Below are 57671 nucleotides of genomic sequence, written 5' to 3'. Positions count from 1 at the left end.
CTTCTTGCTCCTGCAAGAAAAGATTTTTTATATTAAGCATTTTGTTCTGTTGTTAAGATAGCAAGTGTCTCAATCAAGTTATCGGCATTAACTTCAATAGTATCACCTGTTGCCTTGATTTTAACTTCGACAACACCTTCGCTGGCTTTTTTACCAACTGTCACACGGATCGGAAGTCCGATAAGGTCACTGTCAGAGAATTTAGAACCAACACGCTCATTACGATCATCTGTCAAGACATCATAGCCTTCAGCCATAAGAGCAGCTTCCAAACGTTCTGTCAAAGCATTGGCTTCCTCATCCTTAGTGTTAACTGTAATCAAGTGAACATCATATGGAGCCAATTCTTTAGGGAAGTTAATTCCCCATGCATAGCGGTATTGACCTTTTGGGGTCTTGTTAACAAAGAGACGTGCATGTTGTTCGATCACAGCTGACAAGATACGGCTTACACCGATGCCGTAACATCCCATGATAATTGGAACAGCACGGCCATTTTCATCAAGAACATTAGCACCCATACTTTCAGAGTAACGTGTACCAAGTTTAAAGATATGACCAATCTCGATACCACGCGCAAACTGAAGGACACCTTGACCATCTGGTGAAATTTCACCCTCTTTAACTTCACGAATATCCACGTATTCTGCCTTGAAGTCACGCTCTGGGTTAACCCCTGTCAAGTGGTAACCATCTTCATTGGCTCCAACAACCGCATTAGCCACGTCTTGAACCTTACGGTCCGCAACGATACGAACATTTTCAGGAAGGTTAACTGGACCAAGAGAACCGAAGTTAGCGCCAAAGACTTGACGTGCTTCATCTTCTGTAGCTGGTTCAAGGAAATCAGCAGCAAGGTAGTTTTTCAACTTCACATCGTTAACCTGATCATTACCGACAAGAAGGGCCACCACTGGTTCATCATCAGCAATGAAAAGCAAAGTCTTGATGGTTTGTTCTTCTGGAACATTCAAGAAAGCAGCAACTTCATCAATTGACTTGCAATTTGGCGTTTCAACTCGAGTCACTTCTTCTTGAGTCACAACCTTGGTCGCTGGTGTGTAGGCGTTTGTTGCCATCTCAAGGTTAGCTGCATAGCTTGACTCTGTAGAGTAAGCAATTGTGTCTTCACCAGATACCAACCATGATGTCAATTCTTTCTTGATTTCTTCCATGACATCTTCTGGAATCTCATCCAATGAAGCAATTGACTTGTCAAGAACTACCCAACGGTTGAGATCTGTACGCTCAGGAGTGACCGCCATGAATTCTTGAGAATCCTTACCACCCATGGCACCACCATCACCGATGATACCCTTAAATTCAAGGCCAGCACGTGTAAAGATAGCCTCATAAGCTTTACGGTAGTCTTCATAGGTTACATCCAAATCTTCATAGTTTTGGTGGAAACTATAAGCATCCTTCATGATAAATTCACGTGTACGAAGAAGACCGTTACGAGGACGTTTTTCATCACGGTATTTTGATTGGATTTGGTAGAGATTAAGTGGCAATTGTTTGTATGATTTAACCGCATCACGAACCAAGGCTGTAAACGTTTCTTCGTGAGTTGGACCGAGGATAAAGTCAGATTTATCACGGTTTTTAAGTTTATAAAGGTCTTCACCGTAAGTTTCATAACGGCCTGACTCACGCCACAAATCTGCTGTCAAAAGCGCTGGCGCCAACATTTCAACCGCACCAATTTTTTCAAACTCCTCACGCATGATGGTTTTGAATTTCTCGATAGCACGATTTGCCAATGGCATATAAGCATAAATACCAGCAGAAACCTGACGCACGTAACCCGCACGTACCATAAGGGCATGACTGATAACTTGAGCATCACTTGGCATTTCACGAAGTGTTGGAATCAACATTTTACTTTGTTTCATCATTTACATACTAAGGAGGCTGGCCCTTGGCTCAAGTCCCTTAGACTTCCTTTCGTTTCTTTGTTTCTAATTAAAAGAAAGCACGCATAATATCATTCCAAGTAACTGCAATCATAAGAACAACCATGATAGCAACACCTGCAAGTGTAATATAGCTTTCAATTTCTTGATTAAGTGGTTTACGACGAATGGCTTCAATAATATTCATAACAATTTTTCCACCGTCAAGGGCTGGAATTGGGATAAGATTGAAAATTCCCAAGTTAATTGAGAGCATCCCCATAAGGTTAAGAATGGAAATCAAGCCATTTTCTGAAGCCTGGGCAGACATCTGGAACATAGCAACCGGTCCACCAAGTTTATTCAAACTAAAGTTGGTGATAAGCCCCTTAAGTGCTACGAGAATTTTGAAGGCCCCTTCCCAAGCCATTTGGAAACCACCAAAAATCTTATCTTTAAGACTTGTTTTTAAAGCAGGAGAAACACCCAAAAAATAGCTACCTTGGTTCTCCTGAGGTTTAACAGAGATTGTTTCTTCCTGACCGTTACTTCTCTTAACTGTCACAGAAAGGCTGTCACCTTTGGAGAATTTTTGGGTATTCTCTGTCAATGCTTCCTTCAAGCTGTCCCAATCAGTAACCTTGTCCTTATTGATAGCCTCGATAGCATCACCATTTTTCAAGCCTGCCACCTGAGCAGCGCCTCCATCGGCTACCTGGATACGGTTGGTCGATGTATCTTGAACACCACCTTGAACAAAGGCTAAGATAATAAAGACAAGCACCCCAAGAATGAAGTTATTCATAGGACCAGCAAAGTTGGTAATTAAACGTCCCCAAATGCTTGCATTTTGATATTGGACATCCTTAGGAGCGATACGAAGTTCTGTACCATCCTCCTCAACGATAGTGGCATCATGATCAACCTCATAGGTCTTGGTCTCATCTAGGACTAGACCTGTAATGGTTAACTTATCCTCCAAATCATAGGCAGTGACGTTCATAGGCAAAGCCGTCTGATCAATCTGGCGATCCGAAAGGTTGATACGTCTTACCTTACCATCTGATCCAATCGTTAGACTGGCAGGGCTACCTGTTTTAATCTCAGTTGTATCTTCACCCCAACCAGCCATACGGACATAACCACCTAAAGGGAGGATACGGATAGTATAAACGGTACCATCCTTACCAGTGTGTGCAAAAATTTTCGGTCCCATACCAATGGCAAATTCACGAACCAAAATTCCTGAACGTTTGGCGAAAAAGAAATGACCAAACTCATGGAAAACGACAATCACACAGAAAATCAGTAAAAAGGTAATAATAGCTTTCATCTAGACACCCCCACTCTTAAAAAAGTCCTAGGAAGTGCATGATTGGGAAAACGAAAATCCAGCTGTCACAACGGTCCAAAATACCACCATGCCCAGGAATGAGATTGCCTGAGTCTTTAACGCCAAAGTGACGTTTAATAGCTGATTCAACCAAATCACCAAATTGACCAAAAATACTAAAGAGAATCGTACAGATAAGCAACCAGAAGAAGTTATGAGGGGCATAAACTCCGTGGTTAATCAACCCAAAGATAAGAGCCACAATGATTGCTGATAAGATACCACCGACACTACCTTCAATAGTCTTATTTGGTGATACTTTTGGCAATAACTTATTCTGACCAAATTGACGACCAAAGAGGTAAGCCCCAATATCCGTTGCCCAAACAATAAAAAGGGCAAAGAGAACCTTTTCCCAACTATCCAAACGTGCTGCAATGAGATTTTGTAAACCAAAACCAACATAAAAGGCAGATGCGATTGGATAAGCTGCATCATCAAAAGAATAGTGGTCGCTATTAAGGACAGTCCCTGCTAGAATCAAAAATGAAATAACAGCGAAACCTGTCACACTAGCATTTGTTGGAAGACTGATAAAATACCGATCAATCGGTACAGCCAAGATAAAGGCTGCCACCATTGATAAAATACCCTCGATAGAGAAAATCTCCAAGTGCTTCATGCGAAGCATCTCAGACACCGCAACCATGGCCATAGCCCCAACTAAAAGTTGGAAAGGAAGACCGCCGATAAAGAGCAATGGGAGGAAAATGGCTGCTGCCACACCCCCACCAATTAAACGTTCTTGCATGAGAGGTCCTTTCTAGACACCACCGAAGCGACGGTGACGTTTATTGTAGTCAGAGATGGCTTGACGTAGCCCCTGCTGGTCAAAGTCTGGCCAGAAAACATCTGTGAAGTAAAACTCACTATAGGCAGATTGCCAAGGCAAGAAATTACTAAGACGAAGCTCGCCACTCGTACGGATAATCAAATCTGGATCACGGTAGAGGTAAGGCAATTTATCTGTCATCAAATGCTTAGCAATGAGATCTTCATCAATAGCTTCAGGACTGAGTTTGCCTGCTTCAACCTCTTTAGCAATCGCTTGAACTGCAGATACAATCTCCGCACGACCACCATAGTTCAGTGCAAAGTTGAGAACCAAACCGGAATTATGTTTTGTCTGCTCAACTGCCTTTTCAAGAGCATCTAAGGTTTCCTTAGGCAGACGACTGTTATCTCCGATTGTCAAAATACGAACATTGTTTTTGTCTAATTCTGGTACATACTTGTTAAAAAATTCAACTGGTAAATTCATGATGAATTTCACTTCATCTTGTGGGCGTGACCAGTTTTCAGTTGAGAAGGCATATACTGTCAATACCTTAACTCCAAGTTGTGACGCTTCGATAGTTACCTTTTGCAAGGCATCCATCCCAGCCTTATGCCCCATCACACGTGGTTGTAGACGCTTTTTAGCCCAACGGCCATTTCCATCCATAATAATACCGATATGGTTGGGAATATTATCTAGAACCTCTTGATGAGATTTTTTTCTAAATTTAAACATGGAATATCCTCTAAATATAGTTTACCCTTTATTTTACCACATTTTCAGGGGTTCTGAACAGCTTTTAATACCGATAAGATTAGAAAACGCAAAAAGACCAGGATTTAACCTAGTCTTAAATACACATCTTAGTTTTCATCAGCAGACTCAATTGCTGAATCTTCTTCTATAATTGTCTTTTTAGTTGTTTCTGCTGTTTCTGTAGTTGGTGCTGGTGTGATTACTTTCATGATTGAACGACTCAAATCAAAGGTCAAGAAGACACCTTCTGCATCCAAAACAATACGGTTATTTTCTTTGTCAATCTCATCGACAATAGCAATCAAACCACCGATTGTTTCAACCTCAGCACCCTTAGCAAGACCTGCAAAACGATCTTCCTGTGCCTTTGCTTGGCGACGACGGCTGAAAGCTACATAAGCAACAATTGCGACCACATAAATGGCCAAAACTAGCATCATATTCATATTTCGTATTCCTCCAATAATTCACTTGGCTACTACTATATCAGATTAAGTCAGGACAAGCAAGACAAATCCTTAGACAGACCACATAAAAACACTTTCCATGAGACGGAAAGTGTTGAATAAGATTACATATCTGCTACGTTGTGATATACCTTTTGAACATCATCGTCTGCTTCAAGCGCATCAATAAGTCCTTCGAAAACTTCAAGGTCTTCACCTTCAAGAGTAACCTCAGTTTGTGGAATCATTTCAAGTTCAGTTACTTGGAACTCTTCTTGTCCGTTAGCACGGAGAGCTTCCAAAGCTTTGTGAAGATCTGTTGGCTCAGTATAAACAGTGATAGTACCATCTTCTGCTTCCACATCTTCAACTTCTACATCTGCTTCAAGCAATTGTTCAAAGATAGCATCTGCATCTTCACCTGCAAATACGATAACACCTTTTTTATCAAACATGTATGAAACAGAACCTGAAGCACCCATGTTACCACCGTTTTTACCAAAGGCAGTACGTACGTTAGCAGCTGTACGGTTAACGTTTGAAGTCAAAGTATCTACGATAATCATAGAACCATTTGGTCCAAACCCTTCATAACGTCCTTCAACGAAAGTTTCATCAGTGTTACCTTTAGCCTTATCAATGGCCTTATCAATAACGTGTTTTGGCACTTGCGCTTGTTTAGCACGCTCCAAAACAAATTTCAAAGCTGAGTTTGATTCTGGATCTGGTTCACCTTGTTTAGCAGCCACATAAATTTCGACACCAAACTTAGCGTAAACCTTAGAGTTTGCACCATCTTTTGCAGTTTTCTTAGCAACGATATTAGCCCATTTACGTCCCATGGGATTCACCTCTTCTAAGAGATTTGTATCTCTGATTTGTTTTTTCTTTTTTGAAAATAGCAAAGCTTGCTAAATTCACAATCCCTTACATTATAGCACTTTGACTGCCGTTAGTAAAATTGAAATAAATCCTAAGCATTTATCATATGAAACATTTACTCAGTGGCCTCTCCCAAACGAATAATCTTATCAAAATATGGTTCATTTTCCTTTATAAGATGGTGGGTAACCGTGATATAAGTGATATTAGGATCACTTAATAAAAGGTGCTCAATACGAGTAGCATTATTATGGTCAAGATTTGCAGTGGCTTCATCAAAAATCACAACAGAACATCCTTTTAAAAATGCTCTTATCAGGCCTATTCTTTGTTTTTGGCCCTCCGAAAAGCTACCGTCGCTTACTTGCTCATCTATACGACTTAAGAAAGATAAAAGATTAACTCTTTCAAGAACTTTCTTGATTTGTGTATCAGTAATAGCTTCGTTCCAAAGGGTTAGATTGTTCCTCAAGGTATCATTATAGATATGAGTTTGACTCCCAACATAGGCACATTCAGACACGATTGAGTTCTCATCAATCTCTTTTGACTCCAATTGTCCAAACAAGATTTTTCCCTCGTAATCTTTAAGATTGCCTAGGAATATATTAAGCAGGGTTGACTTCCCACTACCTGAGCATCCAGTAATAGCATACTTGCCTCCTTTTTTAAAGGTTTGGGTGAATCCCTCAAAAATAGCCTTATCTCCAAAATGATAACTTACATTCTCAAAACGAACATCCTGAATAGTCGCTATGCAAGTCTTTGGACCCTCTGGAAAATCGTGAAATTTTTTTAAGATCGGATCGACAGACTTAATGGTCACTTGTAGCTGATTAATGGTGGATAGAGAGTTAAAAATATTACCTGATATCTGTCCTACTGAGGCAATGGTTCCAACAGTAATATTTCCAAAAATAATTAACAAGCCAGTTAGAAGAAGTATCAACATCTGGGCGATAACTGAAAATAAAGCCATCAGCGTCTCAGTACTAGTCTTTCTTTTTGTAAAAATAATTTTTTGTACAATATATTTCTCAACAATGGACCTCACCTGTCTAAGAAATATCTGTTTACGACTGGCGTAATAAACATCCGCATATCCATATAACTGATCGCTTATTCCAGAAACAAGCTCCTCATTCGCTTTGGAAAATATCTCCATTGATTTCTGCATTTTATTGGTAAATGGTTTGGGAAGATAGGTCAGACACAAAGTTAAAAAAATGGCTAGCAGAACAATCCTTACATCATAACTTAATAAGGCGATAATTGAAAACAAAGTGGTAAATACTGTTGAACAAAGGGTATAAATACTTGTAAAACCATTTGATTCAATCAATTGGATATCATTATTTAATACTGAGAGATGCTCTCCAATATCACTCTTTCTGAATTCACTAAAAGAATGGTGAATAATTTTACTAAGATAAGACTGACGAATAGACAAAGCCATTTTTTGGATTAATTTTGTTTGATGTACAGCAATAACATAATTCAAAACTAAATAAATAACGTAAAGCCCCACCTCTAGACCTAATAGAGCTAAAAAAGATTGGATTCGCTTCGATACCAGCTGATTCGTCATTAAAGCTAAGGTTACCGAGGCACTCACAAAAATAGCAGAATTCAGTGCTAACAGTAAGATATGAACTAAATTGTCATACTTGTATTTAAGAATATAGGTTCTCATAGATTTCCTCACAATCTAAATCACCTTGGTATATAATCAGTTGGATAAATTGAAGACATTGGAATACCATATATCCATTGAAAATTAAAAACCATAGTGATGTCGTACTATGGTCTTAGTTTATTCTATTTTTTAACTCACTCTAAAAAATTGTCATATAGTGGAATTGAGTAGTTCTTGATACTCTAATTCCTTAGCAAGCAATAACTTTTCCGCACCTAAAGTCCTAAGAGTTTCTAAACACCCCTCAATTAGATTTCTCCCTTCAGCAACTTCACCCGACTTTATCAAGTAAGACCCCATCACAAATATCAACTCATGTCTTTCATATAAGAGGACCTCAGGAATTCCACTATCATTGACTAAATCTAAATAGTATTTCGCTAAATCTAGTTCATCACGTCGTAAAAATTCATAAGCTGCATTAATGAGAAGACTAATTCGGATTCTTTGATTTGAGTCGCTATTTCCAAAAAGTCTAGTTCTATACACAATCTCCTTGGTCAAAACATTAAGTGTCTGGGTGGAAATAAACGACATACTATTTCCTAATATGATTAACTCTCTTTTTCCCCATTGTTCAATGCTAAAAAGATAGTCTGTTAATTCCCTTACCTTATTTTCATCAACCTCTTTATTTGAAACACTTGCCAAAAAAGATTCTAGCATAATACTGTTATAGAGAAATGATTTGTCTTGTGTGAGCTCAAATTTATGACGCTCTTCTCCAGCGTACTTCTGTAACGATAAACTATCGTTTTGATAATAAGCCTTACTAGCACTTTCTAATAACTTTTCAGTATGAGTCGGATTATCTTGAGATAAGATACCATAGAACTCTTCAATACTGACATCCAATTTATCTAACAAAAGAAAAAATCTAGATAATGAGATATCAGATTCCCCACGTTCAAATTTTGATAGGAAAGATACTGATAAATAATCACTAGCAAGTTCTTTCAATGTCAAATTCTTTGATAAACGAATTTTTTTCAACAAAGCACCCATTTCCACAGGTCCAATCATGATTCATCCTCCTATACTTGAACTAATTATAGCAACAATCATTTCTAAATTAAAGAGCCACAAAACCCAACTAGCCAGTCCAAAATATTTAAAATAAAAATTCGTAAATTAACCTACAAGAAATCATTAATGGAGGGTTTAGCCTACAAATGGATAAAAAAAGACCAGCCAAAGCTGATCTTATCTGAGAATTACAAGCGAGCGTTAAGTTCTGCTCCAAGTTCTTCAAATCCTGGTTTACCAAGAAGGGCGAACATGTTTTTCTTGTATGCTTCTACACCTGGTTGGTCGAATGGGTTGATAGCATTCAAGTAACCTGAAAGGGCGATAGCAATTTCAAAGAAGTAGATGATGTAACCTAATGTAAAGGCATCTTGTTCAGGAAGAGTGATGAACATATTTGGCACATCACCATCTGTGTGTGCAAGAAGAACACCGTCTGTTGCTTTTTTGTTAACAAAGTCAACATCTTTACCTTGGAGGTAACCAAGTCCATCAAGATCTTCTTCCAATTCAGGGATAATCACGTTCTTACGTGGTTTTTCCACACGAACAACTGTCTCAAAGAGGTTACGTGTACCTTCTTGGATAAATTGTCCAAGAGAGTGCAAGTCTGTTGAGAAGTTTGCTGATGTTGGGTAGATACCTCTTTGGTCTTTACCTTCAGATTCACCAGCCAATTGTTTCCACCATTCTGAGAAGTATTGAAGTGATGGTTCATAGTTAGCCAAGATTTCAGTTGTGTAACCTTTACGGTAAAGGATGTTACGAAGTGCAGCGTATTGGTAAGCTTCGTTTTCAGAGATTTTAGATGAAGAATACTCTTTACGTGCAGCGTTAGCACCTTCCATAAGGGCTTTGATATCAGCACCTGAAGCTGCGATTGGCAAAAGACCTACAGCTGTCAATACTGAGAAACGTCCACCGATGTCATCTGGAACAACGAAAGTTTCCCAACCGTTAGCATCTGCTTCAACTTTAACTGCACCTTTTTGGCGGTCAGTTGTTGCGTAGATACGTTTGTTTGCTTCTTCTTGACCGTATTTCTTAACAAGGAGTTCCTTGAAAACACGGAAAGCGATAGCTGGTTCAGTTGTTGTACCTGATTTAGAGATAACGTTAACTGAGAAGTCTTTATCTTCAACATACTCAAGCAAGTCTGCAAGATAAGTTGATGAAATTGAGTTACCAGCGTAAACGATTTGTGGTGCTTTGCGTTCTTCTTTTGTTTGAAGGTTAGCAAAGTGATGATTCAAGAAGTCAATGGCTGCTTTGGCACCAAGGTAAGAACCACCGATACCGATAACAACCAAAACATCGCTTTCTTCTTTGATTTTTTCAGCAGCTTTCAAGATACGATCAAATTCTTCACGATCGTAGTTTTCTGGAAGATCACGCCATCCAAGGAAGTCTGCCCCTGGGCCAGTTCCTTTGCGAATCATTTCGTCTGCTACTGTTACTTGTGCTTGAAGGTTGTCCACTTCGTGTGGTGCTACAAATTTATCCAAAACTTTTGAATAATCAAATGTAATATGAGCCATTAGTCTCTCCTTATAAAAATTCAATTATAGCTTCTAGTTTACTCTTTTATTTGTCTTTTGACAATGTTTTTTACCCTTATTAGGTCATAATAGGATACAGTTTCTACTTAAATGTTAATTCTGCTTCAAGACCGTAGTGGTCACTTACCAAAGGTTGATTATTGCCGTCAAAAATCACACTAAGGCGCTCTACTGTCCAATCTTGGCTAGCAAAGACATAATCGATACGTAAAGGCTCTTCATTGCCCTTCCAGCCATCGATACCTGGTCCAACTGTATAGCTACCAGTTGTTTCTTTAGCTACTTCAAAACTATCTTGAAGATTGAGCGAGCTAGCCAAGATGGCTTGATGACCTTCGCGTCCTGCTGGGTTATTAAAGTCACCTGCTAGGATGAGCGGTTTCCCAATAGCTTTGAAACGTTCTTCAATACGTGCCCACTCTTCTTGGAAACCTTTGTCCCACCATGAAAGGTGAACACTAGCAACAGCAACTTCTCGGCCATCTACAGTAGTTTCAGCAACTGCTACACGGCGTGTATGGTAGTCCGTTGGATCATCAACATCTGAAACCAAGATTTCGCTAGCTGTCAATGGTTGACGTGACAAGACGGCAACCCCCTCATTAAGGTGATCATAACCAATGTGATTATAGGCCCAAGTCCAATGGTATTGAAGCCCTTCTTCAGCCAACTTTTCCACAAGAAGACGGACAAAGTGATCTTGATGGATTGGTGTTGCTGATGGAAGTGCATGATAGTAAGCATCCGTGTCCACAACAGAAGTCTCTATTTCTTGGTTAACTTCTTGGAAGCAAATAATATCATACTTAGCCTTTAGAATATGTTCCTTTAAGGTTTGGAATTTTCCTTCAGCATCTTCTTCCATCCAACTGTGAGTATTTAAAGTTAGAAATTTCATAAGTTTATCCCTCTTCTGACTTGCATCTAGAAATGACATAGGGTCATTTACAAACAAAACAGCCCAAGGGCTGTCTGCTTGTTTATCGTTTAGCAAATTAAAGTTCTACTTCTGCAACTGGAGCGTTAGCAGCCAATTTACCTGTATGTTCTACTTTAACTGATTTGATTGCATCTGCATTTGTAAAGACAACAACTGTAGATGTTTCACGACCTGCTTCACGGATAGCATCAAGGTTTGCTTCAACCAAGAGATCACCTGCAGCAACTGTTTGACCTTCAGTAACTTTAACGTCGAATGGTTTACCTTCAAGACTAACAGTGTCAAGTCCGATGTGAACCAAAACTTCAAGACCATTATCTGTTACCAAACCAAGAGCGTGTTTAGTTGGGAAGATGCTTGTCACTTTACCAGCTACTGGTGAAACGATTTTACCGTTTTCTGGTTCTACAGCGAAGCCATCACCCATCATTTTTTGTGAGAATACTGGGTCTTTAACATCTTCGATGTTGATAACTTGACCATCAGCAACTGAATGCACTTCATCAGTCACACCTTTAAATGTAGCTTCTGCTTTTTGAACAGCAGTCATTTGACTTGGAAGTGTTTCAGGAATAACTTCACCTGAATCAAGAACGTCTTGGATATCAGATTTCAATACGTCAGCTTTAGGACCATAGATAGCTTGAACCCCTTGTCCTTTCATGACAAGACCCATAGCTCCTTCAGCTTTCCATTGTTCTTCAGTTCCGACTTTATCAGCTTCTTTAACAGTAACGCGGAGACGAGTCATACATGCGTCAACGTCGACGATGTTAGCACGTCCACCAAGAAGGTTGATGATATTGATAACTTGTGAGCTTGCTGAGCTTGTTCCAGCACTTGCTGCTGCACCATCTCCTGCAGGGGCATCATCACCTTGCTCGTAGTTACCGTTACGTCCTGGTGTAGCGTAGTCAAATTTCTTAATCATGAAGTTTGCGATGAAGAACATGATAACACCAAAGAGTACAGTTACCCAAATGAAGTTAACGATATCCATCGCCAAACCAGCGTTAATAGCAAGTGGTGTACGTGTCAAGAACTCGATAGAACCGAATGAGTGAACACGAAGGTTAACGATATCAGCCATGGCAAAGGCACATCCTTGTACCAAAGCATAAACGATGTAAAGTGGAGTAGCCACGAACATGAACATGTACTCGATTGGCTCTGTTACCCCTGTCAAGAATGTTGCAAGTGCAGTTGCAGTCAACATCCCTTTGTATTGATGTTTTTTATCATCATCGACGTTACGGTAGATGGCTACTACGATACCCATCAAGATACCGAATGAACCGATCATTTGACCAACTTTAAAGCGGGCTGGTGTAACAGATTCAAGAAGGTGTTTGTATTGTTCTGGGTGTCCACCTTTAAGGTTTGCAAGGTCAGTAACCCAAGCAAGCCAGAGTGGGTCTTGACCCAATACTTCAGTACCTTTAGCGGCACCAGTCAATACGTGGTAAGTACCACCCAATTGAGTGTAGTTAATTGGGATAGTCAACATGTGGTGGAGACCAAATGGCAAGAGAAGACGTTCCAAAGTACCGAACAAGAACGGTGCCAAGATTGGAGCAGTTTCTTTTGAGTTGGCAATCCACATACCGAAGCCGTTGATTCCTGATTGGATAACTGGCCATACGATAGCAAGGACGATAGCTGCGATAGCTGAACGAAGAATAACTACGAATGGTACGAAGCGTTTACCATTGAAGAATGACAAAGCTTCTGGCAATTTACGGAAGTTATAGTATTTGTTGAAGGCAGTAGCTCCGATGAAACCAGAGATGATACCTACGAACACACCCATGTTGAGGGCTGGAGCTTCCATAACACTGATGAAGTAATCAGATACCTTGATTGATTGACCAAAAATGGTGTGGACTGTAGCAGCCTTATCAGCAAGAATATCTGAAGTAACACCAAAGATTGAACCAGTCAAACGGTTAATCAAGATAAAGGCAAGACCTGCCGCAAAGGCACCGCCTGCACGTTCCTTAGCCCAGCTACCACCAATGGCAAGGGCGAACAAGATGTGAAGGTTACCAATAACCCCCCAACCAATCTGCTCAAGAAATCCACCAGTAATAACGAGTGGTGCCACGTTTGGATTAATCATGGCAACTGTTTTACCGAGTGAGATCATGAGACCTGCTGCTGGCATAACTGCGATAACAACCATGAGGGCTTTACCGAATTTTTGCCAGAACTCAAAGCCAAATTTTTCTTTTAGCTTATTCATTTCATTTCCTCCTACGTTTCGATGCAAACGCTTGCATAACTTATGTAATTATTATAGCATCTTTTTACGATTTGTAAAGCGTTTTCGTAAACTTTTTTTGAATTTTTTTACAAATTTAAAAACCCCCAGAAAAACAGGGGTTACTTGATTATTTTTAAGCCATAAGAACCATCAAAATTGGGATAACAATCATGGTTGCAAGGGTAGTCTCAGTAACCATAACAGCTGCGTAATCACTATCAGCTCCATAGAGTTTAGCAACTACTGGAGCATTGGTCATGACAGGCATGGCAGACTGGATGATAAAAACTTGTTTCATCAAAGTTGGGAGAGGTGCCCAGTAAACAATGGCAGCCATCAAGAGAGGGGCAACTACAAAGCGTCCCAACAAAATCAATACCTGGTCCTTTTTAAGAACCAACTGCTTCACACCTGTATTTGACACTGACAAACCGATGAAAATCATAGATAAAGGAGTCGTCAAGCTCCCCAAATACTGCAAGTCACTGGCTAAAAAAGTTGGTAATTTAATATGAAGGATAACAATAATAAGACCTAACATGAAGCCCATTAGAGGGGGTGAGAAGATCTTTTTCAGACTTGTTTTTAAATCAAATTCTGCCTCTCCTTCTCCATCCCGCTGAATAAGGTATGTTCCCAAGGTCCAGAAAAAGGTCGTATTGCACATATAATAGATAAGAACATAGGGAATACTAGCATCGCCAAAGAGGGCTTGATTGATAGGGAGCCCCACAAAAATGGTGTTTGAATTAAAAAACATGGAAATAAAGAGGCCGCGACGCTCCTTTTTCACTGCAAAAATACTAGCCACCGCTGTCGCAATACCAAGTAAAATCACCATGGACAGTGCAGGAAAACGCAATTCTGGCAACATTTTAAGCAGGTCTGCCGCGGTGAAACGCTGTGTGATCGTATAGAGCATATAGCAAGGCAGGGCAATTTGAGTAACTAACTTTGCAATCAGACCACGTGACTTGTCATCAAACCAGCCTTTTTCGCCCATAACGAATCCCACTAAAATCATACCTAAGATGACTAGGATTCCCGATATACTCGTTAAAAAGATTTCCATGTTTTCTCCTTTTTTGTTACTGTTACAAATAATAGTAGACACCAGAAAAAACTAATCATTTTTTCTGCCTAGAAATCTACCATTCTTATTTTAACTTCTCTCAAAAACCACTTTAGTATATCACAAAAAGAGCTTGATTTCTCAAGCTCTTTTCTTCTATTATTTACTCTGCTTTTAAGAGAGGTTCAAAGATGGATACCAGACCAAAGAAGGCGATGAAGATAAGGGTAATAGTTGCACTAGCTGGTGTTTCCCAATAATAGGAAATAAAGATACCAGAGAGCATTCCAACCAAACCAATACCAATAGCCCAGAAAATAACAGATTTAAAGGTTTGACCTATTTTCATACCAATAGCTGCAGGAAGAATCATGATGGTAGAAACCAAAAGTGATCCTGCTGCTGGAATCATTAGGGCAATCGCTATCCCAGTCACAATATTGAAGAGGAGGGACATGAGACGAACTGGCAAGCCATCCACATGAGCGGTATCCTCGTCAAAGGTCAAAAGATACATAGGACGAATAAAGAGTAGGGTCAAGACCAGTACAATGGCCGCAATAACAAAGAGGGCACGCACCTGCTCAGAGCTAATCGTGATGATAGAACCAAAAAGATAGCTATCCAGACTCATGCTACTGCTACCCGCCTTGTTACTAAGAATAAGAGCCACTGCCAATCCCATTGACATGAGGATAGCCGTTGAAATCTCCATATAATGCTTGTAACTAACCCTAAGATATTCTAAAACCAAAGCAGCAATAACCACAACCACAAGGGTCATCCAAGTGGTTGATAGTCCCAAGAAAATCCCAACAGCCACCCCAGCTAGGGACACGTGACTCAAGGTATCACTCATCAGACTCTGACGACGAAGAATTAAGAAGAGCCCCAAAATTGGCGAAAAGATGCTGATGGCAATCACGGCGAGAATAGCACGTTGCATAAAATCATAGGCTAATAATTCACTAATCATGTTTGTGCTCCTCTCCATCCTTTTCATGGACATTGAAACAACGCCAAGGCAATTTCTGGTTACGAACCAGATGAATATTACGGTCTGTGTACTCCTTGACTTCCTCTGGGTCGTGGGTAATCATCAAGACAGACTTGCCATGCTTGTGAGCCGAGTGGTGCATGAGTTCATAGAAAGTATTGGCTGTTCCTGCATCCATACCCGTCGTTGGCTCATCCAAGACAAAGATATCTGGATCTGAGGCAAAAATACGAGCAATAACGGCACGTTGCTTTTGCCCTCCTGAGAGACGTCCAATCTGCTTGTGACGATTTTCCCACATACCTACAGACTCAAGGGCACGTTGAACGTGCTCCAAGTCGTGCTTAGTCAAACGACGGAACCAGCCCTGACGAGGATAACGACCAGACTTAACAAACTCGTAGACCGTGCTTGGAAAACCTGCATTAAAGCTGGCAATCTGCTGTGGAAGATAGGCCATGCGAAGCTTTTTACCATCTTTATTGGTTTCCGAGATGGTTACAGTTCCCTTCTTAGGCTTGAGAATTCCTAGGGTAGCCTTAATGAGCGTTGACTTGGCAGCTCCATTTTCCCCAGTTAGGGTTACAAACTCCCCAGAATCCAAATGATAATGAATATTGTCCAGAACGGGCTCCGCATCATACTGGAAGCTCAGTCCTTCAACTGTAATATAGCGCATCTTATTCCTCGATTTTTTCTGCTAATTTTGTCAAGAAACGTCCAATCACCTGCCGCTCTTGATTATCGAACTGATTCAATACAGACCGATAGACCCCCAAGGTCTCTTGGTGGTGTTCCTCATGCTCTTGGGCTATGGGTTGAGCTTCTTGTGTCAAGACAAAGTAGGTCACGCGCCCATCATCCTTGTCTTTCTTAGCCTCCAACATGCCCTCTTTGACCAAGGTTTTTACTGCCTTGGTAACAGCAGCCTGGCTGACATTGAGGGTCTTAGCCAACTCAGAATTGGTCTTTCGTCCCTCAGACAAAAGCATGAGAATATGCTCCTGAGTATTGGTCAACTTAACCTGACTACGGCACTGACCAATGAGGAGCTCATGCTGATTTTCAGCCTTAAGCAAAATCTGATTAATCAATTGATTTACTTGTTCTTCTAGTTCTAGCATTGCTTTCTCCATTTACTTAACCAGTTAATTATATCGAAAACACAGAGGTTTTGCAAGGGAGGATCAAAAAAAGATTAGAGATGAGCTATCATCACTATCAAGGAAGAATAAAGGTGAAATAAAAACCTAACCAAGCTGGTTAAGTTTTCATCAGATATAGATTTATCGTAAAGTCGCAAAGATTTCTTCGACCTGAGCCACAGACTCGGCACGTGAGACTTCGCCACGAACCTTGGCTGCTCCGGCTGTTCCACGAAGATAGTGTGGTGCAAGACCACGGAATTCACGAACAGCAATCTTTTCACCTTTAAGATCTACCAAACGTTTGAGGTGGTCTTCAGCGATGTCCAATTTCTTATCAAATGGAAGCTCTGGCAACTCCTCTCCTGTTTCGAAGAAGTGGTTGATTTGCGTGAAGATGTAAGGATTGTTCATAGCTGCACGACCCACCATAACAGCATCTACACCAAGTTCTTCAATCATAAGTTTCGCATCTTGAACACTGCGAACATCACCATTTCCGATAAATGGAATCTTGGTGATAGCCTTAGCAACACGAGCCAAAGTCTCATGATCACAGTGACCTGTGTACATCTGCTCACGCGTACGACCGTGCATAGCAAGGGCAGAAACACCTGCAGACTCAGCTGCAAGAGCATTTTCCACAGCCAAATCACTGTCTGACCAACCTGTACGCATCTTAACAGTCAAAGGAATATCAAGTACTGATGTTACTTCCTTGACGATGTGGTAAATCTTGTCTGGATCCTTAAGCCACTTGGCACCCGCTTCATTTTTGACGACCTTATTGACTGGACAACCCATGTTGATATCAACAATATCGGCCTTGGTATTGATCTGGATAAAGTCCGCTGCACGCTTCAAGCCCTCAGCATCACCACCGAAAAGCTGGATAGACATTGGATGCTCATTCTCATCAATATGAAGCATATGAAGGGTTTTCTCATTATTGTAGAGGAGACCTTTTTCAGAAATCATCTCCATAACTACGAGACCAGCACCGAATTCCTTGGCAATGGTACGGAAAGCCGAGTTGGTAACACCTGCCATCGGAGCTAATACTGTACGATGAGGAATCTCCACGTTTCCAATCATGAAGGACGAATTAAGTTTAGTCATTGATGAGTTCCTCCAAGTCAGCTTCTGAAAATTCATACTTAGTTTGGCAGAATTGGCAGACGATTTCAGCCCCATGATCCTCGTCTTTCATGGCTTGAAGTTCATCCTTACCAAGCGTCAAGAGGGCATTTTCAAAACGTTCACGTGAGCAATCACACTCAAAGCTAAGCTCCTCTTCAGACAAACGTTTGAAAGGTTCATCCCCATAAATGGCATTCAAGAGAGCTTCGATATGGTCATCAGACTCCAAAAGCGTTGAAATGGCTGGCATCTCCTGGATACGTTTTTCGTAACGAGCGATTTCTTCCTCGCTAGCTCCTGGCAAGACTTGAAGCATGAAACCACCAGCAACCTTAACCTTGTCCTCTTCGTCAAGAAGTACATTAAGACCAACAGCAGATGGCGTTTGCTCAGATTCTGTCAAATAGTAGGCAAAGTCTTCACCAATTTCACCAGAAATAAGTGGTGTTGATGACGTGTAAGGATTACCAGTTCCATAATCGATGATTGAGACAAACTGTCCTTGCCCCATGAAAGGACCCACCAAAACTTCACCAGTCGCTGTTTTCTTGATATCCACACCTGGATTTTGGATGTAGCCCTTAACATGTCCTTTGGTATCAGCTACTGAGATGATATGCCCAAAAGAGCTGTTTCCGATAACCTTAACCGTAATTTTGCTCTCACCTTTTTGGTTAGCAGCCAAGATCTGGTTAGCAATAAGGGTACGCCCCAAAGCAACTGTCGATGATGATAGAGTATTGTGTTTTTCTTGTGCGGTTCTAACAGTTTCTGTGCTATCAAGAACATAAGCACGGAAAGAACCTGATTCTGAAATTGTTTTAATTAATTTATCCATAGTGATTCTATTATAACACAAAAAAGAGGGTGGAAAAATCGTAAACGCTCGGCGTTTCGCTTCCACACTCTCTATCAAATTACCATGAAAATTCGGACAGTTTTTCCCTCAAACTTGCTATTTTTCTATCATCAAAATGGTGTTTTTGCCTTATTACAGGTGGCAAATTCTCCAAATACTCAATATAGACGCTGACAAGGAGATTATAGTCATTAGTTGTCAAACGCTTGAGTTGACTATGAATGAAGGTAGTTGCCTGATCATACTGTTCATGGATCAACAAGTCGTCAATGTAGTCATTGCCATCAATCGTGTGACCTTGCTCGTCCTCCACCTGACCTAAATCAATATCTAAAGTCTCAAACTTAAAAGCCTTACTGACCACATTAGCAGTCCCACGAATTTGATTGAGTAGCCAGTCACTGTTATACACTCCCATATTAGTCCCCTCCATTACTTGCTATTCAAATCTATTATATCTTTTTAAATAAAAGTTGTAAACGCTTTCTACACTTTGCAATTACTCTGTTCCTAACAGTTATCTAGAGCTCATTTCTCGATTTTTCATGCAAAACAAAAAGGACCATCTGGTCCCTTTAGATTATCAGAGTTTTTACCCAACTGATCCTTCCATTTCATAACTAATCAAGCGGTTAAGCTCAACAGCATATTCCATTGGAAGTTCTTTGGTGAATGGTTCCACAAATCCCATAACAATCATCTCTGTTGCTTCTTGTTCTGAGAGTCCACGGCTCATGAGGTAGTAGAGTTGCTCTTCAGAAATCTTAGAAACTTTAGCTTCGTGTTCAAGGGCAACTTGTGAGTTGTGGATTTCGTTGAATGGGATAGTGTCTGATTTAGATAAGTCATCCATCAAGATGGTGTCACATTCGATGTGAGATACCGATTTCTTAGAATCCTTGTTGAAAGTAACTTGTCCACGGTAGTCAACCTTACCACCATTACGAGCAATAGATTTAGAGACAATAGATGATGATGTATGCGGTGCATTGTGAATCATCTTAGCCCCTGTATCTTGGTGTTGACCTGCATTGGCGAAGGCGATTGAAAGCATGGTACCACGCGCACCCTCTCCATCAAGGTAAACAGATGGGTACTTCATAGTAACTTCGGCACCAAGGTTACCATCAATCCACTCAACAGTCGCATTTTTCTTAGCGGTAGCACGTTTAGTTACCAAGTTGTAGACGCTATCTGACCAGTTTTGGATAGTTGAGTAGCGCATGTAAGCACCATCAAGCGCAAAGATTTCAACAATGGCTGCATGAAGGCTAGCCGTTGTGTATGTTGGCGCTGTACATCCTTCAACATAGTGAACGCTGGCACCTTCATCTACGATGATAAGGGTACGTTCAAACTGAGCAGTCGCTTCGTTATTGATACGGAAGTAGGTTTGAAGCGGAATATCCACCTTGACGCCTTTAGGTACATAAATAAAGGTACCACCTGACCAGAAGGCTGAGTTAAGGGCCGCAAATTTATTGTCTGTTGGCGGAACCAGTTTTGAGAAGTACTTCTTGAAGAGCTCTGGATGCTCTTTAAGAGCTGAGTCCGTATCTGTAAAGATAATACCCAACTTGTCATACTCTTCTTTCATGTTGTGGTAAACCACTTCTGATTCATACTGAGCTGAGGCTCCAGCAAGATAGGCACGCTCTGCTTCTGGGATACCAATACGTTCAAAAGTTTCCTTGATTTTCTCAGGAACGTCTTCCCAGTCACGAGCAGGTTTGTCTGATGCTTTTTGGAAATATGTCAAGTCATCAAAGTTAATACCAGAAAGGTCTGGCCCCCACTCTTGCATGGCCATTTTGTTAAAGGTTTCCAATGATTTCAAGCGGAATTCAAGCATCCACTCAGGCTCTCCTTTTTCAGCAGACATGGCACGGACCACATCCTCACTGATTCCTTTTCCTGTTGAAAAGACTGGTGTCACATCGTCATGGAAACCGTATTTATATTCCCCCAAATCAATGGGTTTTGGTTCTACTTTTTCATTTGTTTCAGTCATAGTATTTTCCTTTATTAAAGGTTTGATTCGTTTTCCTTTTTGCTTGGGCAAGGAGACTAATTGCTCCCTGACTTCCTAAAGCTCGCTTCTCTCTATGGCTTTTTTAAGGGCATTCCAAGAGAGTGTTGCACATTTGATACGTTGTGGAAATTTAGAAACCCCCGCCAAAAGCTTGGCTTCGCCTAGCTTATCTTCATCTTTATGATCCCCTTGAATCATAAGAGAGAAAATCTCCGCTAATTCCAAAGCCTCTGCCTTGGTTTTTCCAATAACTGCATCCGTCATCATACTTGATGAAGCTGTGGAAATGGTACACCCATCACCCGCAAAGGCAATGTCTTCAATCACGTCACCATCAAACTTGACTGACAGATTGATAACATCTCCACAAGTCGGATTATTCAGTTGAAGTTGCTCCACATCAGGTAGGACACCATGATGGTGAGGGCTCTTAGAGTGATCGGCCACAACAGCCATATATAAACTATCTAGTCTAGAGAGTGCCATTGAAAAACTCCTTCGTCGCAAGAATTGCCTCTACAAGCTTGTCGCAATCCTCTTTAGTATTATAAATATAGAAGCTAGCTCGGGCAGCTGATGAGATTCCTAAATGATTAATTAAAGGCTGAGCACAGTGGTGACCCGCACGCACTGCCACTCCTTCATAGTCAAGAGCTGTCGCCACATCATGAGGGTGAAGCCCATCAATATTAAAGGCAATAACACCTGCATGCTGAGTAGGATCTTCTGGACCGTAGACTGTCAAACCATCAATAGCCTGAAGCTTAGGCAAAACATAGTCTACCAATTCTTGCTCGTAAGCATGAATATTTTCCATGCCTAAAGCAGAGAGGTAGTCCACAGCAGCACCAAGAGCAATAGCCCCCGCAATGTTAGGTGTACCAGCCTCAAATTTCCAAGGTAGTTCCTTCCAAGTGGCTTCTTGTTCATAAACAAAATCAATCATCTCACCACCGAATTCAATCGGATTCATCTGGTTAAGAATCTCTTCCTTGCCATAAAGAACTCCAATTCCTGTTGGACCTAACATCTTATGTCCAGAAAGGGTGAAGAAATCACAATCCAAATCCTGAACATCAATGGCCATGTGGGGCGCCGATTGGGCACCATCCACCACCATATAGGCACCAACTTGGTGGGCAAGCTTGGCAATCTCTTTGACAGGATTGATGCAGCCTAAAACGTTAGAAACCTGAGCTAGACTGACAAATTTTGTCTTTTCAGTAATCTTGTTAGCCAAATCTTCCATATCCAATTGGCCATCTTTCAAGTAGGCATAAACAAGTTTTGCCCCCGTCTTCTTACAAGCTTCCTGCCAAGGAATGATATTCGAGTGGTGTTCCATAATTGAAATAACCACCTCATCTCCTGGCTCAAGAACCTGCTCTGCAAAACGACCAACCCAGTTAAGACCAGTTGTCGTTCCACGTGTAAAGAGGACCTCTTTGGTTGATTTAGCATTGATAAACTTACGAAGCTTTTCACGACTAGCTTCGTAAGCAGCTGTTGCACGCTCAGCCAAAGTGTGCACACCACGGTGAACATTGGCATTGTCCTCATGATAGTAGGCCATGAGAGTGTCCAAAACTACTTGAGGCTTCTGAGTCGTTGCTGCATTATCCAAGTATACCAAAGGTTCATCATTAACTACCTGATCTAAAATGGCAAAATCTTGTCGAATCTTATAGGCATCTAAAGCTGACATCTTATCTCCCTATCTAGATATATCATAGGTTAGACTATCTGCATCGATAGTTCCTAACGTTTGTTTAGTTTTGTATCAGTTACAGAAATCATTTCATCGCGCACTTCTTTAACTGGGATTTCAGTAATAACTGCTCCTAAGAAACCGCGAATAACCAAACGTTCTGCAGTGTCTTGATCAAGTCCACGACTCATGAGGTAATACATATCCTCTGGATCTACCTGACCGATTGAAGCAGCATGTCCTGCTGTAACTTCGTTTTCGTCAATCAAGAGGATTGGGTTGGCGTCTGAACGTGCCTTGTCAGAAAGCATAAGCACACGGCTTTCTTGTTGTGCGTCAGCACCCTTAGCACCTTTGACAATGTGACCAATACCATTGAAAGTCAAGGTACCACGTTCCAAAATAACACCATGTTGTAGGATATGTCCCACAGAGTTGTTACCATAGTTCGTCACACGAGTATCAATCCCTTGAACCTGACGACCTGATGAAAGACCAATAACCTTAAGGTTGGCATGACTTCCATTGCCAATCAAGTCACTATCAAAGTCAGCAATAACATTGCCCTCGTTCATGATCCCGAGAGCCCAGTCAATGCTGGCATCACGACCGATACGACCACGACGACTAATATAAGTTGTGACGTTTTCACCCAAACGGTCAATAGCCGCAAACTTGACTTGTGCACCGTCTTGAGCAATAACTTCCACAGAAATGTTGGCACTAGCTTTTTCAGTCGCTTCACCTAGCGTTTCAAAACGCTCAAGGTAAGTCAATTTACTGTTTTTACCGGCCACGATCAAAACGTGTTTGTTAAATGGAACATTTGAAGTACCATCTTGGTAAAAATAGCTTTCAACTGGCAAGTCAATTTCAACATTATCTGGTACATAAAGGACTGCTGCACTATTGAAATAGGCATAGTTATAAGCTGCCAATTTGTCCTCATCATAGGCTACAGCCTTACCAAAGAAGGCTTCAACGACTTCTGGGATTTCCTCAAGAGCAGTTGTAAGGTCTGTGAAGACCACACCTTGGCTAATCAAGTCAGCTGGCAATTGTTCAAGAACAGTATTTGTTCCTACTTGGACCAATTTAGGATTGTTTCCAAGCGCTGTAAAATCAGGCACATTTGCTGATGGTTCATTTTCAGTAATCGTTCCATCACCGAGATTCCAACGGTGGAATTTAACACGCTCAATTTTTGGAAGAGCCAAACTTTCAAGCTTATCAAAGGCTGCTTGACGAAGGTCTTGCAACCAAAGTGGCTCTGCTTTTGCTTGTGAAAAAGCGATAATAGATTCTTTTGACATAGGTTACTCCTTTTCTAGTTATTTCGAGTAACAGACTTACGCTTCTTCGTGGTACTCGTAACCGAGCTCTTCAGCGATTTTCGCATAACCTTCTTGCTCAAGACGAGCAGCCAATTCAGGACCGCCTGAAAGAACCACTTTACCTTCCATCATTACGTGTACAACATCTGGAGTGATGTAGTTCAAAAGACGTTGGTAGTGAGTGATAATCATAGCACCGAAGCCTTCGCCACGCATAGCGTTAACCCCTTTTGAAACCACTTTAAGGGCATCGATATCAAGACCTGAGTCAATTTCATCGAGAAGAGCAAACTTAGGTTCCAACATGAGCAATTGAAGGATTTCGTTACGTTTTTTCTCACCACCTGAGAAACCTTCATTAAGGTAACGCTCAGCCATTTCTTCACGCATACCAAGCAATTCCATCTTTTCATCCAATTTAGTGATGAAATCAAGAACAGAAATCTTTTCGTCATCTTCTTTTCCAGCGTTCATAGCCGCACGGATGAACTCAGCGTTTGTGATTCCTGGGATTTCAGCTGGATATTGCATAGCAAGGAAAAGACCTAGGCGTGCACGTTCGTCAACTTCCAAGTCAAGGATGCTTTCGCCATCAAAAAGGATGTCCCCTTCTGTGATTTCATAGTTTGGGTTACCCATGATAGCAGCTGAGAGGGTAGATTTACCAGTTCCGTTAGGACCCATGATAGCAGCAATCTCACCAGTTTTAAGAGTCAAATTAAGACCCTTCAAGATTTCTTTATCTTCAACAGAAACATGAAGATTTTTGATTTCAAGTACAGACATTGTATACTCCTTTTTCATATATACAGCGAGCACTTGCTCGCTAATTTGCATTATTTTTTTGAAAATAGTCTTACTATTTTCTGGAAAATAAAAAGAGAACTTCCATTTTCCTTAATTAGAATCATTATAACAAAAAAGCCATTACTTGGCTTTTCAAATGTTTAATTTTTTCGCCCTTGCTTCCATTTTAACATGGTTGCTTGGCGATAATCACTATTCCCGATAAATTTTAGGAAATTGAAGAGAGGTGTTCGACCAACGCCCCAAATCTCAAGCCCTTCAATCAGAATTTCCATTCCCAAAAGTAAACTCAAGAGCAAGAGAATACCACCGAGACGACTGGAAACATTTAACAAGAGGGCAATCAATGAAAAGAGAATAGCGATGGCATAAACCACCAGAACCGCTCCTCGATGAGTGAAGCCCATGGCTAGAAGGCGATGATGTAAGTGCATCTTGTCAGCCTCCATGGCTGGGCGCCCTGACAACTTACGGCGGACAATGGCTACCACTGTGTCAACAATAGGCACTCCAAGGATAATAACAGGTGACAAAATAGCCACTGCAGTTGCATTTTTCAATCCTTGCAATGACAAGACACCAATCATAAAGCCAATAAAAAGCGCCCCCGTATCACCTAGATAGATAATCGCTGGATGATAATTGTAAGGGAAGAAGCCCATAATGGCAGCCACCAAGACAAAGATGGTCATGGTCAAGAAAATATCAGTATCATAGAGGAAGAAATAAGAAATCACCCCCATAGTCATAAGGGAAATGATAGAAACTCCTCCAACCAAGCCATCCAAACCATCAATCAGATTAATGGCATTGGTGATGGCCGCAATCCATAACACCGTTAAAATCAAGGTCAGGACTGGCCCAAAATGAATCATGGGACCACCAAATGGAATCTTAAAGCTATCAAATCGGAAGTCTGTAAAAGCCCAAACGATAACAGCTCCAATAACAATACCAAGCATCTTAGGTAGAGGCTTTAATTCCAAGATATCATCAATGAAGCCCGTCAGAGCTACTACAGATCCCCCCACAACAACCGGCAAGATGTACCTAATGTAAGAAACATGCCAGATATCCTTATGGATAATCATAGGCATAAAGACCAAGGTCGCTAGTACAAAGGCCAACAAAATAGCTAGACCGCCAGCACTAGGCATGGGCTTTTTATTGATACGTCTTGCATTGGGATTGTCAACAGCTCCGACACGTAAGGCCAAAGAGCGTACCAATGGGGTCGTCACAATGGCAATCAAAAAGGTCCCAATCAAAACGAATATATAGTTAATGGTCCAAGGCATGTCTTAGCTCCATTTCGTTGCTTGTAGTACCGGTAAGGCGTCCTCTTCCATCAAGATTGTTGCATGCTCTTGTAGGTAGGCACGTGTTCGGTCTGCTACATTCGCATATTCAAGAAAACGCGCATACATATTGTTCGCGTAATAATCAGGCTCATCAGCCAAGTAAAGAAGGATCGTCATGTAGTAGACATCCCCAAGTTTATAAAGCTCAGAACCTTCAACAGGTATATCCTTCAAACCTTGCGTAAAAGTCACCACTTGATCAAAGTCAGAGAAGGCCAAGACATAGTGGGTATAGTCTTCACGAATATTTTCTTCAGCCACTTCCTTGGTAGGCTCTGTCATAGCCTTATCAACCTCTTCCAAGGTCTTTTCAAGCTCTTCGAGCTTATGGTGTGCTTCGATGTCACCCTTGTCCATAAAGTTACCCTCAAGAGCCTTGAGGAACTCTTCTGGAGAAAGCCCTGAGTAGTCATCCATATCTGACAAATCGTTGAAATCAAGGTCTTCCTTAAGATCTGATTTAGTCACAAAGACATCCACACGATCCTTGCGTGGCGTGACACGGAAGCTCAGCATCCCACTATTTTTAAAGTTATCAGGCAAGTCCAACTCATCCATGACAGTGTAGAAAAATTCCTCTGTTTTTTCCTGGGGAATCAAGAAATCTTTCAATTCCATACCATGTTCTTCAAGATCTTCCATGGTAATCATGATTTTTAGAGTTGTCTCGCTTATTTGTTTCATTTCCATATGTAAAAAACCTCGCACGAGTAGTTATTTCATTATACTAGAAAAGCCAAGAGATAGCAATTTCTGAGCAAGTTTGAGTCTTATTTTGGAAAGGATTTCTAAAACCTTCTTAATACTAACAAAACCTTGTATTTACCCATTTATACCCGTCACCTATCCTAAAATGGAGTATAATGAAAGTAAAGATATACATGGAGGTGATGACCATGACTGCCTATAAAAAAGGGTGGCTACGAGCTAGCATTGCTGGAGGAATAACGAGTTTATTGACGCTCTTTCTCTACTTATCGGGGCAACCTTATCAAGTAAACAAATCTACCTTTCTTACAGGGCTAATCGTCGCCATCATACTAGCAACTGCACCCATTTACGACGATAATCGTTTATCGCTCAAACAGCAATCTCTTCTCCACTTCTCAATCATGTGTGTTACCATCCTTCCAATTCTCTGTTTGTCCGGATGGTATCCCTTGCATAATATCGTGGACTTCTTGAAAATCCTAGCTAGCTTCTTGACTTGCGGACTGGTCCTATGGTTGCTAGCTTACCTTATCTTTGGAAAACTTCTCCACAAATAATCTCTAAACCAGCTAAAAAGGACTTCATTTGAAGTCCTTTTTCAGTTTACTTGAACGTAATTATCCGAAAATAAGTTTGACAGCTCCATAAAGAAGCACAATAATACCAAGCACGATACGGTATTTTCCGAAAACTGTGAAATCATGTTTCTTAATGTAATTCATCAAGAAGCGAATCACGAACAAGCTGACAACAAAGGCTGTCACACTAGCTACCAAGAGAATAGCCACTTGTCCACCTGTCAAGGTATTCCCGTCAATGAAATACTTAACCGCCTTAAGGCCACTATAACCAAACATGGTTGGAATACCAAGGAAGAAGGTAAAGTCAGCAGCTACGCTACGACTAGTACCAACGATGATACCCCCAAGAATAGTAGCACCTGAACGGCTTGTCCCTGGAATGATACTCAAGACTTGGAAAAGACCAATGTAGAAGGCTGTCTTGTAAGACATACGAGCCAAATCCGTTACCTTAGGCTCTACACGTCGATTGCGGTCCTCAATCCAAATAAAAGCAATCCCGTAGACCACCAACATGATGGCTACTACAAAGAAATTACTGAGATGGGCCTCCATCCAGTCATCTAAAAGAAGACCGAAGAAGGCAGAAGGAATACAGGCAATGACTACCTTGAGCCAAAGTTGCCAAGTCAATTGCACTTCACGTGCTGTCTTACCAGGTTGGAAAGGATTCAAACGTTTAAAGTAAATGACCATAACCGCAAGAATAGCACCAAGTTGGATAACGATATTAAACATATCAATGAAATCTTTACTTTGTCTGAGGTTCAAGAATTCATTAACCAAAATCAAGTGACCTGTAGATGAAATAGGTAGCCACTCAGTGATCCCTTCGACAATCCCAAGAAAGACTGCTTTTAGTAATTCAATAATAAATTGTGCCGTTTGCATAATTATCTCCGTTTTCAAATGCTAGCCTCATCACATCAAAAGTAATCAAGGCTCCAAATCGTCCTTCCCATTATATCAAATTACAACTTGTATTTGAAGACAATCTTGGTATAGAGATTGTTTTTCTAATCCCAACTTATTGTCATCAGTCCCAATTTCCTGTAAAATAGTAAGGTATGACATTTTTATAGGAGACATTGTTTCAATGAAAAAAATTATTGTAGCCTGCTTTGCAGCGCTCCTCCTCGTTTTTGGTGGAGTATCAAGCGCCCAAGCAGACGAGTATCTCCGTGTCGGTATGGAAGCTGCCTACGCACCTTTCAACTGGACACAGGATAATGACTCAAATGGAGCCGTTCCAATCGAAGGTACCAAACAGTATGCCAACGGTTATGACGTGCAAATTGCTAAAAAGATCGCTAAAGCCCAAGGTAAGAAACCTTTGGTAGTAAAAACTGCCTGGACTGGTCTTATCCCAGCTCTTACCTCAGGAAAACTCGACATGATCATCGCAGGTATGAGCCCAACAGCTGAACGTCGTCAAGAAATCGACTTTTCAGACAGCTATTACCGAAGCGAACCTGTCATGGTTGTCAGCTCAGACGGTGATTATGCCAACGCTAAGAGTCTCAAAGACTTCAAGGATGCTAAAATCACAGCTCAACAAGGGGTTTATCTCTATAATTTGATTGACCAAATCCCAGGTGTCAGCAAACAAACCGCTATGGGAGACTTCGGTGCTATGCGCCAAGCCCTTGCATCTGGTATCATCGATGGTTATGTTTCAGAGCGTCCTGAAGCAAAAACTGCCGAAGAAGCTAGCTCAAAATATAAGATGATTACGCTTAAAGATGGTGGTTTCCAGGTTTCAGACGATGACGTCTCCTTGGCCGTCGGTCTTCGCAAAGGAGACAGCCAGCAAATGGAACAAGTCAATAAGGTCCTTGCTGGAATCAGCCAAGAGGAACGTGTCAAACTGATGGATCACATCATTGACATCCAACCTGCAGATAAGACTGATGAGGCTAAAAAAGGAAACTTCTTTAGTCAGATGAGCAATATCATCGCTAAGAACTGGCCACAATTCTTACGTGGTACAGGAATTACCCTTCTTATCTCAATTATCGGTACAGTTGTGGGTACTTTCATCGGTCTTATGATTGGTGTTTACCGCACAGCTCCTAAGGCTGCTAATAAATTTGTAGCCTTGCTCCAAAAACTCTTCGGTTGGGTGCTTAATGTCTATATCGAAGTTTTCCGTGGTACGCCAATGATTGTACAATCTATGGTTATCTACTACGGTACTGCCCAGGCCTTTGGTATCAATATTGATCGTACCCTAGCAGCTGTCTTCATCGTTTCTATCAACACCGGAGCCTACATGAGTGAAATCGTTCGTGGTGGTATCTTCGCCGTAGATAAAGGACAATTTGAAGCTGCAACTGCTCTTGGATTTACCCACGGTCAAACCATGCGTAAGATTGTTCTTCCACAGGTTATCCGTAACATCTTGCCAGCTACTGGTAATGAGTTCGTTATCAATATCAAGGATACCTCTGTTTTGAACGTTATCTCTGTTGTGGAACTTTACTTCGCAGGTAACACTGTCGCAAGCCAAACTTATCAATACTTCCAAACATTCTTTGTTATCGCAGCAATCTACTTTGTCCTTACCTTCACAGTGACACGCATCTTGCGTTATGTAGAACGCCGTTTGGATCAAGATACTTACACACAAGGAGGGGTTCACTAATGACTGAGACGATTTTAGAAATTAAAAACCTCAAAAAATCATACGGAAAAAATGAAGTCCTCAAAGATATCTCCCTCAGCGTCAAAAAGGGTGAGGTTATCTCAATTATTGGTTCTTCAGGTTCAGGGAAATCAACCTTCCTTCGCTCTATTAACCTACTTGAGTCACCCTCAGGTGGTGAAATCCTCTATCATGGGGACAACGTCCTTGAAAAAGGTTACGACCTCACTACCTATCGTGAAAGACTCGGTATGGTTTTCCAATCTTTCAACCTCTTTGAAAACCTTAATGTCTTGGAAAATGCTATCGTAGCTCAAACAACCGTTCTCAAACGTGACCGTAAAGAAGCTGAAAGCATCGCCAAAGCTAACTTAGAGAAAGTTGGTATGGGGGAACAATACTGGAAAGCTAAACCAAAGCAACTTTCAGGGGGACAAAAACAACGTGTAGCTATTGCCCGTGCCCTCTCTGTTGATCCAGAAGCCATCCTCTTTGACGAGCCAACTTCAGCCCTTGACCCAGAAATGGTCGGGGAAGTACTCAAGACTATGCAGGAGCTATCTGGAACTGGTTTGACCATGATTATCGTTACCCATGAAATGGAGTTCGCACGTGACGTTTCAGACCGTGTCATCTTCATGGATAAAGGGGTAATCGCTGAACAAGGTAGCCCAGAACAAATCTTTGAAAATCCTAAAGAAGAACGTACCAAGGAATTCCTCAAACGTTTCTTGGGTTAAAAACAAAAAAGTTAAGGTTTCGGCCTTAACTTTTTTAGATTCTCAGACATATAAAAAAAACGGCAGTTGCCGTTTTTTTGTCTATAATGATTAGTTACGACGTGTACGTCTGTCAACGAAACCAAGGAAGGCCAATAGTGTCATGAAGAGACCTACAAGACTGAATCCTGCTGCAGTTGACTCACCTGTTTCTGGCAAGCTGTCTGCTTCTTGTACAGGAGCTTGTTTCTCAGCTTTTGTTTGACCATAATTTACAGGAACTTGCGCTACAGTTTGAGCTGCCTGTTCTTGTGTTGTGAAAGCAATAACTTTCCCATCTACATCGTAAACAGGTACTGGTGTAAGACCTTTAGATGTAATGTTAGCGAACTCTTTAGCCAATTGTGTTTGACGCTCTTTGTCTGCCTTAGCTTTCATGTAGTTATCGAAGGCTGTTTGAACAGTCGTGTATTCGCTCGTTAATTTATCACGCTTAGCTGACAATTCAACAAGTTTCGCACGTTCAGTTGAAAGAGCTGCTTTCGCCGCAGTAAGTTTGGCAAAGGCTGTTGCACGTTCTGCTTTAGCCTTAGCTAGGTTACCTGAAGCATTTGTAAGGGCTGCTACACGGTTCTTAGCAGCAGTCAAGGCTTGGTTAGCTTGTGTCAATGCTACTTGTTTCTTAGCAGTATCTTGCTTAGCAGCGTTGTAGGCATTTGTCAAACGTTGCAAGGTTGCAGAACTTGTCGCAAGTTTATCTTTAGCTGTTTTAAGCTCTGCTTGTTTTTCATCAAGAGTTGCTTGAGCTTTGCTAAGGGCTGCTGCTTTTTCTTGAGCGTTAGCATTAAGGTTTTCAACTGCAGCGTTGGCTTTTTCCAATTCTGATTTAGCAGTTGCAAGGGCTGCTTGTTTTTCGGAAAGGTTATTCTGAGCAGCTGCCAACTTGCTTGCAGTCGCTTTAAGAGCCGCAAGTTCTGACTGAGTATTCTTAAGCTTAAGAGTTGCTGACTCAGAAGCCGCTTTCTTGCTAGCCAAGTCACTTTGAGCTTGATCGTTAGCTTGCTTAGCAGCTTCATAAGCTGCTTTTGCAGCAGTAAGATTTGCATTTGAAGATGATTGAGATTGGTTACCTTCATATGGGTTAGCAATCTTAGTTGTGTCAAAACTACTATCAGAAGCGATAGAATTTTTATTGACATTGTTTACGTGAACGTTAAAGGCACCGGCAACAACACTGATATCTGTACCAATGTAAGACTCACCACCATCTGCTGTAAGACCAGAGATAGAACGAGCATGGTTCCACTCATTACCGTTAAACATGAAGTCAAGCATAGCTTCATAGACATATTTCTTAATGTCGTTAAGAGTAAATGGTCCTGTCAAACCTTGCCATGTATTAAGGTTTTCACCAATACTTACACTATTAAATGACTTACCAGCACGGTCAAGGGCGGCACTATCATGTCGTTGATGGGTAATAGCTTCCCAACCCCAGTTATCTGCTACATAACCATCTGAAACACGGTCAGCCGCAAGAACACTACCTTTTGAAACAGATGTTTGAGTTGTACCAAAGGCTGTACGAATTTGGTTAATCAAACTTGAAGCATACAATGACAAATCTGTAATTTGAGCTTCACTAAGGTTATTCAAATCACTAATTTTAACATTTTTATCCGCTTCATTATCTTGATAACTATTGTTACCACGATCACGTTTATTAACGTTCTTCAAGACTTGTTCAGCTTGAGCTTTTTCTGCTGCGGTCGCTGTTTTAGACTCATGAATCTTAAGAGCATTGACATACTCTTGTGACACTGAGAATTTTTGACGAACATTAGCTGTTGAAGTTGTTGAAGATTCTGCTTTTTTCTTAGCTGCTTCAGCGGCTGCAAGAGCAGCTGCCTTTTCATTAGCTACTGTTTGAGCAGTCTCATAAGCTGCTTTAGCTTGGTTTGCTGCATTTTGATCTGCAGTCAATTGCCCTTCTTTAGCTGCAATAGCAGTAGCTTTTTCTTTATCAGCTGCCTGAGCGGCTGCCAATTCTTCTTGAGCTTTTTTCTCAGCTGCTGTTGCAGCATCAAAAGCTGATTGTGCTTTAGCTTGGTTTGAAGCTGCCTCAGAAGCGCTAGAACCATTAAGGGCTGCTTTAGCGGCATCTACTGATTTTTGAGCATTAGCCACTTCACTAGCTTTAGCATTGACATTAGCTTGATCTGTATTAACGACAGCTTGCTGTTTGTCTGCTGCATCTTTAGCAGTTTTTTCTGCTGATTGAGCTGTTTCGACTGCTGACTTAGCTGACTTAGCTGCATTTTCAGCAGTAGTTACTTGACCTTGAGCGGCAGCAATAGTTTCTGGACTTGCTTCATCGGCTGCTGTTTGTGCCTTTTGCAAGTTAGCATCTGCTGTCGCTAGGTTTGCTTGAGCCTGGTTGGCAGCTGCTTCATGATTAGCAACTACTGACTCTTGTTGCGATACTGCTTGATTTGCAGCGCTGGCTTGTTCTCTAGCCGCTTCGACTTGGGCTTGAGTTGGGACAGCTTGTGTAGCTGTCGATGATACTGATGCTGTTGTTGAGGCTTGATCGTTTGTCGTTACCTCATCAGCTTTAGCAACTGTAGCAGAAACTGCAAGTGCTGCAATTCCGGCTGTCGCCAAAACCTTTTTATTCATAAGACGAACTCCTTTTTATGTTAAAAATTCACTACTATATAATAACATTTTAATAATCCTGAAACAAGATGCTGACTCCTAATTTTTAAAATTTAATTATTTTATAAGCTTTCATAGCCTGTTTACAAAAATCATTAAATTGTTAGTCAAAAGTAGAGTTGCTGTTTCAAAGTCCTTTTTTAGTCTTTGATTCTGCCTTATCTTTCCATTCTATCAAAACTTCGTTACAGTTTCTTAACTTTCTTTAAACGTTTTTTTGATATAATGTGTACTCATCATATGCAAATGGAGGAGCAAAGTGGCAAAAACATTAAAAACATTGAGTAACATCTTACTAGGAAGCCTATCACTGTGCTTGTCTTATTGGTTTTATAGGGGCCATCTCGAACAGTACGTTCATTACATCGCCCATTATGGCTCCTACTTCCAAGTCTTACTCAACCTAGTCATCATAGTCCTGCTTAGTTACTTTGTCTATGCTTTTTTGAAACTCCTTCTTACTAGACAGCTGAAAAAACAGACACTGCTCCTACTCTACTTCATTTACTTTCTTGCTCTCTTCTACCTACTTTTTTTGAAAAACATTGGTACCCAAGGTCTCTCACTTAATCCCCTTTCCTTCGCTCGGGAATTATACTGGGGGAGCCACTTCGTTCCCATCATGAACCTATTAATGTTCATTCCTCTGGGACTCCTCTTTTCTTCACGATTGAGTAATCTCCTACTTTGTCTCCTGACCCTTTTCACCGTCGAATCCATTCAGTACTTCGGACATTTGGGAGTCTTTGATTTAGGGGATATCGCCTTAAATATGCTAGGTATCCTTGTCGGAACCGCTATCCATCAACTCCCTCAATTTCAAACAGTTATCAAAAAGATTTTAAGATAGAGAAGCCTCCAGAATTAAACCTGGAGGTCTTTTGCTTGCTCTATAGATCTATCATCGTAAGAAATTCTTAGATGAATACAGCAAAACTGCCCTCTGAATCTAGAGAGCTGTTCTGAACTCGGGCTAAAATCCTAGTGAAAAAGAAAAACTGCCCCATCATAGAGCAGTTCCATTTTCGTGTATTCAATTGAACAAAGCCTAAGCACTTGGCAAAAAAGATAAAATCTCCTAGAAGCTAAAATTTCTTCGTCAATTTTCCTATTTTTGCTTTGTACTTTTGACGGCCTTTGTATCTTGAATTAACGACGAAGTCCAAGTGAGCTGATCAACTCACGGTAACGGTTAACGTCTGTACGGCGAAGGTATGCCAACAAGTTACGACGGTGACCAATTTTTTTCATCAAACCACGGTAAGTAGCGTGGTCTTTTTTGTGTTGTTTAATGTGGTCGTTAAGGTGGTTGATTTCCCAAGTAAGGACAGCAACTTGAACCTCTACTGAACCAGTGTCACCTTCGTGACGTGCGTATTGAGCAATGATTTCATTTTTTTTCTCTTTTGAGATTGCCATGTTTTTTCTCCTTTTTTTGCTCCATCCGAGTCTTAGGATTGGCTCTCCTAAAACCAAGAAAGAGTTGGTTTGTCTTTACGACCTCTCTATTTTAGCTCATCTACTAATCTTTGTCAATCACAAGATTCACTGTTTAGATTTCTACATCTTAGACTTTTTTGTCATTCTTGATTTCATCAAAAACCCAAGGAAAAGTAGGAAACTTACTATAGCATAGGCTAGGAAAATCCAACTAAAACTTGGAGATACAAGTGCCAATAATTTCAAAACATAAGGAGAGAGGGCAGACCCTAGGTTACACCCCAAGAGGACATAGGCTGTCGCTTTGTTCAACAGATTTCTAGCAATACGCTCAGAAAGTTGGTTAAAGATAATTGTCAAAACAGTACTATAGAAGAAACCAACACCAACTGAGGATAAAATCAAAATCGGTAAGTTACTAGCCACTGACATCCCAAAGAGACAAACCGCCAATAAAAACATCACTATATGCAAAAGATGATTCTTAAAATATCCTATGAGAGAAGCGAAACTTAGTCCAGCTACAATTCCAATTCCCTGCTCTAAACTAAGTACTAAAGCTGATTGCCCACTCGCAATGGTCTTACCAGCAACCTGAAATAGAGGCACGCGCAAACTAATCGAAGAATTAATACAGATGACAAATCCTGCTAAAAGGGCCATGCCAAGGATCATACTAAGGTCTTTTTTGTTTAGACCTTGCTTACTTTTTGTAATCTGCTTCCTCTCCACCTGATCCATTGTTGGCACAAAAAGGAGGTACATGGTCAGAATCACAAAACCAAGACCATAAATAAGAAAGGCAAAGGTCCAATGGATTTTCAATAGTTGACCAACCAAAAGAGAACACGAAGCTCCACCAATCAACTCCATGGAGCCACGAATACCTAACATCTGAACCCGTTCTTTACCTTGAAAACGTTGACTGATGATGGCAATCGCCTTAGCATTGATAAGGCCAATCCCCATCCCAAAAGCAATACGTGACAGTAAGACAAGAGGATAGGCTTGTACAAAAAAAGGAAAAATCCCAGCACTACTAAGTAAAAGCAAGCCAGTCACAATTAGCTGTCTATCACTTAGCCATTTGTCAATAAATGAATTAAGTAAGAGCATCGCTACTACGGAAAATGAAGGGACAGATACTAAAAGCTCCACTTGCGCGGCAGAAAAGGTTGGGCTATAGTAGTCCAACATAGGTGGTAGCGCTGTTGAAATCGAAAAGGCCGAAATCAAGAGCAAGGATAGCCCAAGTAGGCTCATTTTTTCTAAAATTCGTGTCATAATATAGGGATTAGAACATCCTTTCCTTACTTGTCTGATAGTTATTTTTTCATTATAATCTAAGGAGACTTTAAAAAATAGGACCTAGGTCCTAAAAAAGGAGATGTATGCGTAATCATGACATAAGACCTCAACTTGATCAGGTCTTTCCACCCCCCTACCTCGACCAATTACAGAAAGTCACCTTTCAAAAGAATGATTATATTTGTACCCAAGGGCAAGCTATCACAGAGCTAACCTACATTTTGTCAGGAAAGGTAAAAATTGTGCGTTCTCTCTTCAATGGTAAAGAACATATCCTAGAAATGCTTAACCAACCACAAATATTTGGAGATGTAGAACTCATGACCAATCAACCAGCAGGGTCATCAGTCATTGCTTTAGAAGAGGTTCAAGCAGTTCAGCTCCCTTTAAATAATAAAGAAGAGCTCCTCAAAGATCCCGTTTTTCTCTATCAAATTGGGCATAACCTAGCCATGGCACTGCATAAACAGGGTATTACTGCCTCAACAAATGCAAGCTACACTGTCAAAGAGCGTCTGGCTACTCATATGTTGAGTATTGAGGAAGAAGGTGTTTTTCAACTATCACCATCTATCCTAGCTGCCAGTTTTGGGACTAGCTATCGCCATGTGCAACGAGTCATCAAACAATTTATCGATCAGGGAATTATCGAAAAAGAGGCCTTTAAAACCTATCGTATTTTAGAGAAAAAAACCTTGGAAAAACTGGCTTTTATCGATTAGAAAAAGCCTCACTTTAATCCTTGATGGTTTAATTTTCAACCCTTTTGTGCTATAGTTATAAACAAGTAAATCAAAGAAAATAGAGGTAAACAAATGGACGCTCAAACCAAAATTATCCGCGCCAGCCATATGATTGATATGAATGATATCATTCGCGAAGGAAATCCAACCTTGCGTGCTGTCGCTGAAGATGTAACCTTCCCACTATCAGACGAAGACATTATCCTAGGCGAAAAAATGATGCAGTTTCTTCGTAACTCACAAGATCCTGTTATTGCCGAAAAAATGGGGCTTCGTGGGGGAGTCGGTCTTGCAGCCCCTCAATTAGATATTTCAAAACGCATTATCGCTGTTCTCGTTCCAAACCCTGAAGACGCTGAAGGTAATCCACCAAAAGAAGCATATAGCCTTCAAGAAATCATGTACAACCCTAAAGTAGTTGCCCATTCTGTTCAAGATGCTGCTTTGGGCGATGGCGAAGGATGCCTCTCAGTTGACCGCGACGTTCCTGGTTACGTGGTTCGTCATGCTCGTGTAACTGTTGAATACTTCAACAAAGAAGGCGAAAAGCAACGTGTTAAACTCCGTGGTTACAACTCAATCGTTGTTCAACATGAAATCGACCATACTAACGGTATCATGTTCTACGACCGCATCAATAAAGACAATCCATTCGCTATTAAAGATGGACTCTTAATTATCGAATAAAGAAAACCTCAGTAGAAATACTGGGGTTTTAGTTTGAAGATAAGGCATTAGTGCCACTTTATAGCTAAATTAAAGTAGAAAAGAACCGACTTTGTCAGTTCTTTTTTCATTATATGAACCTATCCTCAGACAAGCATATTGTATAGTGTTTCGTTACCGTGAAGGTTGATATAACTTGGGTCAAAGGCAGAGAGACGCTCGAGAAGTCCATCATAGTCGTTCTTATCACTAAGAGCTATACCAATGAGAACCGGACCTTTTCCTTTATTAGCACGTTTGATGTACTCAAAACGAGTGATATCATCATTTGGTCCCAAGATATCATTTACAAATTCACGAAGGGCACCAGGACGTTGTGGGAAGTTAACCACAAAGTAATGCTTGATACCATCGTAGATAAGCGCACGTTCTTCCATCTCTGGCATACGGTTGATGTCATTGTTACCACCTGAAATGATGCAGACGATGGTTTTTCCTTTAATCTCATCTTTAAGCACTTCCAAAGCTGCCACTGATGCCGCACCTGCGGGTTCTGCAATGGTACCAACCTTAGAGTACATATCAATTAAGGTTTCTGAAATCAAGCCTTCATCAACTCCCAAGAGGCGGTCAACATATTTACGTGCGACTTCATAGGTCTTGACACCTACCTTTTGAACAGCAATCCCGTCCGCAAACTTATCAATTTCTTCAAGTTTTACAGGATAACCACGGTCAAAGGCAGCGCGCATGCTACGAGCACCACTGGCCTCAACACCAATAACCTCCATAGACGGTGCTACATCTTTGATATAAGTAGCTACACCAGAGATAAGGCCACCGCCTCCGACTGGAACCAAGATACTATCAAAGGAAACACCTTCCTCTTGAGCCTGCTCATAAATTTCATAAGCAACAGTTCCTTGGCCCGCTTGGACATTATAATCGTCGAACGGATCAATGAAAGTCATCCCTTCAGACTTAGTATATTCTTGTGCTGCTTGAGCAGAAGCATCAAAGGTATCTCCCACCAATTTGATTGTTACAAACTTGCCACCAAAGAAACGGACTTGACCAATTTTTTGGAGAGGTGTTGTTACTGGCATAAAGATGGTTGCCGGAATCTTCATCTCGTTACAAGTGTAGGCAACCCCCTGAGCATGGTTTCCGGCTGATGCACAAACCACACCACGCGCCTTATCCTCATCACTCAATTGATGGATAGCATAGTAGGCTCCACGCAATTTGAAAGAGCGTACCTTTTGCATATTTTCTTTTTTAATATAAATGGTCGCCCCGTATTTTTCAGATAGGTAGCGATCAAAATCTAGTGGTGTGCGTTCCACCACGTTTTTTAAGACTTCATTAGCCTTTACGATATCATTTGCAGTAATCATTGGCTCTCCTTTGACACAATATTCAAACTATTTCTATTGTATCACAATTTTCAGAAAAAATAGCAGCCAGTATAAAGAAAACTCCTTGTTTACACAAAGAGTTCTACTTATTATTTATCAACTTTTTTTGACATCAAGAAGTTACGAAGAGCTGCAAGGGTTGCCGCACCTGCAAGGACAATAGCTGTAAGGATAGCTACAGCATGTTCTCCCCACTTGTGAGATTTTGCTGTTTTAGCAATTGTAGCCTTAAGATCTTCAGTTGTTCCTTTTTCACCTGCTTGCGTCGTTGTCTTACTTGCAAGGTTAAGATCTTGACTACCATTGTAAGTATTATCTGACGAAGCTGTATTGACAAGGTCTTGACGGCTACTACGAGTATAGCTGACATTTGTTGTAATGCTATCAATCATCTCAACAATATTTCTGATTGTTGTTGCATCGTACAAGCCACCCTCAGTATCTTTCAAGATAGATACTGCTAATTTTTCAATAGAAACTTCTGAAGAAGCTGCTACCATAGAGTGAGATTCTGAGCTTGCTGTTTCTGAATATCTTGCATAGTTGCTAAAGAGTGATGCTGCTTCTGTAATCGTTTCAGAAGTACTTGGTAAGGTTTCTGAGACGCGAGGAGCTACAGAGAGTCTATTCCAACTATTGATGTTTTCTGATAGTCCATCAAGGATGACTTCCTCTGATGTGCTTACTGTTTCTGAAATCGCCGAAGTCACTTCTGAAGTGCTCACTTGACTTTCTGATTCTGTCAATGAAACAGCTGGTTCTTCAACTACTTCTGATTCTGAAACGACTGTGCTGATTGAATTCTCTGATTCAGATGCTGAAGTCTCTGAAGTTGATGCTTCTGAGATAATATCAGTTTCTGAGACCTTCGATGATACTGTTGTGCTTTCTGATACTTCTGACGGAGCAACTGAGACAATTGTGCTTGTAGTTTCTGAAACAAGGCTAGTGCTTGCCTGACTTTCTGATTCTGTCAAAGAAGCCACTGGTTCAACTACTGCATGTGATTCTGAAATTGCTGTCGTCGTTGAAATTGCTGACTCTGAAGTCGATGCTGCTGAACTATTTTCAGTTTCTGATGCTTCCGATGATACTGTTGCACTTTCTGATACTTCTGATGAGACTGTTGAGGCAACTGTGCTTGCAGCCTCTGAAGCTGGTGCAGTGATTGAATCTGACGCTACTGTACCTTGATCCGTATTAGATACTGAGTTGTCATCTTTCTTATCATGTGCGGTCTCTGACACAGCTATCGCCACTGGAACAGCTGCTGAGTTTACTAACTCGTCAACTGATGGTGCTGGTTTGGTTGTTTCATCGAGTTTAGGAGCTTCAACAGATGGTTTCGTATTAGTTGGAGCCTCTGAACCTTTGTTTACTGTTGTATTTTCTGATTTAGCTGTTTCTGAGCTTGCTTCAGATGTTACGGTATTATCTGCTTTCTTACCAGCTTGGTTAGTAACTGGTTTCAAGATAACTGGTTCTACCGGTGTTGCTGTTGTGTCTTCCTTGATATAGAGCATGTCCCAAAGAGTTAGTTTAGGAACTGAAATGATAAGCACTGGTTGACCATTTTCATCTGTTTCAAGGCTTGCTTGTGCCTTCTTCATGCTTGAAGTTGCCCAATCATCTGGTGATGTCACATAGACTTGATCAGCAATTTTAGCTGCTTCTTGAGCTGTTTTACCTGCTAGGCTAAGACGAACTGTGAGATTTTCTTGTGCGTCCGGTGTTTTATTGTCCGCATAACCCTCTTCATTATGCCAGCCCGCATTGATGCCCATCATGTTAATCATTTGAACAGTTGAGAAACCTTTTCCTGATTTAGCAAATGTCCAAACTTGATCTCCTGTCACACCAAGAGCATCTTTAGAAAGGATTTCACCAGCCGCATTCTTGGTAGATACAGACTGAGTGCTGTTAGTCACACCCTCACCACGGAGAAGATTTTCATAAGCAGTGATAAACTGTTGGTAATTGTAAAGCTTACGAATAGTGTCCTTAGCTACACTGAGGTATTGCGTTGGGTAATAAGCACTTTGAAGAACGTTAAGGGCTGCATTAGCATTGGCAAGGGCTGCAATGGACATGTGATAGCCACCGGCTGCAGCTACTGTCGCATCTACGAGAAGTGTCGCGTCAGCTTGCAATGGTTTACCAGCAAGGGCATCTTTACCAGCACCGTTAGTTGCTTTTCCGCCAGGAACAGTATAGTCAATCCCTGGTTCTTCCATGTAGGCACCAACGATAAGTGATTTACCAGTTTTATTGCGTACCATATCGATACGTGCTTTCAAATCACCATAGGCAACCTGCATACGTCCTGGAATAACTGAACCACCGTTTGTCCAAAGCTCATTATAAACAACATCTTGACGTGCCTTGACTAGTTTATCATCATTACCACCATTAACATCATTGATTGTGATGTAGTACTTTTCACCGATGAGGTCCTTCATGGCATTAATAAATGACGCATATGAATCAGACATCATGTGTGAGTCAGCCTCGTCTGTGCTGTTACGGTGCTCATAATCAGTCACACGGTTGTCACCAATTGTATCACCTTGCCAACCATCGAATCCCATACGATCCATAGCTGATTTCATGACACCTGCGATGTATTTTTGCCAATCTGGATTCGCTGGATCATAGTAAACTTGAGTTGGGTTATCACCGATAGTGTAAGTCATCGGTTCACCCTTCTTACCAAAGCTATCGTAGAAGTTATAAGCCAAAGCAGCAAGTGGAAGTGCTGGATTCTTTGGATTTGAATCTGCTGAAATCATGTTATAAAGCATGGCAACAGCACCTGACTTATGAACTTGGTCAACCAATTCTTTAACAGCCTTAGTGTCAACCTGAGTATGACTCCAGGTATTCCATTTTTGAACAAAGCTATCGACACCTTCTGGGAAAGGATCTGTAGCTTCATTATAAGCATCATAGAAGAAATATGAGTTAATATTCATAGACTTCATGAGCTCAAGCTCTTTACGGTAGGCTTCAAGATTTTTAACAAGAATACTGTTTTGATCAGTTGGCGAACCTGCTACGATACCGTAACGTGGGAAAACTGTCCAATCATCTTCAACAGACAAGCCAACACGCTTGCTTGACAAAGTACTACCTGATTTATCGTTGACACTGATTGTCACCAAGTAACCTGTATTGTTTGTCAACCACTCTGACGCTACTGTCAAGTTTGAAACCTTAGCTGAAGCTCCTGCCGCTAGCGTAAGGTCAACGTTATCTTGACCGATGATTTCTGAAGCATGTTGAAGTGTCAAGTTGACAGTCATCGTCTTAGTTTCTGCTGTTGGATTAGACACAACAACGGAATAATTAATATCACCATCTGTCTTGCTATAGGCTGCTTTTGTTGTTTCTGGATCTGTCAAGTAGGCATCACCATTCAAGTTTTGCTCTGTCACTTCTGTAACTGGTGTTACTTGAGCAGTTGAATGGCGTCCTGCTTCAGTAGCATTATCAGATGATGATGTGATGGTTTCCACAGCAGCTGACTCAGGAGCTAGTGCTTCACTGGCTACAAGCGTTTCTGAGCTAGCACTTTCTGCTGGCACAGCTTGTGAAAAGATTGTAGAAGCTGTCGCTGTTGTTGCAGTATCTGTCGCAACAGTAGCAGATGATGGACCTACTTCTGTTGTCGCTACTGGAGCAACGGCCTCAGTTGGTACCACCACCAAGTTATCTGCTTCAGTTGTAATAACTGGTTTTGTTGCTTCTGAACTGACCACATTATCTGCCTTGGCGACCTGATTAATCCCTAGGACACCACCGGCGACAAACAAACCTGATAATAATTTAGTTGACGCTACTTTCTTTGACATATCTCTCTATCCCTCTAAAAAAGTTTAAATCACCTCGGCGTTTCAAATTATCACTATTTGTATTTGCATGCTGTAAACTCGAGTTATTTTTAGTTTCATAAAAATCGCTTGGTGTTTCTTATGAAACTAATGTTAACTTAATCTTTTTTGTAAGACAAGGGAATTTCCGGTAATCCTCGTAAACGGTAATTTTTTCATCATGAATGGTCAGGTTTTTTCAGAAATTTGAGAACAACATTTTCTAATTTCATTAAATATTCACTTGATTCAGTCTACTTAAAATGACAAAAATAAATCCCAAATAATGAAAATCCATCACCTAAATAATTCCTGCGATGAGAATAAAAAACCACCTCTCACACAAGGCGAGAAATGGTTTATTTATCGATTTTTAGTATCTAAAATAATGGTCACAGGTCCGTCATTGACCAGACTAACCTGCATATCTGCACCAAAGCGGCCTCTTTCTACAGGAACATGAGTTGACAAGGATTGGTTGAAATCGTCATAGAGCTGGCTAGCCATGTCGGGCTTTGCAGCACCCGTAAATGCTGGTCGATTCCCTTTTTTCGTATCTGCAAAAAGCGTAAACTGAGAAATCGACAAAATCTGGCCACTAACATCCTTAACAGAAAGATTCATCTTGCCATCTTCATCTGAAAAAATGCGCATATTGACAATCTTACGAACTGCATACTCTAGGTCCTCTTTGGTGTCCTCGGGACCAACTCCGACCAAGAGTAAGAGCCCCTGCTTAATAGCGCCAACCGTACAATCCTCAATAACCACAGAGGCACTTTGAACACGCTGAATTACAATCTTCATCGCAGAAACTCCTTACCCATTCGTACGTTTAACACTGTAAACGTCAGGAATAATTTTAATCTTATCCACAAGACCAGTCAATTCAATAAGGTTTGCAATTTCAAAGCTAACGTGAATATTGGCAAACTTCATGTCCTTAGTTGGTTGCGCATTGACCGTAGCAATGCTCTTGGTCGTATTTGACAAGATTTGAAGAACATCATTCAACAGACCAGAACGGTTAAGGCCATAGATGTCAATCTCTGCCAAATAAGATTTATTGGCATTACGTTCATCCCACTCCACTTCGATTAAACGTTGCTCATAACCTTCTTGACTCTTGATATTATTACAATCGGAACGGTGAATTGCAATCCCACGGCCCTTGGTGATATAACCTTCAATCTCATCTCCAGGTACTGGGTTACAGCACTTAGCGATACGCATGAGGAGACCTGAAGCACCTTGAATGATGACGCCATTTTCACTCTTAACCTTAAGAACTTCTTTCTTCTCAGTCTTAACTTCGCCACCGTTCATTAGCTCTTCAGCTTCAGCTTTTGCCTTCGCACGCTCTTCTTCACGGCGTTCTTTTTCCGTCAAACGGTTGAAAACAGCAGCAGCACTAATTTCACCAAAACCAACAGCGGCATAGAGAGCTTCTTCACTACGCACACTCATACGAGGGAGAATTTCCTCAATATGTTTCTTGTCTAGGTACTTATTGGCAACATAGCCATGCTCTTGGAAGTAGGCAATCAAAAGCTCACGACCCTTGGTGATAGAGGCTTCCTTGTCCTGATTTTTAAAGAATTGACGAATTTTATTTCTGGCCTTGGTGGTCTTAACCATCTTAATCCAGTCACGGCTAGGGCCAAAGGAATTGGCATTGGTAACAATCTCAACCACATCACCTGTCTTGAGTTTGGCAGTCAAGGGCACCATACGGCCATTAACCTTAGCACCTGTGGCCTTCTCACCGACTTGAGTATGGATGGCATAGGCAAAGTCAATAGGTCCTGAATCTTTAGGCAGTTCCTGAACAGCACCATTTGGCGTAAAGACATAAATACGCTCCGAGAAGATATCCTCTTTAACAGAGTCAACAAACCCCATAGCATCACCATTTGAGGCGTCTTGAAGTTCAACAAGATCTTTAATCCAGTTCATTCCCAAAGCAGACTCTTTCGAATCTACCTTGCCCTTGATACCTTTCTTGTAAGCCCAGTGAGCTGCAACCCCGTATTCGGCAACTTGGTGCATTTCCTTGGTACGGATTTGGATTTCAATAGGTCCTTTTGGCCCATAAACCGTTGTATGGATAGACTGGTAACCATTGGATTTAGGATTGGCAATATAGTCTTTAAAACGGCCAGGCATCGGACGCCAGAGCTCATGGATGTATCCCAACATGGCGTAAACATCACTATGCGTCTCCATAACACAACGGATGGCAATCAAATCATAAATTTGATCGAAGCGCTTTTTCTTGTCGCGCATCTTACGGTAAATAGAGTAGATATGCTTTGGACGACCATACACATCACCAACAAGTCCTTGTTCAGCTGTATAGGTCTTAATTTTATCGACAATCTCGTCCACAAGTTCCTCACGCTCACGACGTTTTTCCTTCATCATGTGAGAAATCTTGTAGAATTCCACCTCATTAAGGTAACGGAAGGCCATATCTTCCAGTTCCCATTTGATACGGCTAATACCTAAACGGTGGGCCAAAGGAGCATAGATTTCCATAGTTTCGCGAGAAATGCGCTCTTGCTTATCCTTACGAAGATGCTTAAGGGTACGCATATTGTGCAAACGGTCGGCCAATTTAACCAAGATGACACGGATATCCTTAGACATGGCCATAAGCATCTTACGGTGATTTTCAGCCAACTGCTCCTCATGGGACTTGTACTCAACCTTACCAAGCTTAGTAACACCGTCCACGATATTTCGTACATCCGTACCAAAATCCGCTTCCAAATCATCGAGCGTTTTTTCGGTGTCTTCAACGACATCGTGTAAGAAACCACAGGCTACTGTCACTGCATCAAGATGGAGATCTGCCAGGATACCTGCCACTTGAATAGGGTGAATAATATAAGGTTCTCCTGACTGACGAGATTGCCCACTATGAGCATCTGTCGCATAATGCCAGGCTTTTTCAACTAATTTCAAATCATCTGCTGACATGTAGGCCGAGCAAATGTCTAAAATTTCTTCTCCTGTTACATTTTTATCTTTAGCCATGATTTCTTCCTTCGCTTCTTTTAATAACCTTTATTTTATCACTTTTACAAGTAAAGAAAAAGAGCTAGATAGGCAATTCTTAAGCGCAAGGAGCTAACTTGAAAAGCACAATATCTTGTGTTAGAATGATTGAACAAACACAAGATATAGATAGAAAGAGGACGCTTATGTCTCAACTTACCCTCGTTTATATTAGTCTAAGCGGTAATACCCAAAGCTTTGTCAAACGTATGTCTGACTATCTGTCCCTCAACCACGGGATTGAATGTCGCCAAATCAATATTAAAGAGCTTAATCATGAAACCTTCCAAGTAGATGAACCCTTTGTCGCACTCTTGCCAACCTACCTTGAAGGAGGAAATGGCGTTGACAATGGAGATGTTGAGATCCTAACCAATCCACTGGGTGACTTTATCGCAGCCCATGGCAATCACGAACGTTGCTTTGGTATCATCGGTTCTGGGAACCGTAACTTCAATAACCAGTACTGCCTAACCGCCAAACAGTACAGTCAACGTTTTGGCTTCCCAATGTTGGGAGACTTCGAGCTACGCGGCACACAGTCCGATATCGAACGTCTGGCACCTATTATCCTAGAAGCACAAAAGAACTTTAACCAACGCTAAAACTAGAGCAAAAAAGCCCTGATAGGGGCTTTTTCCTTTGCTTAATTTTTTTCGTGTTTTTTGATTCCAAAGAATCCAGCCAAGGTCATAAGAACCAGACCAGCTAAAGTTGCTGACACAGATTCGTCTGAACCAGTGTTTGGCAAGGTCTTATCTGAACTTGAACCTTGAGTTTCTTGTACTTGAGCTTGAGGCAAGATAACGACTTGAGCGTTTGACAACTGGATAGCTGGAACAGGTTTAGCCACGCTGGCACCTACAATAGCTTTTGGTGTCTCACGCTTAGTTTGATCTGTCGTCTCAACACCTTTTGGTGACTTCTCAGATTCTTTATTAGTCGTATCCTCAACTTGATTTGCCTTTTCCTTAACAACCAAACGATACTCTGCAAATCCTGCTTGTGTTGATGGTCCTACATAACTAATGGCATCCTGATCAGCAAGGTGGGCACGAGCATTGTCAGATGAGGCAAAACGGATATCTGCATTCGTAATATTAGGAACGAAGCTCCAATTTCCATCGGCAGTTGGGTTAATTGTCTTCTCGCTAACGATATAATCAATGATGGCCTGACGATTTTCAAGATTGAGGAGACGTTTTTCTGCAGCATCTTTAACACCAGGGAAGTTACCAGTCGCACGATAGTTGTTAGTCACGACAAGGAAAGTCTGATTCAAATCAATAGGTTTACCTTGATAAGCCAAGTCACGAACACGGCTAGCATCTGGGTTAACCAACTTACCTTCTCGATCGTATTTGTTAGGTTGTGTCAAATCAAACTTATAAGTCAACCCATCAATCACATCGTAATTGTATGAGCGATAGCTACTGTTAATAAGTTGCTGTGGTTCTTTACTGTTGGAATCAATTTGATTGAACTGTCCTGCAGACATTTCCAACCATTCTTTGATTTGTGCTCCAGTCACTTTGAGTAGGGCAGTAACATTGTCGTAGAGGTAGAGGTCTGCGACGTTCTTAATGGCGAATGGACCAGCTGGGATATCGGTATAGTAGGTCGCATCTCCACGAGTCCCTGCCTTGAAAGGTGCAGCTGCTGAGAGGAGTGGAAGATTCTCATCTGCTGTTCCAGCTACTTGTTTCTTAGCATACCATAGTTGTGCATTATTAACGATTTGAATAGATGGATCATCCTGAACCTGAGCAAAGTAGCTAGTGATTGGAGCCGTGGTCTCACCAACTTCCTTACGGACATAGTTGATTGTTCCATTATGGTCATGAGCAGCCATATCAATTAAGTCCTTGTCCGCAACATCTGACTTAGTATCAATCTTTTCAAGCTTGGCCTTACTATTGACAACTTTCCATTTACCATCCGTGTAAGTCAATTTGACATCCATGATACCTAGATGATCCCCGAATTTACCAGCCATAACCACAGGTTTCCCATTGATGAGACCATTGACATCATCTACACCAGGATATTTCGCATAAAAACTTGTGCCATCTCCATTTGGGAAATCCGCGTGGGAATGCCCTGTCGCAACAGCATCAACACCTTCGATACCAGCAATTTGGTAACCTTCATTTTCTTCGTTCTTAGTATATTCATTGTCACCAATACCAGAGTGAGCAGCAACAAGAATATAGTCAGCTCCTGCAGCCTTCATCTTAGGAACGATAGCCTTAACAGCCTCCATTGGATCATCAACGGTTACCTTACCTTCAAGGTTGGCCTTATCCCAAACCAAAATCTGTGTTGGAAGGACACCAGTAATACCGATTTTTAGTGTTACCTGTTTGCCGTCCGTATCAGTAAAGGTCTTGTTAACAATCTTATAAGGGTTGTAATAGTAATCACCGGTCTGAGCATTACGCACATTAGCATTGATAATGTTAATCTTAGCAGCCTTAACCATACGATCCAAAAATTCTAGACCATAGTTAAACTCGTGGTTTCCAAGCGTTTCGGCATCATAACCAAGCATCTCAAAAGCCTTATACATAGGGTGAGTCTCACCTTGGGCAACAGGATCAATCAAAGCCTTATAAGTCCCAAAAGGAGTTCCCTGAATCGTATCCCCACTGTCCACTAAGACTGTATTTGGATTAGTTTCACGGGCTTTTTTGATAAGGACAGCAGTTTTAGACAAACCAACTGTTTGAGACGGCTTATCTTGATAATAATCATAGTTAACCAAGTTGGTATGAAGGTCTGTTGTTGACAAAATCTGCATATCAACGGTCTGCCCCTCATGAGCAGGCTCTGTTACAGTTTCGGCCTGTACTGGCACTGCTGGTGTCACCTGATTGGCATTCGTCAAAACAGCACTGGCTTCTTGACTTGCTTGGGTCGTTGAGGTATTAGCTGATGGCTCTGCAGACGCATTTGTCGCTACTGTTGTTGGTGTAGCAGAGACAGTCTCTGTTCCTCCTTGAACAGCTGTCCCAGAAGTTCCTTGTCCTGATACTACTGATGCACCACTATCTGCCACGGTTTCGGTAGAAGTAGTTGATACAGGTGCCGTTGCTTCATCAGCTTGCCCTACGACTTGTGGCACAGTCAAGAGAGCAAAAAGGCCCAAAACCACAGCGGATTGAGTCACATAACGATTCGTTTTCATTAAAAATCTTCCCCTTTTATAAAGATAATACAATTATATTAAAACTAAATAAGATTATCAACTTTTTTAGAATTACTCGATTTGTCATACAAAACCAATGGCAAGATGCAATCTTAGCTTAAAAGTGTCAAATACAGAAAAAGTTGGAACAAGGCCAACTTTCTCTTATTTATTCAATTCTAGGGCATAACTGACACTACTCAAAGCGTAGAGAGGAGCCGTTTCCGTCCGCATAATACGCGGTCCAAGGCCAATTTTAAGGCCACCAGCTTCTTCAAATGCATCAATCTCAGACGGAGAAATACCACCTTCTGGTCCAAAGATAAAGAGAATTTTCTGACCACTCTCTACCTTAGCCAACTCACGAGCTAGAGTAGCCAACTCGCCTGCTTTGGCTGTTTCCTCATAGGCGATAAAAATCTTATCAAAATTATCTAATTCTGATAGAAATTCTCCCTTCTTCTCGAACAATCTAACTTCTGGAACACGATTACGCTTGGATTGTTCTGCAGCTCCTAGAGCAATCTTGGCAAGTTTATCTTCTTTCTTGGCAAGCTTCTTACCATCCCACTTGACCACAGACCAGTCGGCAGGGAAGGCCCAGATAGCCTGAGCTCCAAGCTCTGTTGCCTTTTGTGTCACCAGATCCAGCTTATCTCCCTTGGGAAAGCCAGAGGCAATGGTTACAGATACAGGCATCTCAACATTATCATTTAAGTCTTCAATCACTTCAAAGATATGATTCTCACGGTCAGTCACACGCGCAAGACGCTTGATACCGTCTTCAAAAACCAAGACAACCTGATCATCCTCTGTTAAACGCATAACGTTAAACATATGCTTCACAGTATCCTTGTCTTTTATGATTACTGGATTTTCAACCTGCCCTTTTATAAAATACTGTTGCATTTAGCCTCCAATCACACCTGAAATATCATCTGTCTTCTTGAAGACACAAGCATTCCACTCTCCCTGAACCATGTGAGTTTCTAGGAAGAAACCAGCTTTCTCAGCCGATTCACGCACCATATCCCATTTTTCAGAGATAATCCCTGACATAATCAAATAACCTTCATCCTTAACCAAACGGTAGGCATCTTCCGTCAGATGGATGAGAATATCCGCCAAAATATTAGCCACGATAACATCAGCTTCTTGAGTTACACCCTTCAAAAGGTCACCTGCAGCAACGTGGATATTTTCCATGCCAGGATTCATATCAATGTTTTCCTGTGCCACTCGAACCGCCACATCGTCAAGGTCATAGGCATAGATTTCCTTAGCTCCAAGAAGAGAGCTAGCAATCGAGAGGACACCCGAACCAGTTCCCACATCAATCACCGTCTCGCCACCACGAAGCACCTGTTCGAGTGCAAAAAGACTCATCTTAGTTGTCGGGTGTGTTCCTGTCCCAAAGGCCATGCCAGGGTCTAGCTTGATAAGCTTCTCACCTACTGATGCCTCATAATCCGTCCATGATGGTACGATAGTCAAATCGTGGGTAATACGAGCTGGTTCATAGTACTTCTTCCAATTCTCAGCCCAGTCTTCTTCAACCAATTCTTGAGTAGCCAAGTGAATATCTCCAGTTTCAAGACCAAAATCTGTCAACTCAGCCAAACGCTCATTAACCTGCTTAGTAATAGCCTCGATATCTGCTGACTCCGGATAATAAGCCGTAATTTTAACCGTCTCAACCTGTTCAACCTCAGGATAAAGCTCACCAAAACGGTCCGCATTTTCCAAATAATCTGCACTATCATCAATAGCCACACCTTGACTACCAGATTCAATTAAAATATTAGAAGCCGCCTCTTCGACCTCACGATTAACCTCAATCGTTAGTTCTTGCCATTTGTCCATATATTATTTTCTTCCTTTTCTGATAAATAGTCTTTAAAGCGTTCCTGCAACTGGGGAATGACACCTTCTGCTTTTATAAAATCCTCTACAGGCATTAGTTTAAATTCCTGCCCCTCGTCACCAAAACGAATCTCACGATACTGCTCTTGGCTAATTCGGCCAACCACAAAGACAGCTGACCTATCTTTATCCAACATACTAGGATAGATTTTCGACCAAATAATCGATTCCTCTGTCAAAGTCAAGCCCAGCTCCTCCCAGACCTCACGTTGAAGACATTCAAGAGGCGTTTCTTGACCTTCTCTTCCACCACCTGGCAATTCCCATGTATTTGGCCAAGGAATATCTGGTTTATTATCTCTGAGAATTACCAAAATACTTTGCTCTACGAGTAAGGCAGCCTTAACACCTGTAAAATCAAACTGATCTTTTAAATAAGCATCCATCCCTTTTCGCTCCCTTTAATACCTCGGATAAGCAAAAAATTCCTTCTCTTCAAGTTGATCTTTCCCTTTTTCGAAAGCTTCTTTGTCCCAAACCAAACCAAATTCCTCAGGTCCATCATCAGATAGAAAATCCATCAAGTCACTCAATCCTTCTGTCGCCACCTCATTCAAAGTCTCCGCAAAATAGGCCAAAAACTCACGAGATAGACCTTTCTTAGGTTCATATGGGATTGTCGCTAGGTAGTCCTCTTCATCAAAACGTGATTTTGCTGGATTGTAAAAGAGCACGTAATCTTCAAAAATAACATCTTCATCAGACACTTCACCCTTATCATCAATAGTCTCCACATTGCCACTGTTTTGCGCTTCTAGGATAAAGGTTACTTCCACAGCATGATTTTTTTTATCCCAGTCCATCGCAAAATCATAGTCTAGATGCTTATCCAATTCTTCTTCCAATACTGACAAAAAGCCAAATTTAGCCATTTGTTTTCCTCGTTCTTTCTTATTATTCCCTTTATTTTAGCATAAAAGGAGACAATAAAAAACAGAGTAGGCTCCCCCACTCTGTCTTAGATAATTATTTAGCATTTTCAACCGCTGCTGTTACAAAGGCATTATAAAGTTCTTCAGCATGGTTTGGACGGCTATGGTATTCTGGGTGGTATTGTGCTGCCACAAAGAATTTCTTGTCTGGGAGTTCTACAACTTCCATCAAACGATTATCTGGTGACACACCTGAGAATACAAAGCCCTCAGCCTCAAACTGTTCACGGAACTTAGTATTAAATTCATAACGGTGACGGTGACGACGTTGAACAACTTCTTGGTTGCCATAAGCGGCAGCAGCCTTAGAACCTGGTTTCAACTTACATGGGTAAAGACCGAGACGAAGAGTACCACCCATATCTTCAATGTCAATTTGATCACGCATAATATCGATAATTGGATATTTTGTGTTTGGATCAAGCTCAGCTGAATTAGCGCCATCCAAGTGAAGGACATGACGAGCAAATTCAATACATGTCAATTGCATACCAAGACAGACACCCAACATTGGCACATCATTTTCACGTGCATAACGAATAGCTTGAATCTTACCTTCAGTACCACGTTGACCGAAACCACCAGGCACGATGATACCATCAGCATCAGCCAAACGAGAGGCAACATTTTCAGCGGTCAAATCATTAGCATTGACCCAGTCAATATCAATGGCAGTATCATTTGCCAAACCAGAGTGTTTAAGTGCCTCAACCACTGACAAGTAGGCATCGTGAAGCTCCACATACTTACCAACAAGGGCAATCTTAGTTGTTTTCTCAAGATTAAGCACCTTATCAACCATAGCAGACCATTCTGTCATATCTGCTGCTGGAGCATCCAGTTTCAAATGATCACAAACGATTTGATCCATACCTTGAGCCTGCATATTAAGTGGCACTTGATAGATATGTTCCACGTCGAGTGATTCGATAACAGCCTCAGGTGCAACATCACAGAACTGAGCCAATTTATTCTTGATTCCTTGACCAGCAGGTTGTTCTGTACGAATAACCAACATATTTGGTTGGATACCCAAACCACGCAATTCCTTAACAGAGTGTTGCGTTGGTTTTGTCTTCATTTCACCAGCAGCCTTCAAATAAGGAAGAAGCGTTGTGTGGATATACATAACGTTCTCAGAACCAACATCAGCCTTCATTTGACGAAGTGCTTCAAGGAATGGGAGACTTTCAATATCCCCAACCGTACCACCAACTTCAGTGATAATGACATCTGAATCAGTCGTTGTCGCTGCACGCTTAATCTTGTCTTTCAAAGCATCTGTGATATGCGGAATCACCTGAACAGTCGCACCAAGATACTCCCCTTTACGTTCCTTACGCAAAACTTCGCTATAAATCTTACCAGTAGTCACGTTAGAGTATTTATTAAGATTGATATCAATAAAACGTTCGTAGTGACCAAGGTCAAGGTCAGTTTCAGCACCATCATCAGTAACATAAACTTCACCGTGTTGGTAAGGACTCATTGTCCCTGGGTCAATATTGATGTAAGGATCGAATTTTTGAATCGTAACCTTAAGACCACGGTTCTTAAGCAAACGTCCAAGACTTGCAGCTACAATCCCTTTACCAATTGAAGATACCACACCACCAGTGACGAAAATATATTTTGTCATGTTAACTCCTTATAATATAATTCAAAACAACTACAGATAGTAGATTGATTACCCACTCAGATAATCACGACAGCCCTTTCCTAGTACCTGATGGGAGCGGTACAAAGTACCTCACCTTAGACAAGTCCAGTAAATGACTAAAAACAAAAATGACCCCCAAGAGTTTCACTCTGGGAGCCTTAATCATGACCTCTTCAAAAGAGGTGCCCGATAAATAGTCTAAACTATCCAAGACCATTTGTCAATGAAAACTTAGTCGCTTGACTCATCCTCATAGTCATCGTCATCATCTTCTTCTGACAACTCAACATCATCCAAATCATCATCTGGAATAATTTCATTCAACTCAGAGTCATAAGATTCCACTTCGGCTTTCTCATCATCTTCGCTATCGTCGTCATATTCAAGACTATCAGAATCAGGTGTGAAGTTTTCGTCTTCTGGATCATCGTCATTATAATCGATGGCATCTTCATCACCATCCATGAAGGCATTAACTTTCTTGTTCTTACGTTTTGGTGCATTTTCATCAGTATCTTCCAATGTGATGACCTCTTCATCGATTTCATCAATTGCATACCATGAACGCAAGCCCCATTTGTTATCACCTAGTGGAATGAAACTTCCATCCGTATTCAAATCTGAATAAAAGAATGGCAAAGCATTGCGGATATCAGCATCCGATTTTTCTAAGTAATTTTGAATTTCATTGACCAAATCATTGAAATACATTTCATTATCACGACCACGTGTTTCTAAGATAGCACGGGCCACTTCAATCATTGATAATTCACTTTTTTCTTGTCCAGCAAATACGTCTAGTTCCAAAGTGGTTCTCCTTCATTCTTACTCAAGCTAGTTTCTATCAGAAATAGCTCAGCAATCAATTTTTCGCTACCTTTTATTTTACGCTAAAAAGAGTCAATAGTCAAAGCATTTATAGAAGAAAAAATCAAGTCTCAACAGAAACTTGATTTTAGTCATATTATTTAACTTTTGCTGTGCTTGTGATAACTTCAACAGCTTTCTTCATAGTGATATCGTGTTTAAGCATTTCAGGTGAAAGAAGTGCAGAAACTTGTGATACTTCCATGTTGTACTCAGCTGCAAGATCATTGATTTCTTTTTGGATTTCTTCTTCTGTAGCGTCGAATCCTTCAGCAGCAGCAACAGCTTCGATAACAAGGTTAGTTTTCACACGTTTGTCAGCGTCAGCTTCATATTGTTTGTGAAGATCTTCTTGAGTTGTACCAGTGATTTGGAAGTACATTTCAGGAGAGATACCTTGACGTTGCATGTTACCCATGAATTCGTTCATAGCACGGTGAACTTCGTCTTCAACCATTTCTGCTGGCAATTCAACGATTTCAGCGTTTTCAACAGCCAAATCAAGTGCAGCACCTTCAACAGCGTCATCATATGCGATTTCTTTAGCTGCTTCAAGTTCTTTACGGTATTTAGCTTTCAACTCATCAAGAGTTTCAACTTCATCGTCAAGATCTTTAGCCAACTCATCATCAAGAGCAGGAACTTCTTTAGCTTTAACTTCGTTAACTTTAGTAACAAATACAGCAGCTTTACCTGCAAGATCAGTAGCTTGATAGTCTTCTGGGAAAGTTACTTTAACTTCTACTTCATCACCAGCTTTTGCTCCAACCAATTGGTCTTCGAATCCTGGGATAAATTGACCTGAACCAAGTTCAAGAGAGTGGTTTTCACCTTTACCACCGTCGAATTCAACACCATCTACTGAACCAACAAAGTCGATAACAACAGTGTCGCCATTTTCAGCTGCACCTTCTTTAACGACCAATTCAGCCAAGTTTTTGCGTTCGTTTTCAAGCTTAGCATCAACTTCTTCATCAGTAACTTCTTTAGAAGCTTCAACTGAAACTTCAAGATCTTTATATGCACCAAGTTTTACTTCAGGTTTTGTAACAACTTCTGCAGTAAGTGTCCAATCTTGACCTTTTTCAATTGATTTTACATCAATTTTTGGTTGTGCAACAACATCAAGACCAAGTTCAGCAATCGCTGCTTCATAAGCTGCTGGAAGAATTGCATTCAAAGCATCATCGTAAAGAGCTTCTTCACCAAATTTTTGGTTAAATACGGCACGAGGCATGTGTCCTTTACGGAAGCCTGGAGCGTTCAAATTCTTTTTAACCTTGTTAAACGCTTGATCCAAAGCTGGTTGAATTTTATCTTGACCGATAGTGAATGTCACCACACCACGGTTAGTGGCTGTGTTTTCAAATGATACAGACATGTAGTCATTCTCCTTAAAATTTTTTATAGATACAGTTTAGTTTACCATATTTCAAAGCCTTTTAAAAGTTTTTTTCTCCAATTTAATCACAAGAAAATCGTTAGGAACTGCTACTTTTTCAAATTTTTGATAAACTAAAGCTATGAATATTTTACAAAGATACATCCAACAATTTAATTTTGAAGAGACCCTAATGGTACTCATTACAAAAGGGATTAAGCTCCTCATTCTTCTCATCATCTTTCTTCTTAGTAAGAAGATTATCAACTTCCTTTTTAAACATACAGTCGGACGCTCTCTAGCTTGGACAATTCAAACACCTGCTCGACAAAAAACCATTGAACGTTTACTACACAATTGCATGAACTACGTGCTATACTTTTTCCTTGTTTACTGGCTTCTTAGTATCCTTGGGGTTCCAGTATCTAGCCTCCTTGCTGGTGCAGGACTTGCTGGAGTTGCTCTTGGTCTAGGAGCTCAAGGCTTCCTATCAGATGTCGTTAATGGTTTTTTCATCTTGTTAGAAAACCAGTTTGAAGTCGGCGACTCAGTTGAAGTAGGACCCGTTACAGGCCTTGTTTCAACCGTAGGTATTCGCACTACTCAAATTCGAGGATTTGATGGTACTCTTCATTTTATACCTAACAGAAATATCACAATTGTATCCAACAAATCTCGAGGAGACATGAGAGCTCAAATTGATATCCCAGTCTATCCGTCAACCGATATCAATAAGGTGACAAGCATCATCCAAGAAGTAAATCAAGAAAACATTGAAAACTATCCTCAAATCTGTGGAGCACCAAATATCATTGGATTAAGCACAACTCCTTCTGGACAACTGGTATTTCGTATTGATATCTTTACAAAAAATGGACAACAAACTCATATCTATGCAGACTTCTTAAAACTTTACCAAGAAGCTCTAATCAAAGAAAATATTGAACTTCCAAGATTTATTGGAAACCCTATAGCAGTAAAATAAATTCATTACATTAAAAACACTTCAAAAGATAGATAAGATGAATCTACTTTCGAAGTGTTTTTTATTCATATTAAACAATATTGCCAGTCAAGGTTCTATATTAAGGATTAATCATCTTCATTGTAAGGATCAAAATCAACCATCCAAAATTTTAACTCTCGAATCATCTTTTTTCGACCTCTAAAACACTCCCCAGCTAGCAAACGGTCTAACTTAGTAGCATCTTCCGAAGACAACTGATTACGGAAAGCATTAAGCTGCTCATCATAAACAAGCCTATCAACAGCATCTAACTCTTTATTCGGAAGACAAAAAGCAATATCTGAAATTTCAATATAACATTGTCTATTGGCTTGTCGTTTTACAGACTCCTGCCTTCTAACCTCATCATTAAGTCTATTCCTAAATTTCGTTTTAAAATAACGCCGTAACTTATCATCATCAGACTTTAATTCAGGAAACTTTTCTAAAAGCTGATAAAGCGTCATCATAGCTTCTTGCTCCATATCAGCTTGGTCCCAAAGTTGGATGAAATATTGTCGACTAGCCTTAAGTACAATCGGCCTAACAACCTCATATGCGTGAACAAAAACTTCTTGTTCCATTCAACCTCCTATTAATAGATATAATTTTTGTAATTAAATTAATTACGAGACCTATTATAAGAGATAAATAAGAAATAAAATAGCGACATATATGTCACTATAAAAGGTGATAAAAACAAAAAAAGCTAGACCAACGTCCAGCAATGAAATCTATACTCCGCCAGT

Annotated in this window: 50 protein-coding genes; 8 read left to right on the top strand and 42 right to left on the bottom strand. The window is 40.9% G+C overall.

Going from position 1 to position 57671, the window contains the following annotated elements:
• Window positions 1-32: 32 nt before the first annotated feature.
• The 25 genes from HMPREF2979_RS01210 to mecA form a co-directional block, all read right to left on the bottom strand.
• Entirely contained in the window at window positions 33-1895 is a 1863-nt protein-coding gene (locus tag HMPREF2979_RS01210; RefSeq protein WP_141760060.1) for a proline--tRNA ligase, read from the bottom strand.
• A gap of 70 nt (window positions 1896-1965) precedes the next feature.
• A complete protein-coding gene (locus HMPREF2979_RS01205) occupies window positions 1966-3228 on the bottom strand; it encodes a M50 family metallopeptidase (protein ID WP_014633828.1) in 1263 nt (420 codons plus the stop codon).
• Window positions 3229-3244: 16 nt separating this feature from the next.
• The gene (locus HMPREF2979_RS01200) at window positions 3245-4039 is read right to left on the bottom strand and encodes a phosphatidate cytidylyltransferase (RefSeq protein ID WP_037598929.1); all 795 of its coding nucleotides are present in this window, start codon (window positions 4037-4039) and stop codon (window positions 3245-3247) included.
• A gap of 12 nt (window positions 4040-4051) precedes the next feature.
• Window positions 4052-4801, bottom strand: a complete 750-nt coding sequence (locus HMPREF2979_RS01195; RefSeq protein ID WP_002886457.1) for an isoprenyl transferase — start codon at window positions 4799-4801, stop codon at window positions 4052-4054.
• Between the two features lie 128 nt (window positions 4802-4929).
• Window positions 4930-5268, bottom strand: coding sequence for a preprotein translocase subunit YajC (locus HMPREF2979_RS01190; RefSeq protein ID WP_002883701.1), 339 nt, complete (start codon window positions 5266-5268; stop codon window positions 4930-4932).
• 125 nt (window positions 5269-5393) lie between these two features.
• Window positions 5394-6110 (bottom strand): YebC/PmpR family DNA-binding transcriptional regulator, encoded by a 717-nt coding sequence (locus tag HMPREF2979_RS01185; RefSeq protein WP_002883635.1) that lies wholly within the window; start codon window positions 6108-6110, stop codon window positions 5394-5396.
• 155 nt (window positions 6111-6265) lie between these two features.
• Window positions 6266-7843 (bottom strand): ATP-binding cassette domain-containing protein, encoded by a 1578-nt coding sequence (locus tag HMPREF2979_RS01180; RefSeq protein ID WP_048673953.1) that lies wholly within the window; start codon window positions 7841-7843, stop codon window positions 6266-6268.
• A gap of 153 nt (window positions 7844-7996) precedes the next feature.
• Window positions 7997-8869, bottom strand: coding sequence for a helix-turn-helix domain-containing protein (locus tag HMPREF2979_RS01175; RefSeq protein WP_048673955.1), 873 nt, complete (start codon window positions 8867-8869; stop codon window positions 7997-7999).
• A 191-nt stretch (window positions 8870-9060) separates the two neighbouring features.
• Window positions 9061-10410: a glucose-6-phosphate isomerase gene (locus HMPREF2979_RS01170; RefSeq protein ID WP_002883580.1), complete on the bottom strand. Its 1350-nt coding sequence runs from the start codon at window positions 10408-10410 to the stop codon at window positions 9061-9063.
• Between the two features lie 103 nt (window positions 10411-10513).
• Window positions 10514-11329: an endonuclease/exonuclease/phosphatase family protein gene (locus HMPREF2979_RS01165; RefSeq protein WP_070654716.1), complete on the bottom strand. Its 816-nt coding sequence runs from the start codon at window positions 11327-11329 to the stop codon at window positions 10514-10516.
• A gap of 97 nt (window positions 11330-11426) precedes the next feature.
• Window positions 11427-13613 carry a PTS transporter subunit IIBC gene (locus HMPREF2979_RS01160; RefSeq protein ID WP_070654714.1) on the bottom strand — a complete coding sequence of 729 codons (2187 nt, stop codon included), beginning with the start codon at window positions 13611-13613 and terminating at the stop codon, window positions 11427-11429.
• A 154-nt stretch (window positions 13614-13767) separates the two neighbouring features.
• A complete protein-coding gene (locus HMPREF2979_RS01155) occupies window positions 13768-14706 on the bottom strand; it encodes an AEC family transporter (RefSeq protein ID WP_070654712.1) in 939 nt (312 codons plus the stop codon).
• A 163-nt stretch (window positions 14707-14869) separates the two neighbouring features.
• Window positions 14870-15682: a metal ABC transporter permease gene (locus tag HMPREF2979_RS01150; protein WP_070654710.1), complete on the bottom strand. Its 813-nt coding sequence runs from the start codon at window positions 15680-15682 to the stop codon at window positions 14870-14872.
• Window positions 15675-16382, bottom strand: coding sequence for a metal ABC transporter ATP-binding protein (locus HMPREF2979_RS01145; protein ID WP_002883613.1), 708 nt, complete (start codon window positions 16380-16382; stop codon window positions 15675-15677). Before HMPREF2979_RS01145 ends, HMPREF2979_RS01150 begins: the two co-directional genes overlap by 8 nt.
• A 1-nt stretch (window position 16383) precedes the next feature.
• Window positions 16384-16827 carry a zinc-dependent MarR family transcriptional regulator gene (locus tag HMPREF2979_RS01140; protein ID WP_070654709.1) on the bottom strand — a complete coding sequence of 148 codons (444 nt, stop codon included), beginning with the start codon at window positions 16825-16827 and terminating at the stop codon, window positions 16384-16386.
• A gap of 162 nt (window positions 16828-16989) precedes the next feature.
• Window positions 16990-17967: a tRNA dihydrouridine synthase DusB gene (gene dusB, locus HMPREF2979_RS01135; protein WP_070654707.1), complete on the bottom strand. Its 978-nt coding sequence runs from the start codon at window positions 17965-17967 to the stop codon at window positions 16990-16992.
• Window positions 17960-18826 carry an Hsp33 family molecular chaperone HslO gene (hslO, locus tag HMPREF2979_RS01130; protein WP_002883609.1) on the bottom strand — a complete coding sequence of 289 codons (867 nt, stop codon included), beginning with the start codon at window positions 18824-18826 and terminating at the stop codon, window positions 17960-17962. The genes dusB and hslO overlap by 8 nt, the downstream gene beginning before the upstream one ends.
• A gap of 79 nt (window positions 18827-18905) precedes the next feature.
• A complete protein-coding gene (locus HMPREF2979_RS01125; protein ID WP_002883594.1) occupies window positions 18906-19265 on the bottom strand; it encodes a hypothetical protein in 360 nt (119 codons plus the stop codon).
• A gap of 174 nt (window positions 19266-19439) precedes the next feature.
• Window positions 19440-20858, bottom strand: coding sequence for a Fe-S cluster assembly protein SufB (gene sufB, locus HMPREF2979_RS01120; RefSeq protein WP_002883666.1), 1419 nt, complete (start codon window positions 20856-20858; stop codon window positions 19440-19442).
• A gap of 75 nt (window positions 20859-20933) precedes the next feature.
• Complete coding sequence (sufU, locus tag HMPREF2979_RS01115; RefSeq protein ID WP_002883658.1) at window positions 20934-21365, bottom strand: Fe-S cluster assembly sulfur transfer protein SufU; 432 nt, start codon at window positions 21363-21365, stop codon at window positions 20934-20936.
• Window positions 21352-22584 (bottom strand): cysteine desulfurase, encoded by a 1233-nt coding sequence (locus tag HMPREF2979_RS01110; RefSeq protein WP_049545631.1) that lies wholly within the window; start codon window positions 22582-22584, stop codon window positions 21352-21354. The genes sufU and HMPREF2979_RS01110 overlap by 14 nt, the downstream gene beginning before the upstream one ends.
• Before the next feature lie 53 nt (window positions 22585-22637).
• Window positions 22638-23900, bottom strand: coding sequence for a Fe-S cluster assembly protein SufD (sufD, locus tag HMPREF2979_RS01105; RefSeq protein ID WP_048790376.1), 1263 nt, complete (start codon window positions 23898-23900; stop codon window positions 22638-22640).
• 36 nt (window positions 23901-23936) lie between these two features.
• On the bottom strand, window positions 23937-24707 hold the full coding sequence (gene sufC, locus HMPREF2979_RS01100; RefSeq protein ID WP_002883600.1) for a Fe-S cluster assembly ATPase SufC: 771 nt from the start codon (window positions 24705-24707) through the stop codon (window positions 23937-23939).
• 161 nt (window positions 24708-24868) lie between these two features.
• The gene (locus HMPREF2979_RS01095) at window positions 24869-26026 is read right to left on the bottom strand and encodes a glycosyltransferase family 4 protein (RefSeq protein WP_061652476.1); all 1158 of its coding nucleotides are present in this window, start codon (window positions 26024-26026) and stop codon (window positions 24869-24871) included.
• Between the two features lie 3 nt (window positions 26027-26029).
• Window positions 26030-26779, bottom strand: coding sequence for an adaptor protein MecA (mecA, locus tag HMPREF2979_RS01090; RefSeq protein ID WP_014633817.1), 750 nt, complete (start codon window positions 26777-26779; stop codon window positions 26030-26032).
• A gap of 206 nt (window positions 26780-26985) precedes the next feature.
• Between mecA and HMPREF2979_RS01085 the strand changes: the two genes are divergently transcribed.
• Window positions 26986-27357, top strand: a complete 372-nt coding sequence (locus HMPREF2979_RS01085; RefSeq protein WP_022496532.1) for a DUF3021 family protein — start codon at window positions 26986-26988, stop codon at window positions 27355-27357.
• A 60-nt stretch (window positions 27358-27417) separates the two neighbouring features.
• Here the strand turns inward: HMPREF2979_RS01085 and HMPREF2979_RS01080 are convergent, their stop codons facing one another.
• Window positions 27418-28272 carry an undecaprenyl-diphosphate phosphatase gene (locus HMPREF2979_RS01080; RefSeq protein ID WP_002883622.1) on the bottom strand — a complete coding sequence of 285 codons (855 nt, stop codon included), beginning with the start codon at window positions 28270-28272 and terminating at the stop codon, window positions 27418-27420.
• A 205-nt stretch (window positions 28273-28477) separates the two neighbouring features.
• Between HMPREF2979_RS01080 and HMPREF2979_RS01075 the strand changes: the two genes are divergently transcribed.
• The gene (locus tag HMPREF2979_RS01075) at window positions 28478-30025 is read left to right on the top strand and encodes an ABC transporter substrate-binding protein/permease (RefSeq protein ID WP_070654705.1); all 1548 of its coding nucleotides are present in this window, start codon (window positions 28478-28480) and stop codon (window positions 30023-30025) included.
• Complete coding sequence (locus HMPREF2979_RS01070; RefSeq protein WP_002949253.1) at window positions 30025-30765, top strand: amino acid ABC transporter ATP-binding protein; 741 nt, start codon at window positions 30025-30027, stop codon at window positions 30763-30765. Before HMPREF2979_RS01075 ends, HMPREF2979_RS01070 begins: the two co-directional genes overlap by 1 nt.
• Window positions 30766-30855: 90 nt before the next feature.
• Here HMPREF2979_RS01070 and HMPREF2979_RS01065 read toward each other — a convergent pair whose 3' ends face one another.
• Window positions 30856-33423, bottom strand: a complete 2568-nt coding sequence (locus HMPREF2979_RS01065; RefSeq protein ID WP_070654703.1) for an SEC10/PgrA surface exclusion domain-containing protein — start codon at window positions 33421-33423, stop codon at window positions 30856-30858.
• A 298-nt stretch (window positions 33424-33721) separates the two neighbouring features.
• On the opposite strand from HMPREF2979_RS01065, the gene HMPREF2979_RS01060 reads away from it, so the two are divergent.
• Window positions 33722-34312 (top strand): VanZ family protein, encoded by a 591-nt coding sequence (locus tag HMPREF2979_RS01060; RefSeq protein WP_002889749.1) that lies wholly within the window; start codon window positions 33722-33724, stop codon window positions 34310-34312.
• A gap of 299 nt (window positions 34313-34611) precedes the next feature.
• On the opposite strand, the gene rpsO is transcribed toward HMPREF2979_RS01060, so the two are convergent.
• Together rpsO and HMPREF2979_RS01050 are read right to left on the bottom strand one after the other, a co-directional pair.
• Window positions 34612-34881, bottom strand: a complete 270-nt coding sequence (gene rpsO, locus HMPREF2979_RS01055) for a 30S ribosomal protein S15 (RefSeq protein WP_008535715.1) — start codon at window positions 34879-34881, stop codon at window positions 34612-34614.
• A gap of 141 nt (window positions 34882-35022) precedes the next feature.
• Entirely contained in the window at window positions 35023-36186 is a 1164-nt protein-coding gene (locus HMPREF2979_RS01050; protein ID WP_048673981.1) for an MFS transporter, read from the bottom strand.
• 107 nt (window positions 36187-36293) lie between these two features.
• Here HMPREF2979_RS01050 and HMPREF2979_RS01045 point away from each other — a divergent pair, with 107 nt between their 5' ends.
• Entirely contained in the window at window positions 36294-36932 is a 639-nt protein-coding gene (locus HMPREF2979_RS01045) for a Crp/Fnr family transcriptional regulator (RefSeq protein ID WP_070654701.1), read from the top strand.
• A 93-nt stretch (window positions 36933-37025) separates the two neighbouring features.
• A complete protein-coding gene (gene def, locus HMPREF2979_RS01040; RefSeq protein WP_002883663.1) occupies window positions 37026-37640 on the top strand; it encodes a peptide deformylase in 615 nt (204 codons plus the stop codon).
• 125 nt (window positions 37641-37765) lie between these two features.
• Here the strand turns inward: def and ilvA are convergent, their stop codons facing one another.
• The 4 genes from ilvA to HMPREF2979_RS01020 all read right to left on the bottom strand — a co-directional run bounded on the left by ilvA (window position 37766) and on the right by HMPREF2979_RS01020 (window position 45945).
• Window positions 37766-39016, bottom strand: a complete 1251-nt coding sequence (gene ilvA, locus HMPREF2979_RS01035; RefSeq protein WP_070654699.1) for a threonine ammonia-lyase IlvA — start codon at window positions 39014-39016, stop codon at window positions 37766-37768.
• Window positions 39017-39126: 110 nt separating this feature from the next.
• Entirely contained in the window at window positions 39127-42888 is a 3762-nt protein-coding gene (locus HMPREF2979_RS01030; RefSeq protein WP_070654697.1) for a glycoside hydrolase family 66 protein, read from the bottom strand.
• Window positions 42889-43269: 381 nt separating this feature from the next.
• The gene (dtd, locus tag HMPREF2979_RS01025; protein ID WP_037611138.1) at window positions 43270-43713 is read right to left on the bottom strand and encodes a D-aminoacyl-tRNA deacylase; all 444 of its coding nucleotides are present in this window, start codon (window positions 43711-43713) and stop codon (window positions 43270-43272) included.
• Between the two features lie 12 nt (window positions 43714-43725).
• Window positions 43726-45945: a RelA/SpoT family protein gene (locus HMPREF2979_RS01020; RefSeq protein WP_002883617.1), complete on the bottom strand. Its 2220-nt coding sequence runs from the start codon at window positions 45943-45945 to the stop codon at window positions 43726-43728.
• Between the two features lie 167 nt (window positions 45946-46112).
• Here HMPREF2979_RS01020 and nrdI point away from each other — a divergent pair, with 167 nt between their 5' ends.
• Window positions 46113-46571: a class Ib ribonucleoside-diphosphate reductase assembly flavoprotein NrdI gene (gene nrdI / locus HMPREF2979_RS01015; protein ID WP_002883589.1), complete on the top strand. Its 459-nt coding sequence runs from the start codon at window positions 46113-46115 to the stop codon at window positions 46569-46571.
• Between the two features lie 41 nt (window positions 46572-46612).
• On the opposite strand, the gene HMPREF2979_RS01010 is transcribed toward nrdI, so the two are convergent.
• From HMPREF2979_RS01010 to tig, 8 genes are all read right to left on the bottom strand, one after another.
• Window positions 46613-49153, bottom strand: coding sequence for a bifunctional 2',3'-cyclic-nucleotide 2'-phosphodiesterase/3'-nucleotidase (locus HMPREF2979_RS01010; RefSeq protein ID WP_070654695.1), 2541 nt, complete (start codon window positions 49151-49153; stop codon window positions 46613-46615).
• A gap of 165 nt (window positions 49154-49318) precedes the next feature.
• Complete coding sequence (locus tag HMPREF2979_RS01005) at window positions 49319-50062, bottom strand: 16S rRNA (uracil(1498)-N(3))-methyltransferase (protein ID WP_021143472.1); 744 nt, start codon at window positions 50060-50062, stop codon at window positions 49319-49321.
• Window positions 50063-51016: a 50S ribosomal protein L11 methyltransferase gene (gene prmA, locus HMPREF2979_RS01000; RefSeq protein WP_070654693.1), complete on the bottom strand. Its 954-nt coding sequence runs from the start codon at window positions 51014-51016 to the stop codon at window positions 50063-50065.
• Window positions 50995-51462 (bottom strand): NUDIX hydrolase, encoded by a 468-nt coding sequence (locus HMPREF2979_RS00995; RefSeq protein WP_002885611.1) that lies wholly within the window; start codon window positions 51460-51462, stop codon window positions 50995-50997. Before HMPREF2979_RS00995 ends, prmA begins: the two co-directional genes overlap by 22 nt.
• Window positions 51463-51477: 15 nt before the next feature.
• Window positions 51478-51948, bottom strand: coding sequence for a DUF3013 family protein (locus HMPREF2979_RS00990; protein WP_021143470.1), 471 nt, complete (start codon window positions 51946-51948; stop codon window positions 51478-51480).
• Window positions 51949-52042: 94 nt separating this feature from the next.
• Entirely contained in the window at window positions 52043-53647 is a 1605-nt protein-coding gene (locus tag HMPREF2979_RS00985) for a CTP synthase (protein WP_021143469.1), read from the bottom strand.
• Window positions 53648-53899: 252 nt separating this feature from the next.
• The gene (gene rpoE / locus HMPREF2979_RS00980) at window positions 53900-54475 is read right to left on the bottom strand and encodes a DNA-directed RNA polymerase subunit delta (RefSeq protein ID WP_021143468.1); all 576 of its coding nucleotides are present in this window, start codon (window positions 54473-54475) and stop codon (window positions 53900-53902) included.
• Window positions 54476-54632: 157 nt separating this feature from the next.
• The gene (tig, locus tag HMPREF2979_RS00975; protein ID WP_002885606.1) at window positions 54633-55916 is read right to left on the bottom strand and encodes a trigger factor; all 1284 of its coding nucleotides are present in this window, start codon (window positions 55914-55916) and stop codon (window positions 54633-54635) included.
• A 142-nt stretch (window positions 55917-56058) separates the two neighbouring features.
• On the opposite strand from tig, the gene HMPREF2979_RS00970 reads away from it, so the two are divergent.
• A complete protein-coding gene (locus HMPREF2979_RS00970; RefSeq protein ID WP_037620105.1) occupies window positions 56059-56901 on the top strand; it encodes a mechanosensitive ion channel family protein in 843 nt (280 codons plus the stop codon).
• Between the two features lie 107 nt (window positions 56902-57008).
• Here the strand turns inward: HMPREF2979_RS00970 and HMPREF2979_RS00965 are convergent, their stop codons facing one another.
• On the bottom strand, window positions 57009-57506 hold the full coding sequence (locus tag HMPREF2979_RS00965; RefSeq protein WP_021143466.1) for a sigma-70 RNA polymerase sigma factor region 4 domain-containing protein: 498 nt from the start codon (window positions 57504-57506) through the stop codon (window positions 57009-57011).
• Window positions 57507-57671 lie beyond the last annotated feature (165 nt).

The organism is Streptococcus sp. HMSC078H12 (assembly GCF_001814615.1).
GTDB lineage: Bacteria > Bacillota > Bacilli > Lactobacillales > Streptococcaceae > Streptococcus > Streptococcus salivarius_F.
Note: the sequence above shows the minus strand (reverse complement) of the source record. Positions and strands in the feature narration are given on the sequence as shown.

Excerpts from the sequence above, each read along its gene's own strand:
- HMPREF2979_RS01065 (WP_070654703.1), bottom strand. The coding sequence starts at position 33,423 with ATGAATAAAAAGGTTTTGGCGACAGCCGGAATTGCAGCACTTGCAGTT.
- HMPREF2979_RS01030 (WP_070654697.1), bottom strand. The coding sequence starts at position 42,888 with ATGTCAAAGAAAGTAGCGTCAACTAAATTATTATCAGGTTTGTTTGTC.
- nrdI (WP_002883589.1), top strand. The coding sequence starts at position 46,113 with ATGTCTCAACTTACCCTCGTTTATATTAGTCTAAGCGGTAATACCCAA.
- prmA (WP_070654693.1), bottom strand. The coding sequence starts at position 51,016 with ATGGACAAATGGCAAGAACTAACGATTGAGGTTAATCGTGAGGTCGAA.
- HMPREF2979_RS01110 (WP_049545631.1), bottom strand. The coding sequence starts at position 22,584 with ATGTCAGCTTTAGATGCCTATAAGATTCGACAAGATTTTGCCATTTTA.
- HMPREF2979_RS00995 (WP_002885611.1), bottom strand. The coding sequence starts at position 51,462 with ATGGATGCTTATTTAAAAGATCAGTTTGATTTTACAGGTGTTAAGGCT.
- sufC (WP_002883600.1), bottom strand. The coding sequence starts at position 24,707 with ATGTCTGTACTTGAAATCAAAAATCTTCATGTTTCTGTTGAAGATAAA.
- sufD (WP_048790376.1), bottom strand. The coding sequence starts at position 23,900 with ATGTCAAAAGAATCTATTATCGCTTTTTCACAAGCAAAAGCAGAGCCA.
- HMPREF2979_RS01140 (WP_070654709.1), bottom strand. The coding sequence starts at position 16,827 with ATGCTAGAACTAGAAGAACAAGTAAATCAATTGATTAATCAGATTTTG.
- HMPREF2979_RS01145 (WP_002883613.1), bottom strand. The coding sequence starts at position 16,382 with ATGCGCTATATTACAGTTGAAGGACTGAGCTTCCAGTATGATGCGGAG.
- dtd (WP_037611138.1), bottom strand. The coding sequence starts at position 43,713 with ATGAAGATTGTAATTCAGCGTGTTCAAAGTGCCTCTGTGGTTATTGAG.
- HMPREF2979_RS01185 (WP_002883635.1), bottom strand. The coding sequence starts at position 6,110 with ATGGGACGTAAATGGGCTAATATCGTTGCTAAGAAAACTGCAAAAGAT.
- HMPREF2979_RS01005 (WP_021143472.1), bottom strand. The coding sequence starts at position 50,062 with ATGCAACAGTATTTTATAAAAGGGCAGGTTGAAAATCCAGTAATCATA.
- HMPREF2979_RS01155 (WP_070654712.1), bottom strand. The coding sequence starts at position 14,706 with ATGGAAATCTTTTTAACGAGTATATCGGGAATCCTAGTCATCTTAGGT.
- HMPREF2979_RS01050 (WP_048673981.1), bottom strand. The coding sequence starts at position 36,186 with ATGACACGAATTTTAGAAAAAATGAGCCTACTTGGGCTATCCTTGCTC.
- HMPREF2979_RS00970 (WP_037620105.1), top strand. The coding sequence starts at position 56,059 with ATGAATATTTTACAAAGATACATCCAACAATTTAATTTTGAAGAGACC.
- sufU (WP_002883658.1), bottom strand. The coding sequence starts at position 21,365 with ATGGCACTCTCTAGACTAGATAGTTTATATATGGCTGTTGTGGCCGAT.
- HMPREF2979_RS01195 (WP_002886457.1), bottom strand. The coding sequence starts at position 4,801 with ATGTTTAAATTTAGAAAAAAATCTCATCAAGAGGTTCTAGATAATATT.
- HMPREF2979_RS01165 (WP_070654716.1), bottom strand. The coding sequence starts at position 11,329 with ATGAAATTTCTAACTTTAAATACTCACAGTTGGATGGAAGAAGATGCT.
- HMPREF2979_RS00985 (WP_021143469.1), bottom strand. The coding sequence starts at position 53,647 with ATGACAAAATATATTTTCGTCACTGGTGGTGTGGTATCTTCAATTGGT.
- HMPREF2979_RS01045 (WP_070654701.1), top strand. The coding sequence starts at position 36,294 with ATGCGTAATCATGACATAAGACCTCAACTTGATCAGGTCTTTCCACCC.
- HMPREF2979_RS01020 (WP_002883617.1), bottom strand. The coding sequence starts at position 45,945 with ATGGCTAAAGATAAAAATGTAACAGGAGAAGAAATTTTAGACATTTGC.
- HMPREF2979_RS01180 (WP_048673953.1), bottom strand. The coding sequence starts at position 7,843 with ATGAGAACCTATATTCTTAAATACAAGTATGACAATTTAGTTCATATC.
- HMPREF2979_RS01070 (WP_002949253.1), top strand. The coding sequence starts at position 30,025 with ATGACTGAGACGATTTTAGAAATTAAAAACCTCAAAAAATCATACGGA.
- HMPREF2979_RS01205 (WP_014633828.1), bottom strand. The coding sequence starts at position 3,228 with ATGAAAGCTATTATTACCTTTTTACTGATTTTCTGTGTGATTGTCGTT.
- HMPREF2979_RS01125 (WP_002883594.1), bottom strand. The coding sequence starts at position 19,265 with ATGGGAGTGTATAACAGTGACTGGCTACTCAATCAAATTCGTGGGACT.
- HMPREF2979_RS01190 (WP_002883701.1), bottom strand. The coding sequence starts at position 5,268 with ATGAATATGATGCTAGTTTTGGCCATTTATGTGGTCGCAATTGTTGCT.
- HMPREF2979_RS00990 (WP_021143470.1), bottom strand. The coding sequence starts at position 51,948 with ATGGCTAAATTTGGCTTTTTGTCAGTATTGGAAGAAGAATTGGATAAG.
- HMPREF2979_RS01010 (WP_070654695.1), bottom strand. The coding sequence starts at position 49,153 with ATGAAAACGAATCGTTATGTGACTCAATCCGCTGTGGTTTTGGGCCTT.
- HMPREF2979_RS01085 (WP_022496532.1), top strand. The coding sequence starts at position 26,986 with ATGACTGCCTATAAAAAAGGGTGGCTACGAGCTAGCATTGCTGGAGGA.
- HMPREF2979_RS01150 (WP_070654710.1), bottom strand. The coding sequence starts at position 15,682 with ATGATTAGTGAATTATTAGCCTATGATTTTATGCAACGTGCTATTCTC.
- HMPREF2979_RS01175 (WP_048673955.1), bottom strand. The coding sequence starts at position 8,869 with ATGATTGGACCTGTGGAAATGGGTGCTTTGTTGAAAAAAATTCGTTTA.
- tig (WP_002885606.1), bottom strand. The coding sequence starts at position 55,916 with ATGTCTGTATCATTTGAAAACACAGCCACTAACCGTGGTGTGGTGACA.
- HMPREF2979_RS01200 (WP_037598929.1), bottom strand. The coding sequence starts at position 4,039 with ATGCAAGAACGTTTAATTGGTGGGGGTGTGGCAGCAGCCATTTTCCTC.
- HMPREF2979_RS01095 (WP_061652476.1), bottom strand. The coding sequence starts at position 26,026 with ATGCCTTGGACCATTAACTATATATTCGTTTTGATTGGGACCTTTTTG.
- HMPREF2979_RS01075 (WP_070654705.1), top strand. The coding sequence starts at position 28,478 with ATGAAAAAAATTATTGTAGCCTGCTTTGCAGCGCTCCTCCTCGTTTTT.
- HMPREF2979_RS01080 (WP_002883622.1), bottom strand. The coding sequence starts at position 28,272 with ATGCAAACGGCACAATTTATTATTGAATTACTAAAAGCAGTCTTTCTT.
- rpsO (WP_008535715.1), bottom strand. The coding sequence starts at position 34,881 with ATGGCAATCTCAAAAGAGAAAAAAAATGAAATCATTGCTCAATACGCA.
- HMPREF2979_RS01210 (WP_141760060.1), bottom strand. The coding sequence starts at position 1,895 with ATGAAACAAAGTAAAATGTTGATTCCAACACTTCGTGAAATGCCAAGT.
- HMPREF2979_RS01170 (WP_002883580.1), bottom strand. The coding sequence starts at position 10,410 with ATGGCTCATATTACATTTGATTATTCAAAAGTTTTGGATAAATTTGTA.
- dusB (WP_070654707.1), bottom strand. The coding sequence starts at position 17,967 with ATGACTAAACTTAATTCGTCCTTCATGATTGGAAACGTGGAGATTCCT.
- hslO (WP_002883609.1), bottom strand. The coding sequence starts at position 18,826 with ATGGATAAATTAATTAAAACAATTTCAGAATCAGGTTCTTTCCGTGCT.
- ilvA (WP_070654699.1), bottom strand. The coding sequence starts at position 39,016 with ATGATTACTGCAAATGATATCGTAAAGGCTAATGAAGTCTTAAAAAAC.
- mecA (WP_014633817.1), bottom strand. The coding sequence starts at position 26,779 with ATGGAAATGAAACAAATAAGCGAGACAACTCTAAAAATCATGATTACC.
- HMPREF2979_RS00965 (WP_021143466.1), bottom strand. The coding sequence starts at position 57,506 with ATGGAACAAGAAGTTTTTGTTCACGCATATGAGGTTGTTAGGCCGATT.
- HMPREF2979_RS01160 (WP_070654714.1), bottom strand. The coding sequence starts at position 13,613 with ATGAATAAGCTAAAAGAAAAATTTGGCTTTGAGTTCTGGCAAAAATTC.
- def (WP_002883663.1), top strand. The coding sequence starts at position 37,026 with ATGGACGCTCAAACCAAAATTATCCGCGCCAGCCATATGATTGATATG.
- sufB (WP_002883666.1), bottom strand. The coding sequence starts at position 20,858 with ATGACTGAAACAAATGAAAAAGTAGAACCAAAACCCATTGATTTGGGG.